The organism is Roseomonas sp. BN140053 (assembly GCF_047690175.1).
Classification (GTDB): domain Bacteria; phylum Pseudomonadota; class Alphaproteobacteria; order Acetobacterales; family Acetobacteraceae; genus Roseomonas.
On the sequence record NZ_JBLLEB010000013.1, the window covers coordinates 57672 to 115096 of the forward strand.

General features: G+C 73.8%; 47 protein-coding genes (2 of these 47 cut by a window edge). 23 read left to right on the forward strand and 24 right to left on the reverse strand.

Annotation, left to right across the window (positions count from 1 at the left end; all coding sequences use genetic code 11):
- The 3 genes in view from ACLIBK_RS13775 to ACLIBK_RS13785 are tightly spaced (at most 5 nt apart) and all read left to right on the forward strand, a layout consistent with a single transcriptional unit that may run on beyond the window.
- On the forward strand, positions 1-235 hold the final stretch of the coding sequence (locus tag ACLIBK_RS13775; RefSeq protein WP_415387841.1) for an amidohydrolase family protein. Its footprint begins 830 nt before the window's first position; the window shows 235 of its 1065 coding nt (coding positions 831-1065); the start codon falls outside the window, past its left edge; it ends in the stop codon at positions 233-235.
- Between the two features lie 2 nt (positions 236-237).
- Entirely contained in the window at positions 238-1344 is a 1107-nt protein-coding gene (locus ACLIBK_RS13780; RefSeq protein ID WP_415387842.1) for an amidohydrolase family protein, read from the forward strand.
- 5 nt (positions 1345-1349) lie between these two features.
- On the forward strand, positions 1350-1793 hold the full coding sequence (locus tag ACLIBK_RS13785; RefSeq protein ID WP_415387843.1) for a Rieske (2Fe-2S) protein: 444 nt from the start codon (positions 1350-1352) through the stop codon (positions 1791-1793).
- Positions 1794-1943: 150 nt separating this feature from the next.
- On the opposite strand, the gene ACLIBK_RS13790 is transcribed toward ACLIBK_RS13785, so the two are convergent.
- Positions 1944-3374, reverse strand: a complete 1431-nt coding sequence (locus tag ACLIBK_RS13790) for an Nramp family divalent metal transporter (protein ID WP_415387844.1) — start codon at positions 3372-3374, stop codon at positions 1944-1946.
- Between the two features lie 95 nt (positions 3375-3469).
- Between ACLIBK_RS13790 and mntR the strand changes: the two genes are divergently transcribed.
- Together mntR and ACLIBK_RS13800 are read left to right on the forward strand one after the other, a co-directional pair.
- Positions 3470-3925: a manganese-binding transcriptional regulator MntR gene (gene mntR / locus ACLIBK_RS13795; protein ID WP_415387845.1), complete on the forward strand. Its 456-nt coding sequence runs from the start codon at positions 3470-3472 to the stop codon at positions 3923-3925.
- Positions 3926-3944: 19 nt separating this feature from the next.
- A complete protein-coding gene (locus tag ACLIBK_RS13800) occupies positions 3945-4403 on the forward strand; it encodes a GNAT family N-acetyltransferase (protein WP_415387846.1) in 459 nt (152 codons plus the stop codon).
- Between the two features lie 378 nt (positions 4404-4781).
- Here ACLIBK_RS13800 and ACLIBK_RS13805 read toward each other — a convergent pair whose 3' ends face one another.
- From ACLIBK_RS13805 to ACLIBK_RS13820, 4 genes are all read right to left on the reverse strand, one after another.
- Complete coding sequence (locus tag ACLIBK_RS13805) at positions 4782-5909, reverse strand: FAD-dependent monooxygenase (RefSeq protein WP_415387847.1); 1128 nt, start codon at positions 5907-5909, stop codon at positions 4782-4784.
- A 130-nt stretch (positions 5910-6039) separates the two neighbouring features.
- Positions 6040-7077, reverse strand: a complete 1038-nt coding sequence (locus tag ACLIBK_RS13810) for an SDR family NAD(P)-dependent oxidoreductase (RefSeq protein ID WP_415387848.1) — start codon at positions 7075-7077, stop codon at positions 6040-6042.
- Positions 7078-7222: 145 nt separating this feature from the next.
- On the reverse strand, positions 7223-9049 hold the full coding sequence (locus ACLIBK_RS13815; protein WP_415387849.1) for a chloride channel protein: 1827 nt from the start codon (positions 9047-9049) through the stop codon (positions 7223-7225).
- A 149-nt stretch (positions 9050-9198) separates the two neighbouring features.
- On the reverse strand, positions 9199-9594 hold the full coding sequence (locus ACLIBK_RS13820; RefSeq protein ID WP_415387850.1) for a hypothetical protein: 396 nt from the start codon (positions 9592-9594) through the stop codon (positions 9199-9201).
- A 224-nt stretch (positions 9595-9818) separates the two neighbouring features.
- On the opposite strand from ACLIBK_RS13820, the gene ACLIBK_RS13825 reads away from it, so the two are divergent.
- The 8 genes from ACLIBK_RS13825 (at position 9819) to ACLIBK_RS13860 (ending at position 16374) form a co-directional block, all read left to right on the forward strand.
- Positions 9819-10037 (forward strand): hypothetical protein, encoded by a 219-nt coding sequence (locus ACLIBK_RS13825; RefSeq protein ID WP_415387851.1) that lies wholly within the window; start codon positions 9819-9821, stop codon positions 10035-10037.
- A gap of 299 nt (positions 10038-10336) precedes the next feature.
- Positions 10337-10984 (forward strand): LysE family translocator, encoded by a 648-nt coding sequence (locus ACLIBK_RS13830; RefSeq protein WP_415387852.1) that lies wholly within the window; start codon positions 10337-10339, stop codon positions 10982-10984.
- Between the two features lie 28 nt (positions 10985-11012).
- A complete protein-coding gene (locus tag ACLIBK_RS13835) occupies positions 11013-11648 on the forward strand; it encodes an FMN-binding negative transcriptional regulator (RefSeq protein ID WP_415387853.1) in 636 nt (211 codons plus the stop codon).
- A gap of 276 nt (positions 11649-11924) precedes the next feature.
- Complete coding sequence (mtgA, locus tag ACLIBK_RS13840; RefSeq protein WP_415387854.1) at positions 11925-12638, forward strand: monofunctional biosynthetic peptidoglycan transglycosylase; 714 nt, start codon at positions 11925-11927, stop codon at positions 12636-12638.
- A gap of 344 nt (positions 12639-12982) precedes the next feature.
- Positions 12983-13579: a nucleotidyltransferase family protein gene (locus tag ACLIBK_RS13845; protein ID WP_415387855.1), complete on the forward strand. Its 597-nt coding sequence runs from the start codon at positions 12983-12985 to the stop codon at positions 13577-13579.
- Positions 13580-13796: 217 nt separating this feature from the next.
- Positions 13797-14219 carry a nucleoside-diphosphate kinase gene (gene ndk / locus ACLIBK_RS13850; protein ID WP_415387856.1) on the forward strand — a complete coding sequence of 141 codons (423 nt, stop codon included), beginning with the start codon at positions 13797-13799 and terminating at the stop codon, positions 14217-14219.
- A gap of 219 nt (positions 14220-14438) precedes the next feature.
- Positions 14439-14963 carry a septal ring lytic transglycosylase RlpA family protein gene (locus ACLIBK_RS13855; RefSeq protein ID WP_415387857.1) on the forward strand — a complete coding sequence of 175 codons (525 nt, stop codon included), beginning with the start codon at positions 14439-14441 and terminating at the stop codon, positions 14961-14963.
- Positions 14964-15057: 94 nt separating this feature from the next.
- A complete protein-coding gene (locus ACLIBK_RS13860) occupies positions 15058-16374 on the forward strand; it encodes an EAL domain-containing protein (RefSeq protein ID WP_415387858.1) in 1317 nt (438 codons plus the stop codon).
- Positions 16375-16502: 128 nt separating this feature from the next.
- Here the strand turns inward: ACLIBK_RS13860 and ACLIBK_RS13865 are convergent, their stop codons facing one another.
- The 3 genes from ACLIBK_RS13865 to purM form a co-directional block, all read right to left on the reverse strand.
- Positions 16503-16661, reverse strand: coding sequence for an aa3-type cytochrome c oxidase subunit IV (locus ACLIBK_RS13865; protein WP_415387859.1), 159 nt, complete (start codon positions 16659-16661; stop codon positions 16503-16505).
- Positions 16662-16748: 87 nt separating this feature from the next.
- A complete protein-coding gene (gene purN, locus ACLIBK_RS13870) occupies positions 16749-17405 on the reverse strand; it encodes a phosphoribosylglycinamide formyltransferase (protein WP_415387860.1) in 657 nt (218 codons plus the stop codon).
- Entirely contained in the window at positions 17402-18604 is a 1203-nt protein-coding gene (gene purM, locus ACLIBK_RS13875; RefSeq protein ID WP_415387861.1) for a phosphoribosylformylglycinamidine cyclo-ligase, read from the reverse strand. The genes purN and purM overlap by 4 nt, the downstream gene beginning before the upstream one ends.
- Before the next feature lie 167 nt (positions 18605-18771).
- Between purM and ACLIBK_RS13880 the strand changes: the two genes are divergently transcribed.
- The 6 genes from ACLIBK_RS13880 to ACLIBK_RS13905 are packed head-to-tail and all read left to right on the forward strand — an operon-like array spanning position 18772 to position 25921.
- A complete protein-coding gene (locus ACLIBK_RS13880; RefSeq protein ID WP_415387862.1) occupies positions 18772-19500 on the forward strand; it encodes a hypothetical protein in 729 nt (242 codons plus the stop codon).
- The gene (locus tag ACLIBK_RS13885) at positions 19497-20216 is read left to right on the forward strand and encodes a CDP-alcohol phosphatidyltransferase family protein (protein ID WP_415387863.1); all 720 of its coding nucleotides are present in this window, start codon (positions 19497-19499) and stop codon (positions 20214-20216) included. Before ACLIBK_RS13880 ends, ACLIBK_RS13885 begins: the two co-directional genes overlap by 4 nt.
- Positions 20217-20272: 56 nt before the next feature.
- Positions 20273-21418, forward strand: coding sequence for an AI-2E family transporter (locus tag ACLIBK_RS13890; protein ID WP_415387864.1), 1146 nt, complete (start codon positions 20273-20275; stop codon positions 21416-21418).
- On the forward strand, positions 21415-22149 hold the full coding sequence (locus ACLIBK_RS13895) for a chromosomal replication initiator DnaA (protein ID WP_415387865.1): 735 nt from the start codon (positions 21415-21417) through the stop codon (positions 22147-22149). Before ACLIBK_RS13890 ends, ACLIBK_RS13895 begins: the two co-directional genes overlap by 4 nt.
- Before the next feature lie 12 nt (positions 22150-22161).
- Positions 22162-24384: an RNA degradosome polyphosphate kinase gene (locus ACLIBK_RS13900; RefSeq protein WP_415387866.1), complete on the forward strand. Its 2223-nt coding sequence runs from the start codon at positions 22162-22164 to the stop codon at positions 24382-24384.
- Positions 24385-24400: 16 nt separating this feature from the next.
- Entirely contained in the window at positions 24401-25921 is a 1521-nt protein-coding gene (locus ACLIBK_RS13905; RefSeq protein WP_415387896.1) for a Ppx/GppA family phosphatase, read from the forward strand.
- 340 nt (positions 25922-26261) lie between these two features.
- Here the strand turns inward: ACLIBK_RS13905 and ACLIBK_RS13910 are convergent, their stop codons facing one another.
- Genes ACLIBK_RS13910 through ACLIBK_RS13930 form a run of 5 tightly spaced genes read right to left on the reverse strand, consistent with a single transcriptional unit; the run spans position 26262 to position 31294 of the window.
- On the reverse strand, positions 26262-28142 hold the full coding sequence (locus tag ACLIBK_RS13910; protein WP_415387867.1) for a polysaccharide biosynthesis/export family protein: 1881 nt from the start codon (positions 28140-28142) through the stop codon (positions 26262-26264).
- A 54-nt stretch (positions 28143-28196) separates the two neighbouring features.
- Positions 28197-29402, reverse strand: coding sequence for a capsule biosynthesis protein (locus tag ACLIBK_RS13915; RefSeq protein ID WP_415387868.1), 1206 nt, complete (start codon positions 29400-29402; stop codon positions 28197-28199).
- Complete coding sequence (locus ACLIBK_RS13920) at positions 29371-30018, reverse strand: ABC transporter ATP-binding protein (RefSeq protein ID WP_415387869.1); 648 nt, start codon at positions 30016-30018, stop codon at positions 29371-29373. Before ACLIBK_RS13920 ends, ACLIBK_RS13915 begins: the two co-directional genes overlap by 32 nt.
- Before the next feature lie 13 nt (positions 30019-30031).
- Complete coding sequence (locus tag ACLIBK_RS13925) at positions 30032-30832, reverse strand: ABC transporter permease (RefSeq protein ID WP_415387870.1); 801 nt, start codon at positions 30830-30832, stop codon at positions 30032-30034.
- Between the two features lie 6 nt (positions 30833-30838).
- Positions 30839-31294, reverse strand: coding sequence for a DVU3141 family protein (locus ACLIBK_RS13930; RefSeq protein ID WP_415387871.1), 456 nt, complete (start codon positions 31292-31294; stop codon positions 30839-30841).
- Between the two features lie 221 nt (positions 31295-31515).
- Here ACLIBK_RS13930 and ACLIBK_RS13935 point away from each other — a divergent pair, with 221 nt between their 5' ends.
- Complete coding sequence (locus tag ACLIBK_RS13935) at positions 31516-33156, forward strand: capsular biosynthesis protein (protein ID WP_415387872.1); 1641 nt, start codon at positions 31516-31518, stop codon at positions 33154-33156.
- A 418-nt stretch (positions 33157-33574) separates the two neighbouring features.
- Here the strand turns inward: ACLIBK_RS13935 and ACLIBK_RS13940 are convergent, their stop codons facing one another.
- The 5 genes from ACLIBK_RS13940 to ACLIBK_RS13960 form a co-directional block, all read right to left on the reverse strand.
- Complete coding sequence (locus ACLIBK_RS13940) at positions 33575-34819, reverse strand: capsule biosynthesis protein (RefSeq protein WP_415387873.1); 1245 nt, start codon at positions 34817-34819, stop codon at positions 33575-33577.
- A complete protein-coding gene (locus ACLIBK_RS13945) occupies positions 34816-35964 on the reverse strand; it encodes a hypothetical protein (protein ID WP_415387874.1) in 1149 nt (382 codons plus the stop codon). The genes ACLIBK_RS13940 and ACLIBK_RS13945 overlap by 4 nt, the downstream gene beginning before the upstream one ends.
- Positions 35965-36025: 61 nt before the next feature.
- Positions 36026-37354: an aminotransferase class I/II-fold pyridoxal phosphate-dependent enzyme gene (locus tag ACLIBK_RS13950; protein WP_415387875.1), complete on the reverse strand. Its 1329-nt coding sequence runs from the start codon at positions 37352-37354 to the stop codon at positions 36026-36028.
- Positions 37351-44964 (reverse strand): SDR family NAD(P)-dependent oxidoreductase, encoded by a 7614-nt coding sequence (locus ACLIBK_RS13955; RefSeq protein WP_415387876.1) that lies wholly within the window; start codon positions 44962-44964, stop codon positions 37351-37353. Before ACLIBK_RS13955 ends, ACLIBK_RS13950 begins: the two co-directional genes overlap by 4 nt.
- A gap of 10 nt (positions 44965-44974) precedes the next feature.
- Positions 44975-46315: a glycosyltransferase family 4 protein gene (locus ACLIBK_RS13960; protein WP_415387877.1), complete on the reverse strand. Its 1341-nt coding sequence runs from the start codon at positions 46313-46315 to the stop codon at positions 44975-44977.
- A gap of 345 nt (positions 46316-46660) precedes the next feature.
- On the opposite strand from ACLIBK_RS13960, the gene ACLIBK_RS13965 reads away from it, so the two are divergent.
- Positions 46661-47857: an FIST signal transduction protein gene (locus tag ACLIBK_RS13965; protein ID WP_415387878.1), complete on the forward strand. Its 1197-nt coding sequence runs from the start codon at positions 46661-46663 to the stop codon at positions 47855-47857.
- Entirely contained in the window at positions 47854-49239 is a 1386-nt protein-coding gene (locus ACLIBK_RS13970; RefSeq protein ID WP_415387879.1) for a sensor histidine kinase, read from the forward strand. The genes ACLIBK_RS13965 and ACLIBK_RS13970 overlap by 4 nt, the downstream gene beginning before the upstream one ends.
- 36 nt (positions 49240-49275) lie before the next feature.
- Here the strand turns inward: ACLIBK_RS13970 and ACLIBK_RS13975 are convergent, their stop codons facing one another.
- The 5 genes from ACLIBK_RS13975 to ACLIBK_RS13995 form a co-directional block, all read right to left on the reverse strand.
- Entirely contained in the window at positions 49276-50901 is a 1626-nt protein-coding gene (locus ACLIBK_RS13975; protein ID WP_415387880.1) for a copper resistance CopC/CopD family protein, read from the reverse strand.
- A gap of 10 nt (positions 50902-50911) precedes the next feature.
- Positions 50912-51439 (reverse strand): YcnI family protein, encoded by a 528-nt coding sequence (locus ACLIBK_RS13980; protein WP_415387881.1) that lies wholly within the window; start codon positions 51437-51439, stop codon positions 50912-50914.
- Positions 51440-51573: 134 nt separating this feature from the next.
- On the reverse strand, positions 51574-54747 hold the full coding sequence (locus tag ACLIBK_RS13985; RefSeq protein WP_415387882.1) for an efflux RND transporter permease subunit: 3174 nt from the start codon (positions 54745-54747) through the stop codon (positions 51574-51576).
- Positions 54744-56204 (reverse strand): efflux RND transporter periplasmic adaptor subunit, encoded by a 1461-nt coding sequence (locus ACLIBK_RS13990; RefSeq protein ID WP_415387883.1) that lies wholly within the window; start codon positions 56202-56204, stop codon positions 54744-54746. The genes ACLIBK_RS13985 and ACLIBK_RS13990 overlap by 4 nt, the downstream gene beginning before the upstream one ends.
- A 13-nt stretch (positions 56205-56217) precedes the next feature.
- Complete coding sequence (locus tag ACLIBK_RS13995) at positions 56218-56628, reverse strand: FixH family protein (RefSeq protein ID WP_415387884.1); 411 nt, start codon at positions 56626-56628, stop codon at positions 56218-56220.
- A 279-nt stretch (positions 56629-56907) separates the two neighbouring features.
- Between ACLIBK_RS13995 and ACLIBK_RS14000 the strand changes: the two genes are divergently transcribed.
- Positions 56908-57285 carry an oligopeptide/dipeptide ABC transporter ATP-binding protein gene (locus ACLIBK_RS14000; RefSeq protein ID WP_415387885.1) on the forward strand — a complete coding sequence of 126 codons (378 nt, stop codon included), beginning with the start codon at positions 56908-56910 and terminating at the stop codon, positions 57283-57285.
- On the opposite strand, the gene cysK is transcribed toward ACLIBK_RS14000, so the two are convergent.
- Positions 57230-57425: the 3' end of a cysteine synthase A gene (gene cysK, locus ACLIBK_RS14005; RefSeq protein WP_415387886.1), read on the reverse strand. It continues 719 nt past the right edge of the window; 196 of the gene's 915 nt are visible here — the last part of the coding sequence; its start codon lies off the right edge, out of view; its stop codon occupies positions 57230-57232. The genes ACLIBK_RS14000 and cysK overlap by 56 nt on opposite strands.

Sequence of the window (57425 nt, forward strand, 5' to 3'; positions counted from 1 at the left end):
GCGCGACCACGTCCGCATGACGCTGCAGCCGGTGGACGGCCCACCCGACCCGGCGCAGTTCGAACAGTTCCTGGACCATCTCGGCTCCGACGAGATGCTGCTCTTCTCCACCGACTACCCGCACTGGCAGTTCGACCCCGGCAACGAGGTCCCCGCCGCGCTCTCCGCCGACCAGCTGCGGCGGATCGCGGTGGACAACCCGCTGCGCACCTATTCCCGCCTGCAGGAGGCCTAGCCATGAACGTCGCGGTGCTGAACAAGACCCCGTCGCAGAAGGCGGCGCTGGCGGTGGTGGACTGCGACATCCACCCCAGCCTGCGCACGCCCGCCGACCTCGACCGCTACATGCCCGCGCGCTGGGTGGACTACGCCCGGACCTTCGGCGGCGCCCTGCGGCAGCCCTTCAGCCGCGCCGGCCTTTACCCGCGCAACAACCGCGACGGCGGCGCGCGGCTGGACGCCAAGCCGCCGACGGGCGGACCCTCGGGCTCCGACCTCGCCTTCATGCGGACGCAGCACCTCGATCCCAACAACATCGAGGTCGGCATCCTGCAGCCCTTCCAGCCGCAGACCGTGGCGCAGCGCAACCAGGACTTCGCCGCCGCCTACACGGCGGCAGTGAACGACTGGCAGGTGGACACCTGGTGCGCGCCGGAACCGCGGCTCAAGGGCTCCATCATGGTGACGCGCGAGGACCCCGCGGCGGCGCTGCGGGAAATCCAGAAGCACGCCGGCAGCCCGCATTTCGTGCAGATCTCCACCATGCCGCAGGGCATCGAGCCGCTGGGCCGGCAGCGCTACTGGCCGATCTTCGAGGCGGCGGAAGCGCTGAACCTGCCGATCGGCCTGCATGTCGGCGGCGTCACCGGCATCGCGCCCACCGGCGCCGGCTGGCCCTCCTTCTACATCGAGGAGCACCATTCCAAGTCGGAAGCGATGCAGTCCCTGGTGGTCAGCCTGGTGAGCGAAGGCGTCTTCGACCGCTTCCCCCGCCTGCGCGTCGTGCTGATCGAGGGCGGCTACGTCTGGGTGCCCTCGCTGTGCTGGCGCATGGACCAGAACTACGCGCGCTTCCGGTCGGAACTGCCGCAGCTCAAGCGCCTGCCCTCCGAATACGTGCGCGACCACTTCTGGTACACCACCCAACCCGTCGAGGAGCCGGACAACCCGCAGCACCTGGCGGAGGTGATGGACTGGGTCGGCTGGGACCGCATCCTGTTCTCCACGGATTATCCGCACTGGGACTTCGACGACCCGCGCTACGCCTTCAAATTCGCCTTTGCACCGGAGCGCAAGCAGATGGTGTTCCGCGACAACGCGCGGGCGCTCTACGGGCTGGGCTGAGCGGCATGGCCAAGCACGTCGTCGCCCGCACGGGGGAGATCGCGCCCGGCAGCGCCCGGTCGGTGCGGGTGGGCGGCCGCGACATCGCGGTGTTCAACGTCAAGGGCGAGTTCTTCGCGCTGCTGGACCGCTGCCCGCACGAGGGCGCGCCGCTGTCCTGCGGCCAGTTCACCAGCCTGGTGGAGGCCGACCGCCCCGGCCAGTACCGCGTGTCCCGCCAGGGCGAGATGCTGCGCTGCCCCTGGCACGGCTGGGAATTCGATATCCGCACCGGCCAGTCCTACTGCGACCCGCAGAAGATGCGGGTGCGCAGCTACCAGGTCACGGTGGAACCCGGCGAGGCACTGGCCAAGGGGCCCTTCGTCGCCGAAACCTTTCCGGTGCAGGTGGAGGACGATTACGTCGTGCTCGACCTGTCGCCACCTCCCAGGCCAGCGCCCGCCCTCTGACGCGCGCCTGCTCCCGGCAAATAGGGGCCGGACTGGCGCGCCCGGCTAAGGCCCGAACCCCCCGGACCTACTGCGCCCGGCATCCGTCAGCCCAGGCCGCCCAGGGCCAGTCGCCCGGGATTCGGCCGCCCGGGTTCAGTCACCTGGAGCTCAGTCGCCCAGGGCAAAGTCGAGCAGGAGCTTGATGTTCATCGCCACGATCAGGGCGGCGCAGGCCCAGCCCACGACCTTCTGCCAGGACGGCGCGGCCAGGCTGCCCATGCGGCGCTTGTCGGTGGCGAACAGCATCAGCGGGATCACCGCGAAGGGCAGCTGCAGCGACAGCACCACCTGCGACAGGATCAGCAGCTCCGCCGTGCCGCTGCTGCCGTAAAGCCAGGTCACCACCACCGCGGGCAGGATGGCGATCAGCCGCGTCACCAGCCGCCGCAGCACCGGCGACAGGCGGAAGCGCAGGAAGCCCTCCATCACGATCTGCCCCGCCAGCGTCCCCGTCACCGTGGCGTTCAGGCCGCACAGCAGCAGCGCGATCGCGAACAGGAAGGGCGCCGCCGTGCCCAGGATCGGCGCCAGCAGCCGGTGCGCGTCGCCGATCTCGGCGATGTCCGTGTGGCCGCCGGCATGGAACACCGCGGCCGCGGTGATCAGGATGGCGGAGTTCACCAGCAGCGCCAGGAACAGCGCGATGCTGCTGTCCCAGGTGGCGAAGCGGATCGCCTCGCGCCGGCCTTCCACGTCCTGCCGGTAGGCGCGGGACTGCACCACGGCGGTGTGCAGGTACAGGTTGTGCGGCATCACCGTGGCGCCGATGATGCCCATGGCGATGAACAGCTGGCGCTGGTCCGTCAGGATGGAGGCGGAAGGCACGTAGCCGCTCAGCACCGCGCCCCAGTCCGGGCTCGACAGGATCACCTGGATCAGGAAGCTCACGAAGATCAGCGACAGGAAGCCCATGATCACGGCTTCCAGCCAGCGTACGCCCTTGTTCTGCAGCCACAGGATCAGGAAGGCATCCAGCGCCGTCAGGATGATCCCCCACAGCAGCGGGATGCCGAACAGCAGCTCCAGCGCGATGGCGGTGCCGATCAGCTCGGCCAGGTCGGTGGCGCAGATCGCCAGCTCCGCCAGCAGCCACAGCGGATAGGCCACGACGGGGGGGAAGCGCTCGCGGCACAGCTGCGCCAAGTCCTTCCCGGTGGCGATGCCGATGCGGGCGCAGAGCGCCTGCAGCAGGATCGCCATCAGCGAGGACAGCAGCGCGATCGACAGCAGCGTGTACCCGAAGGCCGACCCGCCCGCGAGCGAGGTCGCCCAGTTGCCGGGGTCCATGTAGCCCACCGCCACCAGGTAGCCCGGCCCGGTGAAGGCCAGCAGCTTGCGGAAGAAGCTGCCCGCGGCGGGCACGGCCACGGAACGGTGCACCTCCGGCAGGCTGGGCGGCGAGGCTGGCTCGCGCCCGGCCGACGCCCCCTGAACCGGCAGCCCGGCCGTGCCGAGCCCGACCACCGGCCCGCCGCCGGGCGGCAGCAGGCCGCCATCCCAGGGAGGAGGGGGCAGAGCGTCGGGCGGCGGGGCGGACATGCGGGTGCTCCGAAACTTAGCGTTGGCTAAACTACCGCGCCGAAGCTGGATTTCAAGTCTCGGCGCGCCGCGGCGCGGGCGCTACACTGCCGGCTATGTCCGGCTCCTCCCCACGGTCCCCGCTGCCGTCCACCGGCGACCACGCGAACCGCTTCGCCCGCCAGCGCGCGGCGGACCGTTCGGCCGTGGCGGAAGACTACGTGGAACTGATCGCCGACCTGCTGGCCCAGGATGGCGAGGCGCGCGCCGTGGACCTCGCCCGCCGCATGGGCGTGTCGCAGGCCACCGTCACCGCCACGGTGGCGCGGCTGCAGCGGGCCGGGCTGGTGGAAACCCGCCCCTATCGCGGGTTGTTCCTGACCACCGAGGGCGCCGCCATGGCCGAGGCCGCCCGCCAGCGGCACGAGCTGGTGGTGCGCTTCCTGGTGGCCCTCGGCCTGGACCGCGAAACCGCCGAGGTGGATGCCGAAGGGCTGGAACACCACGCCAGCGACGCCACCCTGCGCGCCTTCGAGCGCTTCCTGGCGCAGCGCCCCGTGGCCGCCGCCTGACGTGCCGCCCGCAGCCCCGATGCAGGCCGAACGCGGCGCCTTTCTTCTCAGCACCGACCGCTCGCTGCTGGATTTCGATGCCGTGCACGGCTTCCTCCGCAGCGCCTACTGGTGCCCGGGCATCCCGCGCGAGGTGGTGGAGCGGGCCGCCGCGCATTCCCGCACTTTCGGCCTGTACCACCGCCCGGCGCCCGGCAGGCGCGAACAGGCCGGCTATCTCCGCGTCATCACCGACCATGCCGGCTTCGCCTACCTGCTGGACGTTTTCGTGCTGGAACCCTTCCGCGGCCAGGGCTTGGCGCGCTGGATGGTGGAAACCGTGATGGCCGACCCGGAGCTGAGCAGCGTCCGCACCTGGCTGCTCAACACCCGCGACTCCCACGCGCTCTACGGCAAGCTCGGCTTCGTGCCGCTGGACAACCCCGACAGCTACATGCGCCGCCGCATCCCCCAGCCCTGGCAGTCCCCGCCGGGCTGAAGCGCGGCACCGCTATCCGACCAGCCCTCTCCTGCCGGTCGGCCTGCGGTTTCGGTCCGGTTGCGCCTGGGTGTTCGGGCGGTGGCCAAGGGGGCTCTGCCCCCTTGGAGCCCCCGCGAGGAGCCCGGGGCACCTCGACCTCATGAGTGCCTCCGGCGGGGGCGGGATGGCCGAGGGTGCCCGCCATGACCGACGTGGATCATCCCGCCCCCGCCGGAGGCACTCAACGCGGGGTCCGGGGAGTTCGTAACTCCCCGGCTCGGGACAAAGGCTTCGCCTTTGCCCTGGGGTCCAGGGGCAGCGCCCCTGGCCAAGGCCTGAACACCTAGGCGCATCCGAACCACGACCCGCCCCGCCGCCGGCGGGGGAGCCGGCTGCTCAGGCCAGCGGCACCGTCCAGGCGTCGTAGCCGTAAACCCAGTCGGCATTGCCGCCGTCGCGCAGCCAAGCGTTGCCGCGGGAGCCGAGCTGGATCCGGCTGGTGCGGTCCAGCCGGGCCGCCTCGTAGCGGCGCAGGGCGGCGGGGGTATCGGCCTCCTCGGCCAGGCAGCGCGCCAGCACCACCGCGTCCTCGATCGCCTGTCCCGCGCCCTGGGCCATGAAGGGCATCATGGGATGCGCCGCATCGCCCAGCAGGGTGACGCGGCCGCGCGACCAGGCCGGCATCGGGTCGCGCTCATACAGCGCCGTCTTCAGCACCGTGTCGCAGGCGTCCAGCAGCGCCCGGGCCTGCGGGTGGAAATCGGCGTAGACGGCGCGCAACTCCTCCACGCTGCCGGGCTGGGTCCAGGACTCCTCGCGCCAGCTTTCCTGCGCCGTGGTGGCGAAGATGAAGGTGTCGTTCTCGGCGCCCAGCGGAAAGGACACGATCTGGCTCTGCGGGTTGGGGCCCCACCACTTGGTGAAGCTGTCCAGCCCCGGTAGGTCCAGTCGCCCCGCCGGCACCACGGCGCGAAACGCCACCGTGCCCGTGAAACGCGGATGCTCCTGCCCCCAGAGCGCCGCCCGCGCCACGGAATGGATGCCGTCCGCCCCCACCAGCGCGGCCACCGCCGCCTCCGACCCGTCGGCGAAGCGCAGGGTGATGCCGCCCTCACCCGGTTCCACCGCGCGGGCACGACGGCCGAGCTGCAGCACCTCCGCCGGCAGCGCCGCTACCAGCGCGGCCAGCAGGTCGGCGCGGTGCAGGGTCAGCTGCGGCGCGCCGTACTGCGCCTCGGCCGCTTCGGCCATTTTCAGGCGGGAGGTTTCCGCGCCGCTGTCCCACATGCGGCTGATGCGATGGGTGGGCCGCGCCGCCACGGTCCGCAGCGCCTCGCCCAGGCCCAGCCCGTCCAGCGCCCGCACGGCGTTGGGGGTCAGGTTGATGTCGGCGCCCACCCGCCCGAAGCGGCCCGTCTGCTCGAACACCACCACGTCGCGCCCGGCGCGGCGCAGGGCGATGGCGGCCGTCAGCCCGCCGATGCCACCGCCGAGGATGCCGACGGGAAGGGAAGGGGAGGGCATGGCCAGGCTCCGGACCCGGTGAGATGGAAGCAACCCGGATGCACGATGTTTCAAATGTGAACGCAGTGTTCACATAATGATCGTTTCGTGCCGGAACCCTGTCAAGGAACTTCGGCCACCCTGCTCCGGATCAACGCGCCCCGCTTTCCCGGCGCGCCGCGTTTTCCCGCTCCATCCGCTCCCGCGCGCCACCTTCCACGGCGCTGCCGCCGTTCATCGGCTGGTGCAGCGACCCGGCGGTGGACGGCGCCGGCGGGGCGGTTTCCACCTGCGCGCCGTGCGCCATGTCCCCGGCCAGGTTCTCGGTCAGCCGCGGCCAGACCCGGTGGCCGAACACCGCCCCCTCCGCCTTCCAGCCCACCGCGTATTCCACCCGCGGGTGCAGCGACACCCAGACGATGGCGTCCACCACCTCCTCCGCCCCGTCCATCCGGTAGGCGCGGGGTGAGCCACCGCTGCGGTTGGCCGCGTGTTCCCAGAAGGGCGTGTCCACCGCCCAGGGCTCCACCGTGGCCACCCGGATGCCGGCCGGGCCGTTCAGCCACAGCTCCTGGTTCAGCGTCACGCCCAGCCCGACGACGGCGTGCTTGGTGGCGGCGTAGCTGGCATGGTAGGCCAGCGGCACGCGCCCCTCCACCGAGGCGATGTTGACCAGCGTGCCCGCCCCCTGCCGGCGGAACTGCCGCAGCGCCGCGTGGCTGCCGAAGATCACGCCCTTGAGGTTCACGTCCACCACGCGGGCATGGTCCTCGACCGGCACCTCCTCGAAGCGCCCGATCACCCCCACCCCGGCATCGTTGATCCACACGTCGATGCGGCCGAAGCGCTCCACCGCCGCCGCGGCCAGCCGCTCCACCTCCTCCGGCCGGCTGACATCGGTGGGCACCACCAGGGCCTGCCCGCCCGCGGCGCGCACGTCCCCCGCCACCTCCTCCAGCACCGCGGCGCGGCGCGCGGCCAGCACCACCTTGGCGCCGTAGGAGCCCAGCCGCACCGCCACGCCGCGCCCCAGCCCGCTGGACGCGCCGGTCACCACGAAGGTGCGGCCCGCGACCCGCTCGCGGTCGCCTGGCCCGAGCTGCGCGGGCGCGCCGCAGCCGGCGAGAGGGAGAAGCAGCAGCAGGGCGGCCGCCAGGAACGGCCTCAGCAGCGGGTTCGCGTGCGGCACGGCTCGCCTCCGAACAGGGGGATGCTGGCCGATCGCGTCCCGGCCGCCTCCCTAACCGCCCGGGCGCGCCGCCCGTTCCATCAAGCTGCGGGGAAAACTCCCGCTGCAACGGAGGCGCGCTTCGGGGCACGGGCACCCCCCGCGCTCAGGCCGCGATGCCGCTTTCCTCGTGCCGGCGGCGGTCCAGCTCCTCGCCGTAGCGGCGCAGCAGGTGGCTGGCCGTCAGCAGCCCGATCACCCGGCGCGTGTCCGCCCCGTCCAGCACTGCCAGCGCCTCGCTTTCCTCCGCGTCGAACACCGCCATCGCCTGCTTGGCGTTCATGGCCGGCAGCAGCGCCCGGTCGCGCAGCTGCAGCAGCTCCGCCACCGTGGTCACCGCCTCCTCGGCGGCATGCGCCTCGGGCACCGGCACCAGCCCGGCGTAGCGCCCGGCCTCGTCCACCGCCACCACGCGCCCCGTGGAGCCCAGCGGGAAGTCGCGCCGGAAAGCCGACAGCCGCGTGTCGGTCTTCACCGTGCGCACGTCGCGCCGCATCAGCTTGCCCACCGTCAGGTCGCGCAGCCAGCCGACATCGTGGGCGGAGCGGATGGTCTCGCCGCGCAGGTGGAAGCGCCAGGTGGCGAAGGAATAACCGAACAGCCGCCGCACCACGAGTGCCGCCACCGTCACCGCTGTCAGCACCGACCCTGTCACCGCGAAGGAGCCGGTGCTTTCCAGCGCCAGAAAGGTCATCGCCAGCGGCGCCCCCACCACCGCCGCGCCGAAGGCGCTCATGCCCACCACCGCCAGCAGCACCGTGTCCGTGCCGGGCAGCAGCCATTCCGCCCCCGCCCCGAACAGCCGCCCCAGCAGCGCCCCCAGCAGCAGGGAGGAAAAGAACAGCCCGCCGCGGAACCCGGCGCCCAGCGACACCACGGAGGCGACGGTTTTCAGCGCCACCACCGCCAGCACCGCCCAGGCCGGGCCGGAGGCGGCGAAGGTTTCGTGCAGCGCGCCGTGCCCGGCCGAGAGCGCCACCGGCGAGATCAGCGCCAGCATCCCAACCGCCAGCCCGCCCGCCGCCGGCCGCAGCGTCGGCCAGGGCACGGCGCGCCGGATCCCCGTCTCGGCCAGCGCCACGCCGCGCATCAGCGCGATCCCCGCCAGGCCGCAGAGCAGCCCCAGCAGCAGCGCCAAGCCGTAGGCGCTGGCGTCGGGCAGGGCGATGCTTCCCGTCGTCACCAGCACCGCATCGCCGCCCAGCGCCCGGCGCAGCAGCGTCGCCACCACCGCGCTGGTCACCACCGGCGCCAGGGCGGCGATGGCGTAGGTGCCGATCACCAGCTCGAAGGCGTAGAAGGCGCCGGTCAGCGGCGCATCGAAGGCCGCCGCGATCGCCCCGGCGGCGCCGCAGCCCACCAGCACCCGCATGTCGCCGCGCCGCAGCCCGAAGCTGCGCCCCAGCCGCGACGCCGCCCCGCCGCCGGCCTGGGTGTAGCCGGCCTCCAGCCCCACGGATGCGCCGAAGCCGTTGCTGAGGATGTTCTGCACCGCCACCACGGCGCCGTCCCACAGCGACATCTGCCCGCCATGCAGCGCATTGGCCTCGATCGGGTCCACGGGCTGCTTCGGCCGCCACCGCGCCAGCCCCAGGTTCAGCAGCCCCAGCAGCAGCCCGCCCAGCGCCGGCACCAGCAGCAGCACCAGCGGATGCGCGCCGCGCAGCGTGCTCAGCCCATGCGCGCCTTCCGGCCCGAACAGCGCGGCGTGCAGCCCCTGCGCCAGCCAGCCCATCGCCAGGGCCAGCAGCCCGCTCAGCAGCCCCGCCGCCACGGCCAGCCCCACCAGCCCCAGCTCGCCCCGCCGCACCCAGGCGCGAAACGCCGCCAGGCCCCGCTCGGGCCGGACATGCCAGTGCAGCGGCGGCAGCGCGGCATGCCGCAGCCCCTGGCGGGCGGAGCGGTGCAGGCGCTCCCAGGCTCCAAACGACATCCCCGGCCCTCGGCCCGGGATGCGCGCCGCGCAAACCCCCGCATCCCCGGGCCGTCAGGCTTTCCGGCCCGCCGGGGAGCACTGTCAAGCGCCCGGCCGCCGCCCCGCCCCGAAGCGTCCCGCCCCGACCTCCCTGCGCGGAACCGGCCTCAGCGGCCGAGTTCGCGCAGCGTCCGGCGCATCTCCTCGATGATCTCGCGCTGTTCCCGCCGCGAAGCCTGTTCCGCTTCGATCTCCTCGCGGCGCTGCTCGGCCTGCTGGCGGGCGGTTTCCGCCAGCAGCCGCACCTCCTCGGCCAGGGCGCGGATCCCCTCGCGCGCGATCCGCGTTTCTTCCGCCACGAGGCGGGCCTGCTCGGCCCAGGCGCGCAGGTCCTCGCTGGCGCGCCGGCTGTCCTCGGCGCTGGCGCGCTGCCCCTCCGCCACGGCCTGCTGCGAGGCCCGCGCCTCGCGCCGCCGCTCCGCCGCCGCGCGCCCGGCCTCGGCCGCTGCGCGGGTGGCTTCCGCCGCGCCCTGCCCTGGTTCCGCTGCCTCGTCGCCCGCCATCGGCACGGCCCTCCCGGGGTGAACATAGGGGGCGAACATAGGACGGCGGGGAAGCGGCGATACGGGCCGCTTCGCCCCACGGTGCGGAAGGCGGTCCGGCCCTGCTCACGATTCCGTGCGAATCCTGCGCCCGGCGGCGAGAAAAGCGTCGCGCTCGCCATCGAACTGCGGCAGGCTGCTGGTCCACCCTGCCCGTCTGTGCCGGCACTGAAACGGAGTTCCGCGTGGCTTCCACCCCCGCCAGGTTCCTGGTTCTGCTGCTTCTCGCGTCCCTTGCCGCCTGCGCCGGGCCGGAACTCCGCGCGTCCCTCGGCGGCTACGCCGACCCCGATTACGACAGCACGGTCAGCAGCTACGCCGACGCCATCCTGGCGGGCATGGAACGCGCCCGCACCCCGCGCGCCATCCTGCGCCAGCCCGCCACGGCCGACTGGCCGGGCTGAGGGCGCCAGCCGCCGCCCCGCGCCGCCACCCGCCGCCCCGCGGGCGCCCCGCAGCGGCGGCACCCCTCCGGCCGCACCGCGCTCCGCCCGGCGCCCCGGCACGCGCAGCCACGGCCGGGCAGGCCAGCGTCCTGCACCCTCGCCGCCGGGCCAGCGCGACCCACGGCTCCCGCCGCTGGCCCACCGATCCGCGGCGCCCACCGCCGAGCCCCGCCGCGGCACCACGCCATGCCCCGGCCACTTCCCGTGACCCGTTTCCGCCTGGGCGCTGCGCCCGCGATCCTGTAGGGCCGGAGCCCATGCCCGACCCGACCCAGCTCGCCCTGTTCACCGCTGCGGCGCTGCTGCTGGCGGTCACCCCCGGCCCGGGCCTGTTCTTCGTGGCCGCCCGCACCCTGGCCGGCGGCCGGGCAGAGGGCGTGGCCTCCTCCTTCGGCACCGGGCTGGGCGGCATGGCCCATGTGCTGGCGGGCAGCCTGGGGGTATCCGCCCTGGTGCTGGCCAGCGCGGAACTCTTCACCGCCCTGAAGCTGGCCGGCGCCGCCTACCTGGTCTGGATCGGCTGCCGCACCCTGCGCGCCGCCCGCCGCGACGCCGCCGCGGTCCTCGGGGGCGCCGCACTGCCGCCGGCCGGGCCGCGGCGGGCCTTTCGCGACGGCGTGCTGGTGGAAGCGCTGAACCCCAAGACGGCCGCCTTCTTTCTGGCCTTCCTGCCGCAGTTCGTGGACCCCGCGGCCGGCGGCGTGGCGCTGCAATTCGTGCTGCTCGGCTCCCTGTCGATCGCGCTCAACACCCTGGCCGACCTCGGCGTGGCCCTGGCTGCCGGCCGCATCCGGGACGGCGCCGCCGCGGGTCCGGCCCTGATGCGCCGGCTGCGCGAAGCCTCCGGCGCGGCGATGATCGCGCTCGGCCTCGGCCTCGCCCTGGCCCGGCGCCCGGCCAGCTGAACCCATCCCCGGCCGGAACGGAGCGCCCATGTACGTCCCCCGCCAGTTCCGTGAGGAACGCCCCGAGATCCTGGCCCAGGCCATGCGCGACATCGGCTTCGCCGCCCTGGTCACGCCCGCGCCCGAGGGGCTGCAGGTGTCGCACCTGCCCACCGTGCTGAAGGCGGAAGGCCCGGACGGCTGGTGCCTGGAAACCCATCTCGCCCGGCCCAACCCGCACTGGCAACTCGCCGGCCGCGGCGCGCCCAGCGTGGCGATCTTCGGGGGGCCGCAGGCCTACGTGTCGCCGGGCTGGTACGCCTCCAAGCGCGAGCACGGCAAGGTCGTGCCCACCTGGAACTACATCGCCGTGCACGCCCACGGCACGCTGGAACTGATGGAGGACGCCGACCAGCTGCGCTCCCACCTCGAGGACCTCACCCGCGCCCATGAGGCGGGGCGCGAGCACCCTTGGGACGTGTCGGACGCGCCGGCCGAGTTCGTGGCCGGCCTGACCCGCGCCATCGTCGGGCTGCGGCTGCGGGTGCAGCGGGTCGAGGGGGCCTGGAAGCTGATCCAGCACCGCAGCGAGGCCGACCGCCTGGGCACCATCGCCGGCCTCGACGCCGAACCCGGCGGCCAGGCAGTAGCCGCGGCGATGCGCGCCCTGGAAGCCGCGCGTTAGCGCAACGGCGGCGGCCGCGAAGCGCTGCCGCAACCGGGCCCGCCGCGACGTTGCGGCGCAGCCCGCAGCCCGCAGCCCGCAGCCCGCAGCCCGCAGCCCGCCCCCGATCCCGCAGCCCGGCGCCGCGCGGCCGGGGCCCCGCCGCTTCGCGCAGAGGCGGGGTGCCGCTAGGATCGCGCCCGCCGGGTTCCGCCGCCCGCGCCGGGGCGCCGGCGCGGGTGGCGGGCCGCGCACCGGCACCAGCGCGCCCCGCAGCCGTTCCGCGGAAGGGTTCCCATGCCGCATTCCGCCACCCCGGCCGCCGCCGCCACCCCCGCCCGCCGCGCGCCGCGGCGGCTGTGGCGCCGGGCGGCGATGCTGTTCCTGCTCGGGCCGCTGGCGGTGATCCTGGCCTTTCGGGTGCTGCCCGTGCCGGCCACGCCGCTGATGCTGATCCGCGCCGTCCAGGGCCATGGCTGGCAGCACGACTGGGTGCCCTATGAGCGGATCGCCCCGGCCCTGGCGCGGGCGGTGATCGCCTCCGAGGACAACCGCTTCTGCGAGGAGCCGCTGGGCTTCGACACCCTAGCCCTGGGCGAGCAGATCGCCGCCTGGTGGGACGGCGAGCGGCCGCGCGGTGCCAGCACCCTGACCATGCAGACCGCCAAGAACCTGCTGCTCTGGCCGGGGCGGGACCCGGTGCGCAAGCTGCTGGAAGCCTGGCTGACGCCGCAGATCGCGCTGTTGTGGCCCAAGCGCCGGGTGCTGGAAGTCTACCTCAACAGCGTGGAGTTCGGCCCCGGCCTCTACGGCGCCGAGGCCGCCGCCCGTGCCTTCTTCCGCAAGCCTGCCGCGGAACTGACCGCGGCGGAGGCGTCGCAGCTGGCGGTGGTGCTGCCCAGCCCGCTTACCTGGTCGGCTGCCCGCCCCACGCCCTATCTGCGCGAGCGCGCCGCCACCATCCGCCACCGCGTTTCCACCCTGGGCCCGCTGCTGGACTGCGCCGACTGAGGCTGGCCGGTTGTTCCGGGCTGCTTCCGCATCGGCCCAGCGCCGCCCCCGGCCGCCCCGGCAGGAGCTCCGCCTTGCGGGCTCCGGGAAATGCGTGCCCCCAGGCCCCAGCCCGAATACCCCCCGGCGCGACCCACCGGGTTGCCGCAACGGCTGGCAGATTCCGGCAAAAGTGACAGGAACCCGGGAAATCTGTCACGCCGGTGCGGTCTGTGCCACGTCGCGGCCGCACAGAAGCGTCTTGCCAGCGGGTACCACGCTGTTCTATAGGAATAAAATCAACAAAGGATCCCTCCAGCGGGCCACCCCTGGTAAGGAAGTAAGGTCGTAAGGAAGTAAGGCGAATGCCCGATCCCGCCGCCGACCGCCTGCGCGCCATCCTGCGCGGCGACGCGGCGCTGATGCGGCTGCTGCCGGTGCTGCACGACCTCGGCCTGCCGGACTGGTGGCTGGTGGCGGGCTCGATCTACGGCTCCGCCTGGAACGCCCTGACCGGCCGCCCGCGCGAACACGGGCTACGCGACTACGACCTCGCCTATTTCGACCCCGACACCTCCTGGGACGCCGAGAACGCAGTAATCGCCCGCGTCGCCGCGGCCACCGCCGGGCTGGCGCTGCCGGCCCCGGTCCAGGCGCGCAACCAGGCCCGGGTGCACCTGTGGTTCGCCGGGCATTTCGGCATCCCTTTCGGCCCGCCGCTGCGGAACACCGTCGAGAGCATGCGCCGCTACGCCTCCCAGGCGCATGCCGTGGGGGTGCGGCTGGACGCGGCGGGGAGGCTGGACGTCGCCGCCCCCTTCGGGCTGGAGGATCTGCTTTCCCTGGTGATCCGCCCCAACCCGGCGCTGAACAACCGCGCCGCCCACCTCGCCAAGGGCGCGCGCAGCCTTGCCCTGTGGCCGGAAGCGACGCTGCTGCCCTGGCCCGACGTGCCGGCCTGACACAGCGGGCGCCCGCCCGCCGTAGGGCCCGCCCGCCGTAGGGCCTGCCGCGCCGCTCCGGCCCGCCCTCGCGCCCCTCCGCCCCGCGCCCTCGCCCCATGGTGCCGGGCCGGGCCGGGCAGGGGAGGGCGCGCCGCAGCCGTCACGCGCCCGGGCTTGCACGCCCCGCCCGGGCAGCCTACGCGGGCGCGGCTTTCACGACGGAGATTCCGCCATCATGGCCATCGAGCGCACCTTCAGCATCATCAAGCCCGACGCGACGCGCCGGAACCTGACCGGCAAGATCAACGCCGTGTTCGAGGAGAAGGGCCTGCGCATCGTCGCCCAGCGCCGCATCCTGATGACCCAGGCCCAGGCCGAGCACTTCTACGGCGTCCACAAGGAGCGCGGCTTCTTCAAGGACCTGGTCAGCTTCATGACCTCCGGCCCCGTGGTGGTGCAGGTGCTGGAAGGCGAGAACGCCGTGGCCGCGCACCGCGAGGCGATGGGCGCCACCAACCCGGCCAATGCCGCCGAGGGCACCGTCCGCAAGCTCTTCGCCGAGAGCATCGAGGCCAACAGCGTGCACGGTTCCGACAGCCTCGAGAACGCGGCGAGCGAGATCGCCTACTTCTTCGCCGGCCACGAGATCGTCGGCTGAAGAACCCGGGCGGGGCGCTTCGCGGCACCCCGCCTGCCCCGTCGCGGGCGCCGGCTGCGCCGCCGCCGCAACCCACGGCCTGGAGCGCGAATCGCGGCGCGCCATTGCATCGCCGGATCCTTCCACCCTCACCGTCTCGTGCGCCGAAAGCTGGTTTCCGACCTCAACCGGCGGCCTCCACGAACGCTTCCCTCCCATGCCGCCGCATCGGAGGGCCCAATGATGACAAGCTTCTACAAGGCGATCTTCGGACTGACCCTCAGCGTCCTGCCGCTCGGGACGACGGCCTGGGCGGCTTCCCCGCGCGACGGCAACTCGGTGGTGACGCTGACCCGCCCGGCCCGCGGTGCGGCCAGCGCGGACCATTCCGGCCGCGTGCGCCAAGGCCAGGCCGGGGTGCTGAACGGCGTCCGCCTGGCCAGCGGCGCGCGGCTCGACCCCAGCGCCGCCGTGGCGGCCAGCCAGGTGCTGCCCGTGGGCACCACCGCCCGGGTGACCAACCTGGACAATGGCCGGGTGACCATGGTGCAGATCCGCGACCGCGGTCCCACCGGTCAGGGCCGGCTGCTGGACCTCAGCCCCGGCATCGCGCGTTCGATCGGGCTGACCAACGTGGCCAACGTGCAGGTGGCGCCCCTCGCGGTGCCGCAGCCGGACGGCAGCATCCGCCTGGGCGACGGCACCGGCCTGTCCGGCCAGCCCGCCGCCCCGGCACTGAGCGAGCGGCCGCAGGACTGGGGCTGAAGGGGGCGATTGAAAGGGGAAATCACAACAACGTTTCACCCACCGACCTGCCCATGGTGGACTTCCCGGGCAGTTGGCGTAACTCAGGCTTACGATGCCGCCCGCGCCTCTGCCGATCGACGAAGCCGACCGCCTGAGCGCGCTGCATAGTCTTTCCCTGCTCGATACCCCCGCCGAGCCGAATTTCGACTTCTACACCCGACTCGCCGCCCGGCTCTGCGAGGTCCCGATCGCGGCGGTGTCGCTGATCGACGCCGACCGCCAGTGGTTCAAGTCGGCTTTCGGCCTGGAAGCGCGGCAAACCCCGCGCGACCTGGCCTTCTGCACCCACGCCATCCTCAACCCCGATGAGCCGCTGGTGGTGCCCGACACCACGGTGGACGCCCGCTTCGCCGCCAATCCGATGGTGCTGCGCGGCGAGAGCCTGCGCTTCTACGCCGGCATGCCCCTGCGCGGCCCGGACCGGGCGCTGCTGGGCGCGGTGTGCATCGCCGATACCCGGCCCCGCATCGCCGATGGGCGCATGCTCGGCATCCTGCGCGACCTCACCCTGGGGGTGGCCAGCGTGATCGAGCAGCACGCCCGCGGCCTGGCCGTGCGGCCGGCGGTGGATGCCCTGTCGGCCACCGCGCCCGGAACCCCGTCCCCCGAGGACCTGCGGGAAGCCATGGTGGGCGAGAACACCGGGCTGGATGTCCACCTGCAGCCCATCTGCGATGCCCGCGACTGCCGCATCGTCAGCTTCGAGGCGCTGCTGCGCTGGGACCACCCGCGGCTCGGGCAGCTCAGCCCCGGCGACTTCCTGCCGCTGGCGGAGCAGGCCGGCCTGTCGGAACTGCTGGACGACTGGGTGCTGCGCCGCACCGCGCGCGAGGCGGTGCGCTGGCCGGAGGGAGCGCCCACCGTGGCGGTGAACCTGTCCACCGGCTTCCTGCGGCCCCACCGGGCCGCCGCGGTGCTGGCGACGGTGCTGGCGGAAACCGGCCTGCCCGCCGGCCGCCTGGAGGTGGAACTGCCGGAGGCCTTGGCAGCGACGCAGATCGAGGCGGCCGCCGCGGCACTGTCGGAGATCGGTGCCCTGGGCGTCGGCATCTGCCTGGACGATTTCGGCGCCGGGCAGGCGACCGGTTTCGCCATGCTGGCGCGGCTGGGTTTCCGGCGCATCAAGCTGGACCGGCTGCTGGTGGCGGGGCTGGAAGAAGCGCCGGCCACAGTGGCGCGCAGCGAGGTGATGCTGCGGGCCCTGATCGGCATGGCGCACGGCCTGGGCGCCGAGGTGGTGGCCGAAGGCGTGGAGAACGAGGCGCAACTGGCCTTCCTGGCCCGGGCCGGATGCGACGCCGTGCAAGGGTGGCTGACCGGCCGCCCGGAACCGGCGGTGGCCTGGCGCCGGCGCCTCGGCGCGGCCTGATCCGGGCACCGCCACGGATCAGGTCCAGGTCGGTTGCCCCACGGGGCTCACGCGCTGGCCAGAGGCGTGTCCCGCCCCCATCCACGGCCGTCGCGGGAAACGCGGCGCGGGCGTCGCGCCGCGGCGGTTCAGCCGGCCAGCAGGTAGAGCAGGACCAGCAGCACCACGACGATGCCGATGCCCCAGGTCGCCGCCTTCATGAAGCTGTTCCAGCCGGACTGGCGATCGGCCAGGATATCCTTCGCGTCCACCGGCACCATGTCGATGTGCTGCTCCGACTGCGCCATCGGCTCGATCCGTCCTTTGTAAGCGTTGTGCCTTCCTGTAGGCAGGCCGGCGTGGAGGGGCAAGGGGGTCGGCGTGCCGGACCGGCGCTACGGCCCGTCCGGCGGGTTGCGCAGCGCCGCCGCGGGGTCGGGGCAGGGCGCGTCGCGCAGCCGCCCGTCCGGCCCGACCCGGCCTTCCGCCAGCCAGCGCAGCGCCGCCGGATAGATCCGGTGCTCCTGTTGCAGCACCCGGGCGGCCAGGCTGTCCGCGTCGTCCCCGGGCAGCACGGGCACCGCGGCCTGGGCCAGGATCGGTCCCTCGTCCAGCCCGGGCGAGACGAGGTGCACGGTGCAGCCATGCAGCCGCACCCCCGCGGCCAGGGCCCGCTCATGCGTGTCCAGCCCGGGAAAGGCCGGCAGCAGGCTGGGGTGGATGTTCAGCATCCGGCCCTGCCAGCGGCGCACGAAGCCTTCGGTCAGCACGCGCAGGAAGCCGGCCAGCAGCACCAGCTCGATCGCGTGCTCCTCCAGTACCGCCTGCATCGCGGCCTCGAAGCCGGCGCGGTCGCCGCGGAAGCCGCGGCTTTCCACCGCCGCCGTGGCCACGCCGGCGGCGCGGGCGCGTTCCAGCCCGGCGGCATCGGCGCGGTTGCTCAGCACGAGGGAGATGGCGGCGGGAAAGGCCGGATCGGCGGCGGCGTCCAGCAGCGCCGCCATGTTGGAGCCGCGGCCGGAAATCAGGACCGCGGTGCGCGCCCGGTTCACGCCGCCGGCCAGCCGGGCCGCAGGCCGGTGAAGCGAACGGTGGCCGCCGCCGGGTCGTCCGGCACCCCATCGCCGCCGGGCTGCGGCGCGCCGGCCGCGGGCGCGCTGCCGGGCTGCGGCGCACCGCCCGGAGCGGCGGCCCCGACCGCGGCGGCCGCGTCGGTTTCCGGGGCGCGGCCCGCTGCATCCGAGGCGGCCTCGATCCGGCCGATCCGCGCCACGGTTTCCCCCGCTTCCTCCAGCAGGGCGATGGCGGCCTCGGCGTCGGCCTCCGCCACCACCAGGGCCATGCCGATGCCGCAGTTGAACACCCGCAGCATCTCCTCGGCCGCGACGCCCCCGCGCTGCGCCAGCCAGCCGAACACCGGCGGCGGCGTCCAGGCGCCGGCGTCGATGGCCGCGGCCATGCCGGCGGGCAGCACGCGCGGCAGGTTGCCCGGCAACCCGCCGCCGGTGATGTGGGCGGCCGCCTTCAGCAGCCCGGCGCGGTGCAGTGCCAGCACCGGCTTCACGTAGATCCGGGTGGGCTCCATCAGGGCCTCGCCCAGGGTTTGCCCGGCGGCGAACGGGGCGGGGTCGCCCAGGGAGGCGTTGCCGCCCTCCAGGATGCGCCGCACCAGGGAATAGCCGTTGGAATGCACGCCGGAGGAGAGCAGCCCCAGCACCACGTCGCCGGGCCCCACGTCGCCGCGCGGCAGCAGCGCGCCGCGCTCGGCGGCGCCCACCGCGAATCCGGCCAGGTCGTAGTCGCCGTGGCCGTACATGCCCGGCATCTCGGCGGTTTCGCCCCCCACCAGGGCGCAGCCGGCGCGGCGGCAACCCTCGGCGATGCCGGCCACCACGGTGCGGGCCTGCTCCACCTCCAGCTTGCCGGTGGCGAAGTAGTCCAGGAAGAACAGCGGCTCGGCGCCCTGCACCACCAGGTCGTTCACGCACATCGCCACCAGGTCGATGCCGACGCCGCCGTGCTGCCCCGAATCGATGGCCAGCCGCAGCTTGGTGCCCACGCCATCGGTGGCCGACACCAGCACGGGGTCGGAGAAGCCCGCGGCGCGCAGGTCGAACAGCGCGCCGAAGCCGCCCAGCCCGCCCATGGTGCCGGGGCGGTCGGTGGCGCGGGCGAGCGGCTTGATGGCATCCACCAGCGCGTCGCCGGCCTCGATGTCCACGCCCGCGTCGCGATAGGTCAGGCTGGCCATGCTGTCTCCCGATCGGCTATGCCCGAGGGCTGCGGAAAAGGAACGGTCTGATGCCCAGGCGAGTGCCGAGCTGCCGAGTGCCGAGCCAGGGCGAGGGGGACAGGCAACACCACGTTCGGCGGGGTCGCGCAACCGCCCCCCTGCTGTCCCGTGGGGCCTCGCTGGCGATGGCGCTGCGGGTTGCCTCCGCCGTTCCCCTGCTCCTTCCCCTGGGTGCGCTGCTGCTCGCACCCCTGGTGGCCGCCACGCCGGCGCTGGCGCAGGACGCCCCGGCCACCCCGCCCAGCGGCGGCTACACCCAGCGCGGCGTGCCGGCCGAGGCCACCGCCGAGGACGCGGTGAAGGCGCGCGAGCAGGCCTACGCTTCCGCCCGGCGCATCGCCTATTCCCGCATGGCCGGCGAGCTGGGGCTGCCCTCCAGCCTGTCGGATTCGCAGATCGAGGGCCTGGTCAGCAGCACGGTGGTGGAGCAGGAGCGCTCCAGCCGCACCGGCTTTTCCGGCCGCGTCACCGTGAACTTCAACCCGCGCCGCGTGGCTTCCCTGGGTGGCCGGGTGCCGGCCGGGGGGAGCGTCGCCTCCTCGGGCGGGTCGTCGTCGGGCAGCAGCGGGAACAACGCGGCCTATGTGCCGCCGGTGTCGCCCGCCTCCTCCTGGGTGGAGGCGCGGGCGCGCTTCGGCAGCCTGGCGGAATGGCTGGACCTGCGCCGCCGCCTGCTGGCCAGCCCGCAGGTGGCCAGCGTGCAGCTGCAGGCGATCGCGGTGGACCGGGCGCGGGTGCGCCTGGGGCTGCGCGGCCCGGCCGATGCCGCGCCGCCCGGGCTGGCGGGGGCGGGCGTGCTGATGGAGCCGGCCACCGACGGTTCCTGGCGCCTCGGCCTCGCCGGAGGGACATGAGCGGCGGCAGCGACCAGGCCGGGCCTTTCCGGCAGGATCCGCCGGCGGCGCCCTCCGGCGAGGCCGCGCAGACGCCGCCCGACGCCGCCGGGCGGGTGCTGCCCGATGTTGCCGCGTCGGCGCTGGCCGGTGCCGCCGGGCGGGCGCCGCCCGACGCCGCCGGGGTGCCCGATGCGGGGCTGCTCACCGTGCCCAACATCATCACCTTTGCCCGGCTCTGCGCCGTACCGGCGGCGGTGTGGCTGATCATCCAGCAGCGGCTCGACCTCGCCTTCCTGGTGTTCGTGCTGGCCGGCGTGTCGGACGGCATCGACGGCTGGTACGCCCGGGTGTTCAACGTCCGCTCCGCCCTGGGGGCGGCGCTGGACCCGGTGGCGGACAAGGGGCTGCTGGTCAGCGTCTACGTCACCCTGGCCTGGGTGAACGTGCTGCCGGACTGGCTGGCCATCCTGGTGGTGTTCCGTGACGTGGTGATCGTGGGCGGCGTGGTGCTGTTGACCGTGGTAGGCGCGCGCCCGGCGATCCGGCCCCTGCGGGTGTCCAAGGTGAACACGGCGCTGCAGATCGCCCTGGCCGCGGTGGCGCTGCTGGTGCACGGCTTCCACCTGCCCCTGCCGGGCCTGACCGAGGCGCTGGTGTGGCTGGTGGCAGCCAGCACCCTGCTGTCCGGCGCCGCCTATGTCCGCAGCGCCGTGCGCCCGGCGGCGACGCCGTGATCGTACCGCCCGTTGCCCCGCCCCCGGCCGTACCGGCGCCGCGCCCGGCGGCGCCCGTGACCCTGTCGCCCGCGCTGCTCGCGGCCGCCGCGCGCGGGCCGCAAACCGCCACGCGCGGCCAGCGCCTGGGGCTGGTGCTGGGCGGCGCTGCGGCGCTGGTCGCGGTGCTGTGGCTGTTCTCGCCGATCCTGACGCCCTTCGTGCTGGCGATCTGCATCGCCTATTTCCTGGACCCGCCGGCGACGCGGCTGGCGCGGATGGGCGTGCCGCGGGGCCTCGCGTCGTTCCTGCTGATCTTCGCCCTGTGCGCCCTGGCGCTGCTGGCGGTGCTGCTGCTGTATCCGCTGCTGATCGCCCAGATCGGCACGCTGCTGCAGCGCCTGCCCGCCTATATCGCCCGCATCGGCGCCACCGTGCGCGAGCTGCTGGCCGCCGCCGCGGAGCGCCTGGGGCCGGAGGTGCTGGACGCCCGGCTGCAGGATCTCGCGGTGAACCAGGCTGCCTCCATGCTGGGCGCGCTGGCGAGCGGGGCGACGCAGCTGATCGGCGGCGGCTCCGGCCTGCTGGGGGTGGGCTACGCGCTGTTCGGGGTGTTCACCTTTGCCGTGGTGACCCCCGTGGTGGGCTTCTACCTGCTGCGCGACTGGCCGCGCATCATCCTGCGGGTGGAATCCTGGATGCCCAGGCGCTACGCCGCCACGCTGCGCACGCTGGGGCGCGACACCGACCGCGTGCTCTCGGCCTGGCTGCGCGGGCAGCTGATCTGCTGCGGCATGCTGGCGGTCTACTACGCCGTGGCCTTGCAGTCGGTGGGGCTGGAGCTCGGGCTGCTGGTGGGATTGCTGGCGGGGCTGCTGTCCTTCATTCCCTATGTCGGGTCGCTGACGGGCATGGTGACGGCGCTGCTGCTGGCGGTGGGCCAGTTCGGCGGGTGGCAGGGGGTGGTACTGGTGGCGGGGGTGTTCCTGTTCGGGCAGACGGTGGAAGGCTACGTGATCTATCCCCGGCTGCTGGGCGACCGGGTGGAGCTGCACGCGGTGTGGGTGATCTTCGCGCTGTTCGCGGGCGGGGTCGCCTTCGGCTTCCTGGGCGTGCTGCTGGCGGTGCCCATGGCGGCCACCATCGGCGTGCTGGCGCGCTTCTGGCTGCGCCGCTATCTCGCCAGCCCGCTCTACCTCGACCCGCCGAGAACCGGGCGGTGAGCCCGCGCCAGCTGCCCCTGCCGCTGGCCCTGCCGCCCGAGCGCGGCGCGCCGGTGCTGCCCGACAGTTCCAACGCCGTGGCGCGCACCTGGCTGGCGGCGCCGGATGATTGGCCGGGCGGCCGGCTGGCGCTGTTCGGGCCGGAAGGGGTGGGCAAGTCGCTGCTGCTGCGCCAGGCCGCGGCGCGGCTGGGGTTGCGGGTGCTGGAAGGCTCGGCCCTGCGCGGCGTGCCCGACGGCCTGCCCTCGGCCGTGGACGACGCCGACTGCGCCGCCGAGGAAGAGGCGCTGTTTCACCTCATCAACGCCTGCTCCAGCACCGGCGCCCTGCTGCTGCTGGCCGGGCGCGAGCCGCCGGCGCGCTGGCGGGTGAAGCTGCCCGACCTCGCCTCCCGCCTGCGCGCCATTCACGCGGTGGAGGTGGAGGAGCCGTCCGAGCAGCTGCTGCGCGCCCTGCTGGCGCACCATTTCGCCGAGCGGCAGGTGCGGGTGGACCCGGCCACGCAGGACTGGCTGCTGCTGCGCCTGCCGCGCGAGGCCGCGGCCGTGTCCCTGGCCGCGGCGCGGCTGGACCGCGCGGCGCTGGCCGCCGGCGGTGCCGTGACCCGGGCCCTGGCGCGGCAGGTGCTGGCCGACCTGCCCTTCTTCGGCGCCGAGGAGGATGCCGCGGCGGATGACGTTTCCGTGGCAGACGGCGCGGGCGGGTCGAACCGCCACCCGACCCTGCTGTAGACCGGGATGGCCATGGATAGCATCCCCGCCCCCGAGGTTTCCCCGGCCAGCCCGCCCGGCGGATCGGCCGCCCCCAGCGAGCCCGGCGCCCAGCGGCCACCGGAGGACGCGGCGGCCTCCCCCTGGCGCTTCATCAACCGTGAGTTGAGCTGGCTGGCCTTCAACGAGCGGGTGCTGGAACAGGCCGGCGACACCGCGCACCCGCTGCTGGAACGGCTGCGCTTCATCGCGATTTCCGCCAACAACCTCGACGAGTTCTATTCCGTGCGCGTCGCGGGCCTGGCCGGGCAGGAGCGCGCGGGGGTCGGCGCCATCTCCCCCGACGGCCTGACGCCGCCGCAGCAGCTGGCTGCCGTGCAGGAACGCGCGGGCGCGCTGATTGAGCGGCAGCAGGCCGCCTGGCGCGAGATGCGCGGCATGCTGCGCGGCGCCGGCATCGCCCTGCTGGAACCCGAGGAGCTGGAAGAGGCCGATCGCGCCTGGCTGGACAGCTGGTTCCTGGAGCGCGTCTTTCCCGTGCTCACGCCCCTGGCCGTGGACCCCGCGCATCCCTTTCCGTTCATCGGCAACCTCGCCCTCTGCCTCGTGCTGAAGCTGGTGCGCGAGGAGGATGGCGGCACCATGCGCGCCCTGCTGCCGCTGCCCTCGCAGATCGAGCGCTTCGTGCGGCTGCCCGCCACGGCCGGCGGCATCCGCTTCGTGTCGCTGGAAAACCTGCTGCTGCTGAACCTGCGCCACCTGTTCCCGGGCTTCATCCTGGCCGAGCACGGGCTGTTCCGCATGATCCGCGACACCGACGTGGAGTTCGAGGAAGAGGCCGAGGACCTCGTGCGCTCCTACGAGACGGCGCTGAAGCAGCGCCGCCGCGGCCGCGCCATCCGCCTGTCCGTCACCGCCGACACCCCCGCCGACATGGTCAGCTTCGTGGCCGAGCAGACCCGCGCCGGCCCGTCCGGCGTCTTCTCCGTGGAGGAGCTGCTGGGCCTGTCGGACCTGACGCAGATGATCGTGGACGACCGGCCCGACCTGCTGTTCACGCCCTACACGCCGCGCTTCCCCGAACGCATCCTGGACTTCGCCGGCGACTGCTTCGCGGCCATCAAGGCCAAGGACATCGTGGTGCACCACCCCTACGAGTCCTTCGACGTGGTGGTGCAATTCCTGCGGCAGGCGGTGCGCGACCCCAACGTGGTGGCGATCAAGCAGACGCTGTACCGCACCTCCCGCAACAGCCCGATCGCGCGCGCGCTGATCGAGGCGGCGGAAGCGGGCAAGTCCGTCACCGCCATGGTGGAGCTGAAGGCGCGCTTCGACGAGGAGCGCAACATCGCCCTGGCGCGGGAGCTGGAAGCGGCCGGCGTGCAGGTGGTCTACGGCTTCGTGGACCTGAAGATCCACGCCAAGATCTCCCTGGTGGTGCGGCGCGAGGCCGGGCAGTTGCGCTCCTACGCGCATTTCGGCACGGGCAACTACCACCCCGTCACCGCGCGCATCTACACCGACCTCAGCTTCTTCACCGCCGATCCCGGTTTGACGCGCGACGCGGCGCGGCTGTTCAACTACCTGACCGGCTATGCCCGCCCGGAAATCATGCAGTCCCTGGCCTTCGCCCCCCTGACCCTGCGCCCGACCATGATGGGGCTGATCGAGCAGGAGATCGCCTTTGCCCGCGAAGGCCGCCCGGCCGGCATCTGGCTGAAGATGAACTCCCTGGTGGACGAGCAGCTGATCGACGCGCTGTACCGGGCCAGCGAGGCGGGGGTGAAGGTGGACTGCATCGTGCGCGGCATCTGCTGCCTGCGTCCGGGCGTGCCGGGCCTGTCGTCCAACATCCGGGTGAAGAGCATCGTCGGCCGCTTCCTGGAGCATTCGCGCATCTACTGCTTCGGCAACGGCCACCGCCTGCCGTCCCGCCGGGCGCGGGTGTTCATTTCCTCCGCGGATTGGATGGCGCGGAACATGGACTGGCGCGTTGAAACCATGATCCCGGTGGAGAACCCGACCGTGCACGCGCAGATCCTGGACCAGATCATGGTGGTGAACCTGAAGGACACCGCGCAGTCCTGGCAACTCGGCCCCGATGCGACCTATCGCCGCCTTGATCCCGGGCCGCAGCCGATCTCGGCCCATGCCTGGTTCATGACCAACCCCTCCCTGTCAGGCCGCGGCAGCGCGCTGAAGCAGGTCCACGCCGCCCCGCCGCGCCGCCGGCGCGACCGTGTGGCGCAGGACTGAGCGCGCCCGCTTGCCCCTGGACTCGCCCTTGCCGCCGCCCGCCGCCACCCTGTCGCCCCCGCCGCGCTGCGGGGTGGTCGACCTCGGCTCCAATTCCGTGCGCCTCGTGGTGTTCGAGGGGAGGGGCCGTAATCCGGTCTCGATCCTCAACGAGAAAGCGGTGCTGGGCCTCGGGCGCGGGTTGCAGACCACGGGGCGGCTGAACGAGACCGCGGTGGAACAGGCGCTCACGGTGTTGGAGCGCTACCACGCCCTGGCCACCGCCATGGGGGCGGCACCGATGGAGGTGCTGGCCACCGCCGCCATGCGCGATGCCTCCAACGGTCCCGCCTTCGCCACGGCGCTGCGCAAGCGGCTGCCCGACCTGCCCGTGACCATCCTGAGCGGCGAGGAGGAAGCGCGCCTTTCCGCCGAGGGCGTGCTGCTGGGCTTTCCCGCCGCGGACGGCATCCTGGGCGACCTCGGCGGCGGCTCGCTGGAGGTGGTGGACCTCGCGGGTGGGCGCATCGGCACGCTGGCCAGCCTGCCGCTGGGCGTGATCCGCCTGTGCGAGCGCGCCGGCGGCGACCCGGCCCGGGCGAGGGCCATCGCCGAGGCCGACCTCGCGACCCAACCCTGGCTGGGGCGCGGGCGCGACCGGGACCTGTACCTGGTGGGCGGCGCCTGGCGCGCCATGGCCAAGGTGCACATGGCGCAGACGCGCTACCCGCTCTCCATCGTCCATCACTACGTGCTGCGGCGGGAAGAGGCGCGCGACCTTTGCGCCGTGCTGATCGGCTCCAAGCCCGCGGCGCTGGAAAAGCTGCCCGGCGCGCCGTCCCGGCGGGTGGGCGACCTGCCCTTCGCCGCCGTGGCGCTGCGCCGCTTGCTGCGGGCCACCGGCGCCAGCCGGGTGGTGTTCAGTGCCAACGGGTTGCGGGAAGGCTGGTATGCCCGCCAGCTCGGCAGTGCCACGCGCACCGAGGATCCCACCCTGGCCGCCAGCCGCGACATGGCGCGCCGCTTCGGGCGCGAGCAAGGGATGCCCCCGGCGCTGATCGCCTGGACGGCGCCGCTCTTCGCGGGGGAATCCGCGGCCGACCGCGTGCTGCGCGAGGCGGCCTGCTGGCTGTCCGACGTCGGCAGCCACGACCACCCCGACTACCGCGCGGAGCAGAGCTTCCTGCGCGTGCTGCGCCAGCCTGGCGTCGGGTTGGACCACCATGCCCGCGCCTTTCTCGCCCTGGCTGTGGCCCTGCGCTACGAGGCCGAGCCGGACGATGCGCTGCTGGCGCCGGTGCGGCCGCTGCTGAACCCGGCCGGCACGCGGCGGGCGGAGCTGCTCGGCGCTGCCCTGCGGCTGGCCTACACGCTGTCGGGCGGCACCCCCGAGCTGCTGGAAGCTTCGGCGCTGGAGATCGCCGGCAGCACGCTGCGCCTGCGGATGCAGCCCGGCCGTGGGCTTTTCGCCGGAGAGGGCGCGCGCCGTCGCCTGGACAGCCTGGCCGCAGCCCTGGGACTGCGGGCCGAACTCGACGGCTACCCGCCCCCGGGCTGACGCGGTTCCGCTGCCGGCCGGGGCGTGGCTCCGGTGCCGGGGTGGCTTCGGTTGGTCTGGGTGGCCCAGACCGTGGCCAGGGGCGCTGCCCCTGGACCCCGCCGGGGAGTTTGAACTCCCCGGACCCCACGTTGAGTGCCTCCGGCGGGGGCGGGATGGCCAACGGCAGTCGTTGGGGACAACGTGGGCCATCCCGCCCCCGCCGGAGGCACTCATGAGGTCGAGGAGCCTAAGCTCCTCGCGGGGGCTCCAAGGGGGCAGAGCCCCCTTGGCCACGGCCCGAACACCTTAGGACCAACCGATCCACCGGAAACCGAAGCCCGGCGAAGGCGCCCCGCGGCTACAGGCCGGCGGCGGCGGCCGAGACGGCGGACTGGAAGATCAGCCCGATCAGGTCGCGGGCGATCTGGAAGTACTTGGGATCCAGGGTCGGCAGGGCGAAGAGCTCGTCGCCCGGGCTGGGTCCCACGGTGGGGTTGAGGATGATCTCGCCGCTCGCCTTGCGGATCATCAGGTTGCGCAGGCTGCCGCGGTCGGTGAAGCCGCCGGCCTGGCTGATGTAGTCCTCGACCCGCAGCTCCGGCCGCCACACCACCGCCAGCGGCGTGGACACCTCGCCGGCGATCAGCACGGTCTGGCTGCGGTCGGGGATCACGATGGTGTCGTTGTCTTCCAGCCGCACGTCGGCGCAGCGGCCGTTGCGGTCGGACACCACCAGCCGGCCCTCGGGCTGGATGCGGCGGCCGCGCTGGATATAGGTCGCCACCAGCTGCGCTTCCTGGGCGCGGATTTCCGCCACGCCGGTGGTGGTGGACACGGCGTTGAACAGCGCCCGCTCCAGCCGGTCCAGCGCCTCGTTGATGGCGCGGCGCTGCTGAGCGGCGATGCGCGGCCGCAGCAGGTAGACGGAGCGCGTGTCGGCCAGCACGGGGTCCACGGCCACGTAGTCCAGCAGCTGGCACAGGCCCATGTCGCGGTCGGCCACCAGCACGGAGGGGCCGATGCGGCTGCCCTGGATGTTGACCCGCACGGTGGGCGCCGGGGCGTCGGTGATGAAGCTGACCACGTCCTGGTCCAGCAGCGCCACGTTGCGCAGCTGCACGGTGGTGACGTAGCGCGAATAGGGCTGGCCGTTGCGGGTGCCGCGGATCACCGCATTGGTGGCGGCGGGCAGGGGGCCGGCGAGCTGGATCAGCTCGTCGCCGCTCATGGCGCGGCCGGGCACCTCGAAGAGGTAGTTGTTGCGCACCGAGCCGTCCACGCCCACCAGCGCGCCCTGCCGGGCGACGATGATGGTGTCGCCTTCCTGCAGCAGCATGTTGGGCAGGGTGCCGCGCAGCAGGAAGGCGTACAGGTCAACCTTCATCACCGGCCGGCCACCCCGCATCACGGTGATGTCGCGGAAGGAGCCGCGGGCGGGGTCCACGCCGCCGCCGCGCAGCAGGTAGTCCAGCACGCTTTCCGCCGCCGAGCCGCTGTAGCGGCCGGGCGCGCGCACGAAGCCGGTGACGAAGACGCCGATGCGGTTGGTGTTCAGCAGCACGGCGTAGACCTGCACCTGCTGCGTGTAGATGCGGCGCACCTCGTTCTCGACGATGCGCTGCAGGTCGCCGGCCCGCGCGCCCGCGACCCGGATCGGGCCGATGGAGGGCAGGAACAGGTTGCCGTCGGGGTCGACCTGGCCGACCACCTCGGCCTCCACGGCGCCCCAGACGCGCACGCTGACGCGGTCGCCGGGGCCGAGTCGGTAATTGGCGTTGGGCGCGTCGGTGGAGCTGGGCGCGGCGCGGTTGAACAGCGCGGCGCCGAACACAGCGCGGGCCGGGCCGGGGAAGCGGTCCGGCTCACCCAGGGGGCCGGCCACGATCGGGCCGCCCTCGGCCTCGGTGGTGGTGCCGGGGCGGACCAGGGGAATGTTGTTGGGCAGCAGCCCCGCCGCGGTGGCGGGGTCGTAGCCCCCGGTCACCGGGTTGGGCGTGTAGCCCTGCGGATAGGGCGGCAGCTGCGAGGTGCCGCTGCTGTTGGGCGACAGCAGCCCGGGCGTGGCGGAGGGCACGGGCTGCGGCAGCTGGTCCTGGAACTGCGAGTTCTGTCCGAACTGCGAGCTCGATTGGAACTGCTGCTGTTGCTGCTGCGGGAACTGCTGCGTGGTTTGCGCCCGGACGAGCGTGGAGGCGCCCGCCGTGACCAGCAGGGCGGCCGCCATGATCAGCGCACGCATGGGATACCCTTTCCCCAACAACTCACCCGTGACCAGCCATCCCCCCCGGGACGGTCAGGCGGCGTGTTCCCGCACCCCGGCGAGCACCAGCCAGAGCACACCGTAGACCACGCAGAGCACCACGAACAGGCTGCCGAGGATGAAGCCTACGCGCGGATACTCGGCCGATTCGGCAACGTTGGGCTGCACGATCCGGGTGATGAACAGCTGCTGCCGCTGCGCATCCACCCGCGCCATTTCCTGCGAGGCGGTGGCGGAGGCGAGCTGCTTGTCGGCGAACTCGCGCTCCAGCATCAGGCGCTCGTAGCCGGCCAGCTGCTGCGGCAGGGCCTGCTGACCCGCTGCGCCGCCGGTGATGCGGGCGCGCTCGGTCCGCGCCTGCTGTTCCAGCGCGTTGACACGGTTCTGCACGGTGCGCAGCGCCGGGTTGTCGGGGCGCAGATAGGCGGATTTCTCCGTCAGCTCGGCCCGCGCTTCCAGCAGCGCGCCTTCCAGCCGGGCCACGGTGGCCAGGCTGGCCGCGGCCTCGCTGGTCGGGTCCACCGCGCGCTCGCGCACGCGGAAGTCGGTGAGCGACTCGCGCGAGGCGATGACGCGCTGCTCGGCGCGCTCCACTTCCTGGCGCGCCACGTTCAGGGCGCTTTCGCGGGCGCGCTCGCCCATGCTGTTCACCAACTGCTCGGACTGCGTCAGCAGCGCCTCGGACAGGGTGTGGGCATCCTCGGGGCGGAAGGCGCGCACGCGCAGCGTCAGCACGCCCGAGCCGGCGTCGTGGTTGATGTCCACCATGCGGCGGAAATACTTCAGCAGCTTCTCGGTGGAGGGATTCTCGTCCCACAGGCGGGCCACGATGTCGGCTTCCGGCCGGCGCCAGATCTCCACCGGGTTCACGCTGCCCTGGATGCCCCGCAGCGCGTCGCGCGACTCCAGGAAGTCCCGCACCGCCATGGCGTCTTCCTGGCTGGGCTTGAAGCCGGCCGCCCCCAGCATGTCGCCCAGCGCCCCGCCATTGCCGCTGGGCGCGGCGCCGGAGCGGGTGCGGATCAGGAAGCGCGACTCGCTCTCGTACTGCGGCGCGGCCACGCCGATCAGGTAGGCGGCGGCGATCGCCGTCGGTAGCGCGACCACCAGCAGGAAGCCGCGGTGGCGGTGCAGGAAGCGCTTGATCTTGGACGGCGGACGCGGAAGGGGCCGGGCCAGGCTTGCGCCATCGAGGCTGCCCGCCGCGTCAAAGGGACTGATAGGCGGCGATAGCTTCATCGACATCCTCGTGGATAACCAGCCGGCCCCCGTGCAACACGGCGGCGGTGCGGCAGTACATTTTCACATGGGCTTCGCTGTGGGTGACCATCAGCAGCGAGGCCCGCGAAAGGCGTTCTTCCAGCGCGATGCGCGAGCGCTCCGCGAAGCGGGCGTCGCCGGCGGACACGGCCTCGTCCACAAGGTAGCATTCGAAGTCCACGGCGAAGGAGAGGCCCAGCAACAGGCGGCTCATCATGCCGGCGGAATAGGTCCGGACCTGCTCGTAGAAATACGGGCCGAGTTCGGCGAAGTCCTGCACCGAGTCCAGCACCTGCTGGATCGGCAGGTTGTAGATGCGGGCGATGAAGCGGGCATTGTCGGCGCCGGTCAGACTGGCCTGCACCCCGAAGCCCGCCGCCAGCGGCCAGGACACGCTCATGCCACGGTGCACGCGGCCGACGCTGGGGGATTCGACGCCGGCCAGGATGCGCAGCAGCGTGGACTTGCCCGCGCCGTTGCGGCCGAGGATGCCGATCGCGTCGCCGCGCCGCACCGTCATGTTGACGCCCTGCAGCACCTGCCGCACCCCGGCGCGGGTGTGGAAGCTCTTCCAAACATTGTCGACGACGATCATGCGGCGGCCTCCCTCAGAACATGCTGAGGTTGCGGCGCACGCGGCGCAGCGCCGCCATGCCCAGCAGGTTCGTCACCAGGATCCACTCGATGATGTAGGACACGTCGTAGTAGGACACGAGGCGGGAGCCGAACTGGCCCTCGCGGATCATCTCGTGGATGTTGACCAGCGGGATCCACAGCAGCGCCTCGCGCACTTCCGGCGGGAACCAGGCCAGGGCGTAGAAGGCGCCGGACAGCGGCATCATCAGGTAGGTGAAGGGGTGCACCAGTCGGTCGAAGCCTTCCCACACCGTGCCGGCCGCCGCCAGCATCAGCGACAGGCCGTGCGACAGCAGGATCATGCAGATCATGCCGAACATGATCAGCGACACGTTTTCCGGCGCCTGGCCCGCGATCACGGAGGTGAAGGCGAGCAGGATCAGGATCACGCCCGTTACCGCCGCGCTTTCCAGCAGGTTGCGCGCGATCATGATGTCCAGCAGCGTCACGTGGCGGTGGAACAGCAGCGTGAGGTTGGCGTGGATCGCGGTGGGCGCGCGGTTGAAGATGGCGCGGAACACGAAGAAGGGCACGTAGCCGATGATGCTGAACATGAAGGGGTCGAGACCCCCTGGCATCGAGTGCCCTGACGCGTAGTGGATCGCGGCCACGGCCGTGCCCAGCACCAGCGGTTCCAGGAACAGCCAGAGAAAGCCGATATTGTGCCGGCCGAAGCGCGTTTGCAGCTCGCGCATGATCAGCGCGCCGATCACCGAGCCCTGGATGCGGGCGCTCTCGGACAAGCTCGTGCGCTGCGGGAAGCTGGTGCTCACGGCGGTTCAGGACCGCCCGATGTTGCCGCCCCGCAGCAGGGGGCGGGCGGGTGCCCAGCCGACGGCGGGGTCCTGGCAGTACAGCGCGTTGCGCCCTTCCGACGTGCCGCCGACCAGCAGCTCGCGGCATTCGCGGCCGGAGGCGGCGTTGTAGCTGCGCACCAGCTGCACGACCGCCGTGCGGCCGCTGTCCGATAGCACCACGCTTTCCTGCTGCCCGGGCTGGGCGCGGGCGGCAAAGGCGCCCAGGGCGTCGCCGGGGCGGGCCACCGCCGTCACCGGCACCGTGCCGGCGGGCAGGGTCGCGGGGGAAATCACCGGTGCCACGGAGGCATTGCTCCGCAGGCCATCCCAGGGCATCACCACGTTCTGGCTGCCGCAGGCCGAGAGCGCCAGCAGCAACAGAGCGGGGGTGACACGCCGCAGTCCCTGGACCCGGAAAGTGCTGGCGCATGAGTTCATGGGATCATTCTAGCCGATCTTCGCGCCCGCAGCAAAAAGATTGCACGGTACGCCCGGTGGGGACGATCACGATTGGGTCTGCGCTTCTTGCAGGCTGTCCACATCTTCCCGCCTTCTGGCCGGAAGCCCGCGTGGCTCCCCCGGTTCCGACTCGACCGGCCGTCGCAACTGCCGCGGGCGGTGCCGATCCCCCAAGGCTGCTGTTGCCGGAGGGGCAGGCGGTGCCGCAGGGCTGGTCCGGGCCGGTGCAGCCGATAAGCTTCCGCCCCCTGGAACCCTCGGCCTTTGCCGGCCGCGCCGCGCCGCCCGTACTGTTCGCCCCCGGCGCCCCGCCGCCCGGCGCGGAGGACCGCCGGGACGCGGCCGCCTTCCTGGTGTCGCACCGCCTGGGCGGGCCGCCCGGCCTGCCCGACCCCGGCGCCGCTGCGCTCGGCCTGCCGCCGCAGCGCGCGGTGCTGGCCCTGTCGGCCGTCGCGGCGGCCGCGGCGGTGGCGGAAGGGCAGCGGGTGCTGTTGTGGCGCGATCCCTGGTCGGACCGGGCGCCGGATCCCGTGCCGGGCGCCCGGCTCGTGGCCGAGCGGGTTTCGCCCTGGACGCTGCTCGACGCCGCTTCCGAGGTGCGCGGTGCGGGACGGGCGATGGCGCTGCTGGCGCGGCTCGCCGGCCTGCCCTGCGCCGACGCGCCGGAAGCGAGCCTCGCCGAAGCCCGCTGCGCCGACCCGTTCCGCCACCGCCCCTGGTCGCTGGGGGAAGCGCTGGAACTGCTGGTGCACTGGCGCGCGCAGGCGGCGGAGAACGCCCGGATCACCGTGTGCCTGGGGGTGGCGCGCTGGAAGCGGGCACATGTTTCGGCGCTGCTGGGCCACGACGCCGGCGGACCGCGCTTCGCCCGCAGCGCGCCGGCCGCCCTGGCCGCGGCACGGCAGGCCGGCGGGGCGGTGGCCGTCTGGTCCTCGCGCGAGCGGCCGGGCTTGCGCGGGCAGGGGGTGCCGGTGCTGGCGCTGGAGGACGGGTTCCTGCGCTCGCGCGGGATCGGGGCGCGCTTCCTGCCGGGGGCCTCCTACTGCCTGGACGCAAAGGCCGCCTATTACGACCCGCGCTCGCCTTCCGCCCTGGAAGATTTACTGCGGGACGGCGTGTCCGACTCCGACACCCTGCGACGCGCCGCGGCGCTGCGCGCCGCCATCGTGGAGCGCGGCATCGGCAAATACCACCTGTCCGGCGAAGCGCCCGCGCTGTCCGCCCCCCCGGGCCGCCGCGTGGTCCTGGTGCCCGGGCAGGTGGAGGACGACGCGTCCGTGATCCTGGGCGGCGGAGCCATCCGCTCCAACCTCGCCCTGCTGCGCGCCGTGCGGGCGGCCGAGCCGGAGGCCTTCCTGGTGTACAAGCCGCACCCCGACCTGGAAGCCGGGTTCCGCCGCGGCCGCATCGCCGCGCAGGACCTGATGGCGGTGGCGGACCAGGTGGTGACCGGCGCCTCCCTGTCCGCCCTGTTCCCCGTCGTGGACGCGCTGCACACCCTGACCTCCCTGTCGGGCTTCGAGGCGCTGCTGCGCGGCCTACCCGTGACCACCTGGGGCCGGCCCTTCTATGCCGGCTGGGGCCTAACCACCGACCGCGCCCCCGAGGGCTTCCCCCCCGGCCGACGCAACCTGCCGCGCAGCCTGGACGCGCTGGTGGCGGCCACGCTGATCCTCTACCCCCGCTACCTCGACCCCGTGACGCTGCTGCCCTGCACCCCCGAGCTGATCCTGGAGCGCCTGGACGATCCGGACGCCTGGCGCCTCTCGCCCCTGACCCTGCATCGCGGCCTGGAAGGCCAGCTGCGCCGCTGGTGGTCCCGCCTGGCCGGCTGGCGCTGATCCCTGCAACAGCTGCGGTTCTGGGCTACAGCCGGTGGGGGTTGTGCCTGTCGGTGAGGTTGTTCTGGGGTGTTCAGGCCTTGGCCAGGGGCGCTGCCCCTGGACCCCAGGGCAAAGGCTCTGCCTTTGCCCGAGCCGGGGAGTTACGAACTCCCCGGACCCCACGTTGAGTGCCTCCGGCGGGGGCGGGACGGCCGACGGCAGCCATGATGGACAACGCTGTCCAGCCCGCCCCCGCCGGAGGCACTCATGAGGTCGAGGAGCCTAAGCTCCTCGCGGGGGCTCCAAGGGGGCAGAGCCCCCTTGGCCAGGCCAGAACACCCCAGATCGACCGGCCCACAAGGACCACTCCACCTGCCGAGGACCAGAACCGCAGCTGCCGCAGGCATTAGCGCCAACCTGGAGCAGGCGCCGCCGCTCAAGCGACGTCGGGCGGTTCCGGCAGGGGGACGTTGAGCAACCCGTTGTGCAGGCGGTGGATGGCGGCGCGCACGGCCGCGTCCAGGCCGGGGCGGGCGTAGTAGACGCCGCGGATGTGCAGGCAATGGGCGATGCCGCGCAGGAAGGCTTCGCGCAGCACGGGGTCGGGGGGCCGGCCGCCGGTCCAGAAACTGTCCAGCGGGCCGGCATGGGTCAGGCCGGGAACCTTGTAGATGGCCTCGCCCATGGCATGGGTCGGCAACCCGTCCACGATGGCGCGCATGCCCACCGTGCTGTTCACGGTGACCACGCCCTGCACGCTTTCCACGATGTCGCCGAGGTTGCCGCCGCCGAGGTAGTGCACCCGGTCCACGGCGCCATACCGCTCGGCGATGCGCCGCACCCGCCGGCGCCAGGCTTTCAGCCCGGGGTCGAGGGGGTGGACCTTCATCAGCAGCTTGGCATCCGCCGGGGCATGCGCCGCGAAGGAGGCGATGGTTTCGCCGATCGGCGTGTCCATGTCGGGGAAGTGGGAATAGGCGCGCAGGGAAAAGTCGGTTTCCATCTGCATGGCGAACAGGAACAGCGGCCCGGTGCCCTGCAGGTCGCGCAGGATGGCGTCGGCCCGGCGGTTCTCGCGGTTGCGCATCAGCAGCCGCACGGCGGTGCCGGCATAGACCGGGATCGGCCCGTGCAGCTGGTGGCTGCGGTAGTGCGGAAAGGGCCAGGGCGACATGGTGGCGATGTGGTAGGCCACGTCCCAGAAGGCCTGGGCACCGAAATTGTCGCGGTGGCGCACGGCCAGGTCGGGCGGCGGCAGGTCGCGGGCCAGGTCCAGGATCGCCTGCGGGTCGCGCGGGAAGCGGCTCTCGCCGTTCATCCCTTCCTGTTCCAGCACGATCCAGTCGGGGCGGATATAGCCGAAATCCGTGGCCACCACCTGCGCCCCGCGGGCGCGGGCGGCGGCAATGGCGACCTTGTGCGGCGGCCGCTGCTCGCCCAGCAGCACCAGGTCGGTGGCGTCGCGCTCTTCCAGGAAGCGCTCGATCCAGTGCGGCCAGTCTTCGCGCCGGCCGCGATAGTCCACCGTGCCCTCGCCCCACCACAGCAGCCGGTCGCCCAGGTTCAGGTTCACCCGCACCACCTCGTGGCCGAGCGCCCGCAGCCCCGCACCCACCTCCCGGAAGAAGGGGCTGATCGGGCCTTGCAGGAAGACGAAGCTTTTCTTGGACGGGGCGGTCACGGGGCGGGGGCAGGCATCCACGGCAGGGCCGCGCGCCAGACCCGCCACCGCCCCGATTCCGGCGCGGGCAGGCGGGCCATGGTGGCGAGCATCGGTGCGTTGTCCTCCAGGATCCAGGAGACTTCCAGCCGTCCCCACCCCCGGCGCTCGGCGATGCCGATGGCCTCGCTGAGCAAGGACCCCACGGCCATGGCGGAAATGGGGCTGCCGCGATACGCGCGGCGCACCCCCAGCAGCGGCATCCGGGCCGAGCCCACCCGGCCCAGCAGCGCCCCGGCCATGGCGGCCCAGCCGAAGGGCAGGAGATGGCCGCCCAGCCGGGAGGACACCTCCTCGATGTTGGGCACCACCGAGCACAGGCCTACCGCCTCGCCCCGCCATTCCGCGAAGAGCACCTGCCCGCTGGCCAGCAGGGGGGTGAGCAGCTTGCGCATCACCCCGGCCTCGGCGGCGCTGACGGGCTGGGCGGCCCAGTTCTCCGCCCAGGCGTCGTTGTAAAGGTCGCGCAGCAGCGACACCTCGGCGCCGAGGCGCAGGCGGTCCAGGCGGCGCACCCGCAATTCGTGCCGCCCCGGCCAGCGCGCGAGCACGGGGGCGAAGCGAGCGCGGTGCCGCTCGCGCGCGATGTCGAGCGTGCAGGCCAGCACGTCCCGTTCCCGCGCCAGCCCGGAGCCGTCCAGCAGTTCGCCCAGCCAGGGCGGGTTGCGCGGCATGCGCAGCATCGGCCCCTCGCTGAAGCCCGCCACCCGCACCCCGGCCTCGTGGTTGACCGAAAAGGAGAGCGGGCCGCGCAGGTCGCTCGCCCCCCGTTCGGCGAGCCAGTGCGACGCGGTTCGCAGCAGCGCGTGCAGCACGGAAGGGTCGCGCTCGCAGGCCAGGAAGCCGAAATTGCCCACCCCGCCGGTGGAGCCGTCGCGTGGCAGGGCGGCGCAGATCCGCCCCACCGCCTGTCCGTCCCGCAGCGCCAGGAAGCGGGCCAGGTGCCATTCCGCCAGCGCGCCGTTGAAGCCGGGGTCGAAGACGCGGCGCGATTCGAACAGCAGCGGTACGGTCCAGCCCGCTGCCTCGCCGCCCAGCGCCGCCGGCAGGTTCAGCCAGGTTTCCGCGGCCGCGGCATCGCGGACCTCGGCCACCGCGACGGTCACGCGCGGCCTGCCCGGACGGTGCGGTCCGCAGGAACGGGCGGGCCCGCGCGCAGCACTGGGTTCAGCCGGAAATCTCCAGCGGCGACAGGCTGGCCACGCCCTCGGCCAGCGCGTCCACCGCGCGGTCCAGCTCGGCCTCCGTGTGCTCGGCGCACACGAAGAAGCGCAGCCGCGCCGCCTGCTCGGGCACGGCGGGAAACACGATGGGCTGCACGTTGACGCCGCGCGCGAACATCGCCGCCGAGAGACGGGTGGCGCGCACGGAGGAGCCGGTGATCACGGGAACGATGGAGTAGCCCTCGGAGGCGCCGGTGTCGAAGCCGCGCGCGCGCAGCCGGTCGCGGAAGCTGCGGGCGTTGCGGCGCAGCTGCGCCACGCGCCAGGGCTCGGCCCGCATCACCGCCAGGGATTCGATCGCCGCCGCGGCCAGGGTGGGCGGCAGGCCGACGGAATACACGAAGCCCGGGGCGGTGTGGCGCAGCCACTCGATCAGGTCGCGCTTGGCGGCGATGAAGCCGCCGCAGGCCGAGAGCGTCTTGCTCAGCGTGCCCATCCAGATGTCCACGCCGTCGGGATCGACGCCCTGTTCCTCGAAGATGCCGCGCCCGGTTTCGCCCAGCACGCCCAGGGAATGCGCCTCATCCACCATGAGCCAGGCGTCGTGCCGGCGCGCCATCTCCACGAAGCGCGCGAGGTCCGGCACGTCGCCGTCCATGGAATAGTGGCCCTCGATCACCAGCAGCGCCCGCCCGGCATTGCGTCGCGCCGCGGCCAGCTCGCGCTCCGCGGCGCGCCAGTCATTGTGGGCGAAGGGGATGCGGCGGGCGCCGGACAGGCGTGCGCCTTCGGTGCAGGAATTGTGGATGGCCGCGTCGTGCACGATCACGTCGCGCGCGCCCATCAGATGGCCGATCACCGTGACGTTGGTGGCATGGCCCGACACCATGCAGAGCGCGGCCTCGGCGTTGTAGTTGGCGGCCAGGGCGGTTTCCAGCTCGGCATGGATCGGCCGCTCGCCGGACACGAGCCGGCTGGCCGAGGCGGACACGCCGTAGCGGTCGATGGCGCCCTTGGCCGCCGCCACCACGCGCGGGTCGCCGTTCAGCCCGAGGTAGTTGTAGGAGGAGAAGTTGAGGTAGCGCTCGTTGCCGATGGTGGTGTTGCCGCCGGCAACGCCCGCATGCGACTTGAAGAACGGGTTCTCCAGGTCGAGCTCCTCGACCGCCGTCTGCATCAGCGCGAAGTCGCGCATCCCCGGCAGGTCGGCGAAGGAGCGCGCGCCGACCCGCTGCGCCGCGGCGGGGCCGGTGTCCTGCCGGGCCCGGCGCTTGGCCAGGCGTTGCAGCAGTGCCAGCCGCGCCCCGGCGGAAAGACCGAACCCTTCCGTCAAGCCGAAGGCTCCCGCACGGGCTGCGCGGCTTCGCGCGTCGGTTCGAAATGTTCCAGCAGCGCCGCCACCTGAGTTTCCTCGGATTTGCCGCCTTGCAGCGTTTCGATCACCCGCGTGGCCAGCCCGCCGATGGTCAGGTCTTCCGTCACCGCGGCCAGCGGGACGCTCAGGCCGAGGCGCTGTTCCAGCGCCCCGCGCAGTTCCAGCCCGCCCAGGCTGTCCAGCCCCAGCCGCGCCACGGGGGCATCGGCGGACAGGCTCTCGGCCGGCAGGCGCAGGATGCGGCCCAGTTCCTCGGCGGCCACGCGCACCAGCAGGGCGCGGGCTTCGGCCACGGGCAGGGCGGAGAGGTGGGCGCGCATGTCCTCCACCTCGCCCTCGGCACCGCCGGCCTCGCGAACCGCGGCGAAGGCGGGCTCGCGCAGCACCGGCAGGGCGCTGCCCAGGCGACGCCAGCCCAGCCGTGCCAGGTGCACGACGGGGGAGCCGGAGGCGAGCAGCGCGGGCAGGGCGTCCAGCGCTTCGCGCGCCGTCATGGTGTCGGCGCCCAGGCGCCGGGCCAGGGTGGCGGCGGTGCCGAGGTCGCGCGCCAGCACGCCGGCATCGCCGATCGGGCCCCAGCCCACGGCCAGCGCCGGTAGGCCGCGCGCCCGGCGCGCCCGCGCCAGGGCTTCCAGCGCGGCATTGGCGGCGACGTAGTTGCCCTGGCCGGGATTGCCCAGCGGCGTGGTGGCCGAGGAGAAGAGCAGGAACAGCCCCGGCGCGTCGGCGCGGGTGAGCCGGTCCAGGTTCTCCGCCGCCGTCAGCTTGGGGCCGAGCACCCGGGCGAAGCGCGCCGTGTCCAGCGTGCCCACCGCGCCGTCGTCGAACACCGCGGCGGCGTGCACCACCCCGGCGATCGGGCGCGTTCCGGGGCGCGGCTCCGCGCCGTCCTCCGCGGCCGTGCCGCCCTCGGCGCGCAGTTCCGCCAGCAGCGCGGCCAGCGCCGCCGGATCGGTCGCGTCCACCGCATGGGCGGTGGCGCGGGCGCCCAGCGCGCCGAGCGCCCGCAGCGCCGCCTCGATCCCGGCGGTGGCGCCGCCGCGGCGCGACACCAGGGCCAGCCGGGTCGCCCCGTGCGCGGCCAGCCACTTGGCGCATTCCAGACCGAAGCCGGCCGTGCCGCCGGTGACCAGGATCGTGCCCTCGGGCGGCGTCCAGGCGGGGGCGGCCACCGCGGCGCCGCGCGGCGGGCGGATCACGATCTTGCCGATATGGCCGCTGTTCTGGAGGGTGCGGAAAGCTTCCTCCACCTCCTCGGCGCGGCGCAGGATGCGCGGCAGCGGCAGCAGCTCGCCGGTGGACAGGCGGGCGCGGATGCCCTCGATCAGGCGCGCCGCCTCGGCCGGGCGGGCGGCGGGCAGCTGGTCCACGTCCACGCCGAAATAGGACACGTTCTTGCGGAAGGGTCGCACGGCGATGCGGCGGTCCTCGGCATAGTCGCGCTTGCCCAGCTCGATAAAGCGGCCCCAGGGGCGCAGCAGGGCGAGGCTCTGCTCCATTGCCTCGCCGGCCAGGCTGTTGAGCACCACGTCCACCCCTTCGGGCCATTCGCGGCGCAGCGCGTCGGCAAAGCCGGGGTCGCGGCTGTCCAGCACCAGCTCGGCGCCGGCGGCGCGCAGGAAGGCGCGCTTGGCTTCCGTGCCGGCGGTGGCGGCGACGCGGGCGCCGGCGGCGCGGGCCACCTGCAGCGACGCTAGTCCCACCGCGCCGGCGCCGCCATGCACCAGCACCCGCTCGCCGGGGGCGATGCGGGCGCAGCTGTCCAGCGCGTAGGCCGCGGTCAGGAAGGCCACCGGCACGGTGGCGGCGGCGGCGAAGTCCATCCCGTCCGGGATCGGGCAGACGGCCTCGGCGCGGGTCACGGCATGGCTGGCCAGGGCGCGCGGCGCGAAGCCCATCACCCGCGCGCCGGGGCGCAGCGCCACGCCTGGGCCGGCGGTCTCGACGACGCCGGCGAACTCCATCCCCAAACCGGGGCCGGCGAAGCCGTCCTGCAGGGTTTCCTCGGGCAGCAGGCCCTGGGCCCACATCAGGTCGCGGAAGTTCAGACCGGCGGCCTCGATGCGCACGGACACCTCGCCCGGCGCGGGGGCGGGCAGGCGCGGCAGCGGCTCCCAGACGAGGGTGCCGAGCTGGCCGGGCTGGCGCACCGCCAGCCGGGCCGGGGCGGTGGGCGCCGCCGGTTCCGCGGCGCCGGGGCGCAGGCGCGGCACCCGGCGGGCCGACTGGAACAGCAGCACCTCCGGCTCCGTGCCGGGCGAGAGCAGTTCCGGCAGCAGCCGCGCCGCGGCCACGGCGGGGGACAGGGCCGCGTCCACCAGGATGCGGCGCGGCGACAGGTCCGGCAGCTCGTTGCACAGGGTGCGGCACAGGGCGCGCACCGCCTCGGCCGGCGGGTGGCCGCCACCGCCCTGCGCCACCACGGTGAAGCGTGCGGCAGCACCCTGGGCGGCCTCGGCCAGCCGGGCGATCGAGGCCAGGGTGGTGGGCAGCGCCTCGGTTGCGGGATTGGCGAGCGCCAGCACGACTGCCCCCTGCAGCCGGCGCGGCGGCAGGGCGGCGGCATCCTCCAGACGGCCGCCGCCGAGCGACGCCTTGCCCGCCGGCAGGATCTCCAGCAGGGCATCGCGCAGGGCGGTGGCGCCGGTGTCGGCGAAGATCAGGATCGGCGGCGCGTCGGCTTCCCGGGGAGCGGCCTCCGCGGGCGGCACCGCGGCCGGGGCGCGGCGGGCGCAGACCAGCAGCGCCGGCCAGGGCGCGGCGCGCAGGCTTTCCACCTCGGCATGCTGCCAGGGGCTGGCGGTTTCAGGTGCTGCCAGCGCTTCGCGCCATTCCGCCATGCCGGGCAGCGGGCGGCCCTTCCACCATTCCGGGTCCAGCCCCAGGCCGAGATCCAGCACGCGGCCCGGCGCGGGCTCGGCCAGCAGCAGCGCGCCACCTTCCGGCATGGCGGCGGCGAGGCGGGGCAGCAGCGCGACCCCCGCGGGCGCAGCGCCGGGCCGGTGGCGCAGCGCGGCGCCGACGCCGACCACCAGGTCGGCCACGACCGGCAAGGGCGCGTCCGAGGCGGGGTCCCAGTTCACCGCCGAAACCTCCACCGCGCCGCGCGCAGGCGGCAGGGCGCGGTTCTCGCCGGCCACGATGTGCAGCACCCGGCGGCCGGAAGCGGCCAGCACCACGGCCAGCCGCCGCGTCAGCGGGGCACCGCCGAGATCCAGCACGCGCAGCGGCCGGTCCGCCGGCCAGGCAGCGGCCAGCGTGCCGGCGGCGGCGGCGAGCACCTCGGCCAAACGGTCGTTGCCCGCGCCTTCTTCCGGCATCGGCAGGGTGCTGCCCTGGCCGGCCAGGGCATCGGGCAGCCGTTCCGCCGCCAGGGCCAGCCAGGCGAGGTCGTGCGCCATGGCGGGCTGTTCGGCCAGCACCTCGCGCCAGATGTTTTCCGGCGGCGGCAGGTCGTCGGGGGGCAGCAGCACCCAGTCCTCGGCGCGGCCAGCCTTCCCATCGGTAGCCGCCGCGGCATTCCGGCTCTTCGCCACACCGTCCCGGGCATTGGCCGCCGCGCCGTGGCTGGCTTCCGCGCCGGCCGTCGTGGCCTTGGCGACGGGGGCGGCCGTCCGCGGATCCGCCGTCCGGCCATCGGCCACGGTGGCGCGGCGCTCGGCCAGGCCATCCTCTTCCAGCGCCCGCAGCAGGCTGTCCGCCAGGGGCGAGTCCCGCCGCGCGGCCGCGGGCTGGCTGCCCAGGGCGCGGTGGCTCGCCACCCCGACCCAGCCTTCCAGCAGCAGCGCCGCTTCCGACAGGTCCAACGCCTCGTCGGCACGGCGAGCCGCGTCCAGGGCGGTGGAGAGGGCGGGCTCCGGCGCGGGCAGGGCGGGATCGGCTTCGGGCAGGTCTTCCAGCCGGAAGGGGGTCGGCGCGGCGTCCTCGGCGCGGCCCAGGCGCACCCGCTGCAGCGTGGCGCCTTCCGCCCGCGCCACGGCGCTGCCGCTGGCATCGCGCAGCACCAGGGCGGCGGCGGCCGAGCGTTCGCCGGCGCGCAGCAGTGTCAGCTCGGCGGTGGCAGCAGGGGCGGCGTCGCGGCGCCACACCAGGCGCTCGAAGCGCACGGGCACCAGGGCTTCGCCGGTGGCGGCGGCCTCGGCCACCTGCGGCGCCAACAGCCCGATCAGCGCCTGCAACGCCCCGTCCAGCCGCACGGGATGCAGCAGGAAGCCGGCATCGCCGGGGGCCTCGGGCGGCAGCACCAGTTCGGCCCGGGCGTGCCGGGCACCGGCGGAAACGTCGCGCAGCGGCTGGAAGGCGGGGCCGTATTGCAGGCCGAAGCGGGCGGCCAGGGCGGTGACCTCCGCGCCCGTCACCCGTCGCAGGGTGCCCGGCGCGTCCGGCAGCGGTCCGGCGGGCTCGGCCGGCAGGGCGGACAAGGTGGCTTCGCCCAGGCGGCCGCGGGCGTGCAGGGTCCAGCCCTCCTCCACCAGGCGGCGGCGGCTTTCCACCGTGAAGATCAGCTCGTCGGACAGGCGGCAGCGCAACTGGCGGGTTTCCGCCTCGCTCAGGGGCAAGGGGCGCAGGATCTGAAAGGTGGAGACTTCCAGCGCCGCGGCCTCGGGGAAGCGCCGGGACGCGGCGGCCAGGGCCATTTCCAGCATGGCCGCGGCGGGCAGCACAGCCTCGCCGCCCAGCTGGTGGTCGGCCAGCCAGGGCTCCAGCAGCGTGTCGATGTCGCGCGTCCATTGCCGCGCCTCGCCGTCGCGCCGGTGGCCGAGCAGCGGGTGGTCGCGATGCGGGTCGTGCAGCCGCGCGCTCTCATGCGTGCTGCCGAACCAGTGGCGCTCGCGCGCGAAGGGGGTGGGGGGCAGGCGGCGCTCCGCCGCGCCCGCAAAGGCCGGGCCGGTGCGCGGGTCGGCGCCCGCGGCGGTGGCGCGGTCGGCAACGGCGGCGATCGGGTCGCCATTGGGAAAGCTGTCCGGCCGGTCGCGGCGGGACAGGGAAAAGGACACCCCGGCCTGCACACCGCCTTTGCCCGTGCCCTGGGCCGCGCGGGCGTTCTCGCGCAGGTAGGATTGCAGCACCGGGTTGGGGCCGATCTCCAGGAACAGCTTGGCGCCTTCGCGCAGCGCGGCGGTCACGCCCTCGTCGAAGCGCACGGGGGCGCGCAGGTTGCGCCACCAGTAGTTGGCGTCGGCGGCCTCGCCGGGCAGCAGGGCACCGGTCACGGTGGAGATGAAGGGCCGCTCTGCCGGCCGCGGCGCCAAGCCTTCCAGTGCCCGGATCAGCTGGTCGCGCACCGGGTCCATCGCCGCGGAATGAAAGGCGTAGTCGAGGTCCAGCGGGATGCAGTTCACCCGCTGCGCCTTGCTCTGCGCCGCCAGCCGGGCGATCGCCTCCGCCGGGCCGGCCACGGTGACCGCACGCGGGGCGTTGCGCGCCGCGATCTCCAGCCCCGGGCCGCAGGCGGCCAGCAGCGGTGCCGCGTCCTCGGCGGAGGTGTTCAGCGCCGCCATCCGGCCGCGTCCGCGGGTGGCGTGCTGGGCGGCGGACCGCGCCACCACCAGCCTGGCCGCCCCCGCCATGTCCAGGATGCCGGCGGCCAGCGCGGCCGCGGCCTCGCCGACGGAATGGCCGAGCACGAGGTCGGGCACCAGCCCTTCCGCCGCCAGCGCCCGCAACAGGCCGGCCTGCACGGCAAACAGCAGCGGCTGGGCGACATCGGTGCCGGCCAGCGCCGCTTCCTCGACCCCGTCCGTCAGGCGTTCCAGCGCCGACCAGCCCAGCAGCGGCGCCAGGGCGGCGTCGGCTTCGGCGACGCCGGCGCGGAAGGCGGCGCTGCCGGCCAGCGCGTCGCGCGCCATGCCCGGGAACTGCGCGCCATTGCCGGAAAACACGAAGGCCAGGCCGGGCGAAGCGACCGTGCTGGCCACCCCTTCGGTCACGGCGGCGGGGCGGCGCCCTTCGCTCCAATCGGCCAGCGCCGCGGCCAGCGCCGCGCCACCCGCGCCGCGCACGGCCAGGCGGTGCGGCAGCAGGTCACGGTGCCGCGCCACGCCGCGCAGCAGGGCGGGAATGGCGGGGGCGGGCGCGCCCTCCAGCCGCTCCCGCCAGCGGGCGGCGAGCAGCTTCAGCGCCGCGGCCGAGCGGGCGGACAGCAGCAGCGGCGGCAGGGCCGCCTTCTCCGCCGCGGCGGTGCGAGCCGGACGCGCGCGCGGGGCCGCCTCGGCGAGGTCCTGCCCGGGGGCGCCGGCCACCAGCACCGTGGCGTTGGTGCCGCCGAAGCCGAAGGAGTTCACCCCCACCACCGGCGCGCCGCGGCCCACGGCCGGCAGCGGTTCCGGCGCGACCGGCACGCGCAGGTTCAGCGCGGCGAAGCCGATATTCGGGTTGGGCGTGTCGAAATGCAGGTTGGGCGGCACCGTGCCGTGCTGCAGCACCAGCATCGCCTTGAGCAGCCCGGCCATGCCGGAAGCCGGCTCGGTGTGGCCGATATTGCCCTTCACCGAGCCGATCGGCAGCGCCGTGCGCGGCCGCCGGCCGGCGGCGCCGGCCACGGCGCGGCTGATCGCCCAGGTCTCGATGGGGTCCCCCGCCGGGGTGCCGGTGCCGTGCGCCTCGAAATAGGCGATGCGGCTGGGCGACACGCGGGCGCGGTCCAGCACGCGGCGGATCAGTGCCGCCTGCGCCTCGCCGCTGGGCAAGGACAGGCCGATGGTGCGGCCGGCACTGTTGACGCCGCTGCCCAGCACCACCGCCCGCACCGTGTCGCCGTCCGCGAGGGCCTTGGACAGCGGCTTGAGCAGCACGGTGCCCGCGCCTTCCGCCCGCACGTAGCCGTCGGCAGCGGCGGAAAAGACGCGGCAGCGCCCGGTGGGCGACAGCATGGAGGCCTTGGAAAAGCCGCCGAAGGCATAGGGCGAGAGCAGCAGCTGCACCCCGCCCACCACGGCCGCCTCCACCTCGCCGCGGTGCAGCGACTGCACGGCGTGGTGCAGCGCCACCAGCGAGGAGGAGCAGGCGGTGTCGACCGTCTGCGCCGGGCCGCGCAGGTCGAACACGTTGGTCAGCCGGTTGGCCAGGATGGAGAGCGTGTTGCCCGTCATGAAGTAACGGTCGGCGCCCGCCGGGTCGGACAGCCGCAGCTCGGCATAATCGGTGGAGGAACCCCCCACCCAGACGCCGATTTCCCGCCCTGCGAGGTCGGAAGGCCGCCAGCCGGCATCCTCGATCGCCTCGGCAGTGACTTCCAGCAGCAGGCGCTGCTGCGGGTCGGCCTCGGCGGCCTCGCGCGGCGACAGGCCGAAGGCGCTGGGGTCGAAGCCCGACACGTCGCCCAGATGGCCGGCGGCAAAGGTGTAGGTCCGCCCCGGCTCGCCCTTGCGGGGATGGAGGAACACATCGTGCGAGAAGCGCGAGGCCGGCAGGGTGGACACCGCGTCGCGGCCGCTCAGCAGCAGGTCCCAGTAGCTGTCCAGGTCGGGCGCGCCGGGAAAGCGGCAGGCGGCCCCGACAATGGCGATCGGCTCCGAACCGGGGAGGATTTTCCTCCGACCGGCGGTCTCGTTTCTGGCCCGGAGCATGATTTCGATCCTACGACGAGGGCTGTGTCGGAACGAGGGCACGCGCCGACACGTTCCCGGGGGCGATGCCGCGCGTCAGCGCCGCGCCGATGGCCGCCCCGGACAGCGCGGCGCCGGGCGTGGCCTGGGCCGGCAGCTGCCCCAGCGCGGTTCGCACGGTGATCCGGCGCAGCAGGGCGTCCACCCGACGGAAATGGTCCTCCCAGCGCGGCGCGCGCCAGCCGCCCAGGCGGGACAGCTGCGCGGCCCGCGCAGGGCTGTCGGGCTGGGCGTAGTCCTGCACCAGGTCGCGCCACCCCGCCCCGTCCAGCGGGTCGAGGTAGTCCGGCACCACCCCGCCGACCTCGCGCAGGGCCGGCAGGTCCGAGCAGATCGCCGGCACGCCTATCGCCAGCGCCTCGGCCAGCGGCAGGCCGTAGCCCTCGGCAAAGGAGGGAAAGAGCAGGGCGCGGGCGCCGCGCAGGAGGTCCCAGACCCGGTTGTCCGGCACCGAGCCGAGCTCGTGCACCGCCCCGCGCAGCGAGGGGCTGCGTTCCAGGATATCCACGACGTTCTCGTTTTCCCAGCCGCGGCGGCCCACCAGCAGCAGGCGCGGGGCATCGACGCCCTGCTGCCGCACGAGGTCGCGCCACAGGTGCAGCAGCAGCAGGTGGTTCTTGCGCGGCTCGATGGTGCCGAGGGTGATGAAATAAGGTTCCAGCGGCAGCACCGGGCCTGCGGCGGTGCGGGCGGCCGAGGGCAGCGGGTCGATGCCCAGCGGCGCCACCAGCACCGGCGGCGGCAGGGCGCGCGCCCGCAGGTGCGGCGACAGCGCCAGCGCGGTGTGGGCCGAGTTCACGATCACCCCGTCGGCCAGCGCAGCGGTGGTGCCGATGCGCCGGAGGTGCCGGCCGGACTGGCCGGGCCGGGCATATTCGGGGTGGGTGGCGGGGATCAGGTCGTGGATCAGCGGCACAAAGGCGCAGCCGCGGGCCCGCAGCGCGCGGATCGGCCCCTGGCGTTCCAGCGCCCGGTGCGACACCAGCAGAAACACCTTCGGCCCAGGCTGGGCGAACACCTTGCCCAGGGCGCGTGCGCCCAGGCCCAGCGTGGCGCGCAGCCGCAGTCCCGAGGCGATTCGGCGCGCCTTCAACCGGGCCTCCGAGGCGTCCTCGGCCCTGCCACCCCAGGCTTCGGTGAGGCCGGCCACCAGGTCCGCCACGCCGGACCGGGGGAGCGTGGCCCAGCGGCCCATCGGGCCCTGGGCCACGAAGGTGCTGCATTCGGCGGGCCGCTCCGCCCAGTGGCGGGCATAAGCCAGCTCGACGCGGTCGATCCCCGACGGTGCCGGCTTGACGCCGCAGGCGAGCAAGCGGGAAATGTCCAGGATCACATGCGGGAGCGAAGGCCCACTCTCAGGGAGGCGCATAGTGCTCATGTCCTCACCTACCTCTGATTGTGCCGTCTCTGCCCGCTAGAATGCTGCAACTGCGAAGGCCTGGCCAGTAAGAATTAAGTTCCCGTATCGTGCTGCGTCAATCTCGATTAAGAGAAACGTCCAACCTAGCGAGAACGTGTACTCGCCATCAGCTTTCCATGGGCATTCGGGAAGAATTTGGGCAACCTGTGGTAGAAAGAATTTGCTGGCCGGTAACTCAATAGGCAAGTTTCGGCGCCGCTGCAACCGGTCTCTGGCCTTGAACGAAAGGATGCTGCCTTGATCCGGGTTGCCTATCACCGGCACGGCGATGCGGCCGTCACTGCGCAGCGCTGTGCCGCCGCCCTGGACGGCGTCTCGCCCCGGCTGGTGCTGGCCTTTTGCGGCGGCAAGCTACCGGGCGAGGCGGTGCTGGAAGCGCTGCGCCTCGCCCTGGGGCCCGTGCCGGTCGTGGGGGGTGCCGCGGCCGGCGTGATCGCGCATGCCGGTTCCGGCTACAGCGGGCTGGAACTGGCGCTGGCGGCCTTCGGTCCGGACGACCCGCTGCCGACGGTGCTGGTGGAGGATCTCGACCCCGACGAGCGCAGCGGCGGCCGCGCGCTGGGCGCCCGCATCCGCGCGGTGGCCGCGCCCGATGCAGTGGTGCTGCTGCTGTTCGACAGCGTCGCCCAGCGCGTGCCGCTGCGCCTGCATCCCGCCAGCATGGTGGTGGAAGGGCTGGAGGAAGGGCTGGAGGGGCATCCCGTGCGGCTGGTGGGCGGCGGGCTGCTGACCGACATGAACCTGTCCGACGGCTGGGTCTTCGATGGCGAGGGCGTGCGTCGCCACGCCGCCATCGCCCTGGTGTTCCCGCCGGAGGTGGTGCTGGACACTGCGATCCTGCATGGCTGCCGCCCCGTCAGCACCTTCATGGAGATCACCCGCATCGACGGTGCCGAGGTCTACGAGCTGGACGGCCAGCCGGCGCTGGGGGTGATCGAGCGCATGCTCGGGCTGAGCCTGGGCGAGGCGCGCGGGCAGGAACTGTCCCTGATCGCCACGCTGGGCCAGAAGCAGGGCGATCCCTTCGCCCCCTATGACGAGAACAGCTACGTCAACCGGCTGATCCTGCAGGCCAACCCGGAAACCGGCTCGGTTACGCTGTTCGAGCCCGACTTCGCGCTGGGCGCCCAGGTGCAGATCATGGCGCGCGACAACTCGCTGATGCTGGACAGCGCGCGCAACGGCGTGGCTTCCCTGCAAGGTAGCCTGCAGGACCCGGACAGCCTGCTGGGCCTGTATATCGACTGTGCCGGCCGCGGCAGCGCGCGCAGCGGCGCCCCGGTGGAGGAAGCCGCGGTGGTGCTGGCGGGCGTGCCGCCCGGCCTGCCCTTCCTGGGCTTCTATTCCGGGGTGGAAGTCGCGCCCTTCGAAGGCTACAGCCGCCCGCTGGACTGGACCGGAGTTCTGGCAGTGCTGCGGCGGCGCCCTGCGTGAGCGTTTCCCCCCGTTTGCCGCCCCAGCCCCTGCCCGAAGGGCAGCTGGAGCGCGAACTCGCCTATTACCGCCGGGAGTGCAACGCGCTCGGCGCCCGGCTGCTGCGCCTGCAAGAGGAGCAGAGCGTCGCCTTTCGCGAAGCCCGCCGCTCCCGCACCGTGGCCAAGCTGATCCGCGAAGCCTATCGCCTCGCCGACCAGGGCGCCTCGCCCGAGGACCTGGCCGAGCCGATGCTGGGCATCGTGGTGGACAGCGCCATGTGCGACCGCGCCGCCCTGCTGCGGGAAGAGCCGCGGGGCAGCGAGCGCTTCCACCTCACCCACGCGCTGGGCCTGGGAGGCGACGCGCTGGGGCGGGACTTCACCGTGCCCTCGCCGCCGCCCTTCTTCTTCACCACCTCCCGCACCCGGATCGAGCCGCCGGCCTACGAGCTGACCGGCATCCTGCGGCTGCCCTACATCCTCTGGGCCTACGACGAGGCCACCGGCATCGCGCTGATCCTGGGCAACCAGTCCGAGAGCAATGTCAGCCGTCCCTTCGAGGAAGGCGACCAGGAACTCGTGGAAGGCGCGCTCTCCGTCTATATCGACGTGCTGCTGCGCAAGCAGGCCGAGGTGGAGCTGCGCCTGGCCAAGGGCATGGCGGAGGAAGCCAGCTCCGCCCGCTCGCGCTTCCTGGCCACGCTGACGCATGAGCTGCGCACGCCGCTGAACGGCATCATCGGCTTTTCCGAGATGATGACGGCGGATTCCGGCTACGCGCTCTCCAACCGCGAGCGCGAGGACTACAACGGCCACATCCTGTCCTCGGCCCGCCACCTGCTGGCGCTGATCAACGAGATCCTGGACTATTCCAGCCTGGCCCGCCGCGGCGCGACGCTGACGCCCTACTGGTTCCCCATCGCCTCCCTGGTGGCGGAAAGCGTGGGCGCCGCCCAGGGCTCGGCCACCGAGCGCGAGGTCAGCGTTTCCGCCGGCGAGCTGCCCGCCAACCTGTCCATCCGGGTGGACCGCACCCGCTTCCGCCAGGTGCTGGACAACCTGCTCAGCAACGCCATCCGCTTCACCCCGCCCGGCGGCCGCGTGCAGCTCAGCGCCCGGCTGCTCGCGCCGGGACAGGGCTTGCAGATCGAGGTGCGCGACACCGGCATCGGCATGCGGCCGGAGGACGTGCCGCGGGCGCTGGAACCCTTCCAGCAGCTCGACAGCCCGCTCAACCGTGCCTCGGCCGGCACCGGGCTGGGCCTGCCGATCGCCAAGGGGTTGGTGGAAGCGCATGGCGGCACGCTGGATATCCGTAGCGCCCTCGGCGAGGGCACCAGCGTGCTGGTGACCCTTCCCTCCGACTGCCTGCGCCAGGAAGACGCCGCCCCGCAGGAGTGACCGGCGGGGCGGTGTTCCGCGCGCCGGTGGAACGGCCTAATCGGGACCCGGTACGTCGAAGCTGACGCTGGCCGTGGCCTGTTCGAAGTCGTTCACCAGCACGTCCAGCTGCGCGTTCCACCAGCCGGCCACCGCGAGTTCCGGCCCTTCCTGCACGAAGCGGCCGGGCGCCTCGGCCCGCATGCGGCGGCGGATGCCGACGATCCCCGCTTCCGGCTGCGACAGCGTGACCCAGACCTCCGGTGCCGCCACCGGCTCGCCATTGGCCGCACTGAGCTGCAGGGTCAGGCGGTTCTGCCCGACGCGCGCGGGATAAGCTTCCAGCAGCAGGTCCAGGCCCTGGGCTTCCGCCGCCACCACCAGCCCAGGGCCGAGGAGGTCGCCGCCCGGCGCACCGGCCACTGCGGCGCCGGTGCCCGGATGGGGCGAGGTCATGCTCAGCACCGCCGTCAGGGCCAGGGCCACGGCGCCCAGCCCGGCCTCGGCGCGGATGCTGCGGCGCAGGGGAACCGGGCCGCTGGTGGCCAGGGCGGGGGTGAGGCGCAGGTGGTTCACCGCCGCCAGCCCCAGCAGCACCAGCGCCGTCGCCGCCTTGGCCAGCACGAGGCGGCCGTAGCCCGTGTCCAGCAGCGCCGCGGGCGCCGGCAGGTTCACGGCGGCCTGCACGGTGCCGCTGAGCAACAGGATCGCCACCGCCGGAATGGCCAGGGCCGCGAAGCGGCGCACCACCGGCGCCGCCGCACCGCCCTGCGCCCGCAGCGCCGCCAGCAGCGGGCAGAAGGCGCCCAGCCAGAAGGCGGCGCAGAGCACGTGCCCGGCCAGCAGCAGCTGCGTCGCTACCCCGCCCGCGGCGGCGTGCCCGGACAGGCTGAAGCCCACGGCCGCGGCCCCGGCACCCAGCAGCCCGACCCAGCGCGCCCCGCGCCGGCCGGAGGCGAGGCTGGCCGCGGTCAGTGCCAGACCCAGGGCCAGCAGCAGGGCGCGCGGCAGGGCGGTGGAACCCAGCGCCGCCCGCCAGGGGGCGATCCCCAGCAGCGCCCCCGGGAAATCCGCCGCGAGCAGCGCGCCGCCCTGCACCCCGAGCCCGAGCAGCGCGGCCAGCAGCCCCAGCAGCGCCGCCACCGCCCCGCCGCGCCGCAGGCGGCCCGAGGGTTCGGCCACCAGGGCACGGAACAACGCGGCCCCGGCGCCGACGGCGAAGCCGGCATAGAGCAGCAGCCGCAGCGCCTCCGCCGCCATTGTCCAGCCCGGGTCCGCCGCCGCCTCGGGCGCCGCAGCGCGAACCGGCGCCGCGCCGATGCCGAACGCCAGCGTGCCGCCGATCGGGTGGCCATCGGCCGACACCACCCGCCAGCTGGCGAGAAAGGTGCCCCGGCCCAGTTCCGCCGGCAGCGGCGCGCGCAGCACGTTGCCCTCCGCCACGGCCGGGCCGGGCAACTCGACCGCGCCCCCCGGCCCGAGCAGGTGCAGCGCCAGGGGCGTCACTGCGCCGTCGAAGCGCAGCACGATCGCCGCGGGGGCTGCGTCCAGCGTGCCGCCATCGGCCGGCACCGTTTCCACCAGCGATGCATGCGCCCGGGCCGGGCCGGCCGGCAACGCCCAGAAGGGCAGCAGCACCAGCAGCAGCAGGGCCGGCCAGGCCGGACGGGCGCGGAGGGTCACGCCGGGTGCCTCAGTTCTTGGGAGTGATACGCACCAGGTAGGCCGGGAAGCGCGGCTCCGGCCCACCCGCCGCGCGGCGCTCGATCCAGCGCGCCACCTTGCCGTTCTCGCATTCCTGCACGATCGGGAACACCAGGGTGCCGCCCGGCTCGGCGGGGGTGCGCACCCGCATCACGAATTCCCCGTAGAAAGCGTCGGGCAGGTTGCCGCCGCGCCAGGACACCTCGCGCACCGGCGCGGTGGGGGCGCCGTGCTCGCCGGCCGAGGCCACGGCCACGTCGCCCAGCACCGTGTTCAGCGTCCAGCCCGCGAGCGGCATCGGCTTCACCTCCCGCAGCTCGGCCGGGATCTGGACGCGGATGCCCGTGGTGGCCGCGCCCTCGCAGCCGTGCGGCACGCGCAGGGTGATGCGCAGGGAGCTGTCGGCCGGCATTTCCGACCGGTCCAGCGTCACGTGCGCCGCGGCGGGCAGGGGCGCGGCCACCGCCAGCAGCGCGGCGCCGAAGGCCGAGGCGGCGAGAAGGGTGCGACGGATCATGGGAACTCCCGGGAAAAGGCCGGCCGCGGGGCGCGGCGGGCGGGTGAGTGGACGGCGGCGGAACGGCCCGGACGCGGCGAACGGCGCCGCCGCGGCGGGGCCAGTCGGGTGGGGCTCGGGCAGCGGCGCACGGGTCAGTGCGCCAGGACCGCGGCGGGCGCGACGCGCGCATCCGGCCGGGCCGGCGCGGGCACCTCGCGCGGCAGGCGCCAGCCCTTGAGGATGGCGTAAAGGGCGGGGATCACCACCAGCGTCAGCAGCGTGGAGGACACCATGCCGCCCACCATCGGGATGGCGATGCGGCTCATCACCTCCGCTCCCGTGCCGGTGCTCCAGAGCATCGGCACCAGCCCGGCCATGATGGCGGTGGCGGTCATCATCTTGGGCCGCACGCGGCCCACGGCGCCGGCGATGATGGCCTCGCGCAGCGCCATCCGGTCCAGCGGCCGGCCCTGCGCGGCCAGCCGGGCGCGTGCCGCTTCCAGCGCCTGGTCGAGGTAGAACAGCATCACCACGCCGGTTTCCGCCGCCAGCCCGGCCAGCGCGATGAAGCCCACCGCCACCGCCACGGACAGGTTGGCGCCGCACCACCACAGCAGCCACACGCCGCCGATCAGCGCGAAGGGCACCGACAGCATCACCACCAGCGCCTCGGTGGCGCGGCGGAAATGCAGGTAGAGCAGCACGAAGATCAGCACCAGCGTCAGCGGCACCAACAGCTGCAGCCGCGCCTCGGCGCGCGCCAGGGCCTCGAACTGGCCGCTCCAGGCGAGAAAGGTGCCGGGCGGCAGGCGCACCCCCTCAGCCACGGCGCGCTGCGCTTCCGCCACGTAGCCGCGCAGGTCGCGGCCGCGCACGTCCACGAACACGAAGCCGGCGAGCTGGCCGTTCTCCGTGCGGATGGCGGTGGCGCCGCGCGTGCGCTGCAGCGTCGCGACCTCGCCCAGCGGCACGGAGCCTCCGCCGGGCAGCGCCAGCTGCACCTCCCGCGCCATCGCCTCGGGGTCGTCGCGCAGGTCGCGGGGGTAGCGGACGTTGACGGCGTAGCGCTCGCGGCCCTCGATCACCGTGGTCACGCTCTCGCCGCCCAGCGCCGCGGCCACGGCGGACTGCATGTCGCCCACCAGCAGCCCGTAGCGGGCCAGCGCGTCGCGGTCCGGCACGACGTCGAGGTAGTAGCCGCCCGACAGCCGCTCGGCATAGGCGCTGCTCGTGCCGGGCAGGGTGCGCAGCACCGCCTCCACCCCCTTGGCGGCTTCCTCCACCGCGGTGAGGTCAGGGCCGAAGACCTTGACCCCCACCGGCGTGCGGATGCCGGTGGACAACATGTTGACGCGGGCGGCGATCGGCATGGTCCAGGCATTGCTGACACCGGGGAATTGCAGCGCGCGGTCCATGGCCGCTACCAGCGCTTCCGTGGTCATGCCGGGCCGCCAATGCTCGCGCGGCTTGAGCTGAATGACCGTTTCGAACATCTCGGTGGGCGCGGGGTCGGTGGCGGTGTTGGCGCGGCCGGCCTTGCCGTAGACGGAATCCACCTCCGGAAAGGAGTGGATGATGCGGTCCTGCAATTGCAGCAGCTCCACCGCCCGCGTCACCGACAGGCCCGGCAGGGTGGTCGGCATGAACAGCAGCGTGCCCTCGTCCAGGGCCGGCATGAACTCGCCGCCCAGGCGCGCCGCCGGCCAGGCGGTGGCGCCCAGCATCGCCACAGCCAGCAGCACCGTCAGCACCCGGGCCCGCAGCACCAGCCGGATCACCGGGCGATACAGCCAGATCAGCAGCCGGTTCACGGGGTTGCGGTGTTCCGCCACCACGCGTCCGCGCACCAGCATCAGCATCAGCACCGGCACCAGCGTCAGCGACAGGAAGGCGGCGGCGGCCATCACCAGCGACTTGGTGGCGGCCAGCGGCCCGAAGAGCCGGCCTTCCTGGTCCTCCAGCGCGAAAACCGGCAGGAAGGACACGGTGACCACCAGCAGCGAGAAGAACAGCGCCGGCCCGACCTCCGCCGCGGCGGCCACCACGACGGGGCCACGTGGTGCGCCGGGGGCTGCCCGTTCCAGGTGCTTGTGGGCGTTCTCCACCATCACGATGGCGGCATCCACCATGGCACCCACCGCGATGGCGATGCCGCCCAGGCTCATGATGCTGAGCGGGATGTTGAACAGCTTCATCACCACCAGCGCTGCCAGCACGCCCACCGGCAGCACCACCACCGCCACCAGCGCGGAGCGCAGGTGAAACAGGAACACCGCCGTCACCAGCGCCACCACCAGCGCTTCCTCGATCAGCGTGCGCTGCAGGGTGGACACGGCGCCCAGGATCAGCGCGGAACGGTCGTAGACGGCGCGGATCTCCACCCCCGTGGGAAGTGACGGCGCGACCTCCGCCAAGCGCGCCTTGACGTTGCGGATCACCTCCAGCGCGTTGGCGCCCAGGCGCTGCAGCACGATGCCGCCGGCCACCTCGCCCTGGCCGTCCAGGTCGGCGAAGCCGCGCCGCTCGTCCGGGCCCAGTTCCACCCGCGCGACGTCGCCCAGCAGCAGCGGCGCGCCGCCTTCCGCCCGCAGCACGATGCGCTCGATGTCCTCGGTGCTGCGCAGGTAGCCGCGGCCGCGCACCATGAACTCGAATTCCGAGAGTTCCACGCTGCGGCCGCCGACATCGCTGTTGCTGGCGCGGATGGCGTCGCGCACACGTTCCAGCGTCAGGCCCAGGGCGCGCAGCCGCAGCGGGTCCACCACCACGTTGTACTGCTTCACGAAGCCGCCGATGCTGGCGACCTCCGCCACGCCCTCCGCCCGCGCCAGGGCGTAGCGCAGCCGCCAGTCCTGGATTGAGCGCAGTTCCGCCAGGGACAGGTCGCGGGCGATGATCGCGTACTGGTAGACCCAGCCGATGCCGGTGGCGTCCGGCCCCAGCGCCGGCCGCGCTCCCGCGGGCAGGCGCGAGGCGGCGGCGTTGAGGTATTCCAGCACCCGCGACCGCGCCCAGTAGAGGTCGGTGCCGTCCTCGAACACCACGTAGATGTAAGACGCCCCGAAGAAGGACAGGCCGCGCACCACGCGCGAGCGCGGCACGGTGAGCATGGCCGAGGTCAGCGGCGTCGTGACCTGGTCCTCCACCACCTGCGGCGCCTGGCCGGGATATTCCGTGTAGACGATGACCTGGGTGTCCGAGAGGTCCGGCAGCGCGTCCAGGGGCAGGCGCCCGGCCGCCCAGACGCCGGCGGCGCAGAGCATCGCCGCCCCCAGCAGCACCAGCAGGGTGTTGCGCGTCGCCCAGGTGATCAGGCCGCGGATCACGGCATCCGGTCCATCGGCGCGTGTCCCGTCATCCCGTGCCCACCGGAAGCCTGGCCGGCCGGCCTTCGTTCCGCGGCGGGCTGGTCCGTCGGGGCGGCCGGCACGGACAGGCCGACCAGCGCCGCGCGCAGGTTGCTCTCCGCGTCGATCAGGAAATTGGCCGAGACCACCACGCGGTCGCCTTCGGCCACGCCCTCGCGCAGTTCGGTGAAGCCGCCGCCGCGCCGGCCGGCGCGGACCTCGCGCGGCTCGAAGCGGCCATCGCCGCGGTCCAGCAGCACGACCCGGCGCGTGCCGCTGTCGATCACCGCGGAATCCGGCACGGCCAGCACCGCCTCCTCCGCTCCGGCCGCGATCTCCACCTCGGCATACATGCCCGGCAGCAGCACCGTGCCGGGATTGCCCAGGGTGAGGCGCAGGCGGGCGGTGCGGGTGGCGGCGTTGACCTCGGGGTAGAGGAACTCCACCCGGGCGGGAAAGGCGCGGCCGGGCAGGCCGCGGGCGCGCACGGTGGCGGCCTGGCCGGGCGACACGCCGGCCAGGTCGCGCTCCGGCAGGTCGGCCAGCACCCAGACCACCGACAGGTCGGCGATGCGGAGCAGCACCTCGCCCGCCGCGACCCGCATCCCGTCCAGCACGTCGCGGCCGATCACCACCCCGTCGCGCGGCGCGGGCCAGGACAGGCTGGGCGGGACGCGCCGGTTGCGCTCGATCTCGGCGATCAGGGACGGGGGCACGGCCAGGTTCTCCAGCCGGCGGCGGGCGCCCTCGGCGGTGGCGGCGCTGGTGCCGGCGGGGATGGCCAGGGCGGACAGGTACTGCGCCCCGGCTGCCGCCATCTCGGGCGAGAAGAAGCGCAGCAGCGGCTGGCCGCGGCGCACCCGGTCCCCCACCGTGACGTTCTCCACCTGCTCCACGAAAGCGTCGGCGCGCAGCGCCACCACGGACACCCGGCGTTCGTCGAACTGCACGAGGCCGGGGGCGCGCAGGGGGCGCAGCACCGGGCGCCGCGCCACGGCCTCGGTCCGCACACCCAGCAGTTGCTGCCGGCCGGGCGCCACGCGCACCGTCGCGTCCTCCTCGCCTTCGCGCACGGGCACGTAGTCCATGCCCATGCTGTCCTTCTTCGGCACCGGCGAGGTATCGGGCAGGCCCATGGGGTTGCGGTAGTACAGGATGCGCCCGCTGGCCTGGGGCGCCGGCGGCGGCGCTGCCGGCTCGCCATCCTCGCCCGCGCGCACCGGCAGGTAGTCGCGCCCGTCCTCCGTGCGCTGCGGCACGGCCGCGTATTCCGCGCGGTCGGGGTGGCGGTAGTACAGGATCTCGCCGCCCGCGGGCTGCGCCTGGGCGGCCTGGGTTCCCCCGGGGATCAGCCCGGCATGGCCGTCGCGCTTCCCGGCGAGGAGCAGCGCGGCCAGCAGCAGGGCCGGGATGGCCGGCACCAGGCGGCGTCGCACGGTCCCGCCCCGTTCAGGGCGCGGCCTGGAGGATGAGGCGTGCCCGCAGCGTGCCGGCTTCCCCCTGCACCTTGGCGGCGAGGGTAAGGGCCCAGCGGCCGGTCATGGAAAGGTTGGTGCGGAAGCGGTACACGCCGGGTTCGCCGCCCGCCACGGGGACCAGCGGGGCGATCATGGTCGCCATGTCGTCGGGCGACATGTCCAGCCGGGTGCCGTAGAGCACGGCGTTGTGCACGGGCCGGCCGGTGGTGCGCTGCACCAGCCGCACCGCCACCGTGACGCCGTCGCCCTGCCGCACCTGCGGGGTGACGAGCTGCACCTCGTAGTCCTGGAGGTCGGCGGCCCCCGCACCGCCCGGCATCGATCCCACGAGCAGCAGCGTTGCCACGACGGTTCCGGGCAGGCCGCACTTCGGTTCCAGCATGTGTTTCCAACCTCGATTTTCGGGGCTGCGCGGTTCTGAGGGGCCATGATGCGGGCAGAGGCCTTACCGGGAGCTTTAGGAGTCGGCCGATGGCCAGGCATGCGTGCGGTCGGTCCTGCACCTCTGGGCGGGGAAGCCTCTTCCGCCATCCCAGCCGTTTAAACGGGAAAATACCACCCCAAGTTGCTTTCGTGAATACTTTCTCGCCAAACTTGAGGGAGGGCGCCGTGCCCGCGCCCTCTCGGGCCATGACGGCAAAGCGGCCCGGAACTGGCCCGCATGGCGGAGATCGGCCCGGCGGAGGCGATCTTCGCCGCCCCTGCCCACCCCTATACCCGCGCCCTGCTGTCCGCGATCCCTGAGCCCGATCCGGTGATCGCCCGGCAGGCCTCGCGCATCCGCCTCGGCGGCGAGCCGCCCAGCCCGCTGGACCCGCCCCCGGGCTGCCTGTTCCACACGCGCTGCCCGAAATCGGACGGCACGACCTGCCACACCGTGCCGCCACACCTCACGGAGAAGCGGCCGCACCAGCGCGCCGCCTGTCACCACCCCGAACCGGTGCCGCGAAACGGGGAGCGGCCGGGCCGCCCCCCGAGGCGGTTCAGGCCGGCAGGAAATCCGGCACGGACAGGTAGCGCTCGCCGGTGTCGTAGTTGAAGCCGAGCACGCGCGACCCGGCCGGCAGTTCCGGCAGCTTCTGCGCGATCGCGGCCAGCGTCGCGCCGGAGGAGATGCCCACCAGCAGCCCTTCCTCCCGCGCCGACCGGCGGGCGAACTCCTTGGCGTCGTCGGCGGCC

Excerpts from the sequence above, each read along its gene's own strand:
- ACLIBK_RS13995 (WP_415387884.1), bottom strand. The coding sequence starts at position 56,628 with ATGCTGGAACCGAAGTGCGGCCTGCCCGGAACCGTCGTGGCAACGCTG.
- ACLIBK_RS13835 (WP_415387853.1), top strand. The coding sequence starts at position 11,013 with ATGTACGTCCCCCGCCAGTTCCGTGAGGAACGCCCCGAGATCCTGGCC.
- ACLIBK_RS13845 (WP_415387855.1), top strand. The coding sequence starts at position 12,983 with ATGCCCGATCCCGCCGCCGACCGCCTGCGCGCCATCCTGCGCGGCGAC.
- ACLIBK_RS13980 (WP_415387881.1), bottom strand. The coding sequence starts at position 51,439 with ATGATCCGTCGCACCCTTCTCGCCGCCTCGGCCTTCGGCGCCGCGCTG.
- ACLIBK_RS13915 (WP_415387868.1), bottom strand. The coding sequence starts at position 29,402 with ATGAAGCTATCGCCGCCTATCAGTCCCTTTGACGCGGCGGGCAGCCTC.
- ACLIBK_RS13955 (WP_415387876.1), bottom strand. The coding sequence starts at position 44,964 with ATGCTCCGGGCCAGAAACGAGACCGCCGGTCGGAGGAAAATCCTCCCC.
- mntR (WP_415387845.1), top strand. The coding sequence starts at position 3,470 with ATGTCCGGCTCCTCCCCACGGTCCCCGCTGCCGTCCACCGGCGACCAC.
- ACLIBK_RS13885 (WP_415387863.1), top strand. The coding sequence starts at position 19,497 with ATGAGCGGCGGCAGCGACCAGGCCGGGCCTTTCCGGCAGGATCCGCCG.
- ACLIBK_RS13920 (WP_415387869.1), bottom strand. The coding sequence starts at position 30,018 with ATGATCGTCGTCGACAATGTTTGGAAGAGCTTCCACACCCGCGCCGGG.
- ACLIBK_RS13790 (WP_415387844.1), bottom strand. The coding sequence starts at position 3,374 with ATGTCCGCCCCGCCGCCCGACGCTCTGCCCCCTCCTCCCTGGGATGGC.
- ACLIBK_RS13860 (WP_415387858.1), top strand. The coding sequence starts at position 15,058 with ATGCCGCCCGCGCCTCTGCCGATCGACGAAGCCGACCGCCTGAGCGCG.
- ACLIBK_RS13785 (WP_415387843.1), top strand. The coding sequence starts at position 1,350 with ATGGCCAAGCACGTCGTCGCCCGCACGGGGGAGATCGCGCCCGGCAGC.
- ACLIBK_RS13880 (WP_415387862.1), top strand. The coding sequence starts at position 18,772 with ATGGCGCTGCGGGTTGCCTCCGCCGTTCCCCTGCTCCTTCCCCTGGGT.
- ACLIBK_RS13805 (WP_415387847.1), bottom strand. The coding sequence starts at position 5,909 with ATGCCCTCCCCTTCCCTTCCCGTCGGCATCCTCGGCGGTGGCATCGGC.
- ACLIBK_RS13800 (WP_415387846.1), top strand. The coding sequence starts at position 3,945 with ATGCAGGCCGAACGCGGCGCCTTTCTTCTCAGCACCGACCGCTCGCTG.
- ACLIBK_RS13930 (WP_415387871.1), bottom strand. The coding sequence starts at position 31,294 with ATGAACTCATGCGCCAGCACTTTCCGGGTCCAGGGACTGCGGCGTGTC.
- ACLIBK_RS13780 (WP_415387842.1), top strand. The coding sequence starts at position 238 with ATGAACGTCGCGGTGCTGAACAAGACCCCGTCGCAGAAGGCGGCGCTG.
- ACLIBK_RS13815 (WP_415387849.1), bottom strand. The coding sequence starts at position 9,049 with ATGTCGTTTGGAGCCTGGGAGCGCCTGCACCGCTCCGCCCGCCAGGGG.
- ACLIBK_RS14000 (WP_415387885.1), top strand. The coding sequence starts at position 56,908 with ATGGCGGAGATCGGCCCGGCGGAGGCGATCTTCGCCGCCCCTGCCCAC.
- ACLIBK_RS13855 (WP_415387857.1), top strand. The coding sequence starts at position 14,439 with ATGATGACAAGCTTCTACAAGGCGATCTTCGGACTGACCCTCAGCGTC.
- ACLIBK_RS13830 (WP_415387852.1), top strand. The coding sequence starts at position 10,337 with ATGCCCGACCCGACCCAGCTCGCCCTGTTCACCGCTGCGGCGCTGCTG.
- ACLIBK_RS13910 (WP_415387867.1), bottom strand. The coding sequence starts at position 28,142 with ATGCGTGCGCTGATCATGGCGGCCGCCCTGCTGGTCACGGCGGGCGCC.
- ACLIBK_RS13820 (WP_415387850.1), bottom strand. The coding sequence starts at position 9,594 with ATGGCGGGCGACGAGGCAGCGGAACCAGGGCAGGGCGCGGCGGAAGCC.
- mtgA (WP_415387854.1), top strand. The coding sequence starts at position 11,925 with ATGCCGCATTCCGCCACCCCGGCCGCCGCCGCCACCCCCGCCCGCCGC.
- ACLIBK_RS13900 (WP_415387866.1), top strand. The coding sequence starts at position 22,162 with ATGGATAGCATCCCCGCCCCCGAGGTTTCCCCGGCCAGCCCGCCCGGC.
- ACLIBK_RS13865 (WP_415387859.1), bottom strand. The coding sequence starts at position 16,661 with ATGGCGCAGTCGGAGCAGCACATCGACATGGTGCCGGTGGACGCGAAG.
- ndk (WP_415387856.1), top strand. The coding sequence starts at position 13,797 with ATGGCCATCGAGCGCACCTTCAGCATCATCAAGCCCGACGCGACGCGC.
- purM (WP_415387861.1), bottom strand. The coding sequence starts at position 18,604 with ATGGCCAGCCTGACCTATCGCGACGCGGGCGTGGACATCGAGGCCGGC.